Genomic DNA, 56,669 nt, shown 5'->3' on the forward strand with positions numbered 1-56,669 from the left:
CGCCGCCAAGATGGCGCTGTGGGGCGACGGCACGCACCGGGTCTCCCTGGACGAGGTCATCGTGACCATGCGCGAAACCGGCAAGGACATGAGCTCCAAGTACAAGGAAACCGCAATGGGCGGCCTCGCCGTCAACGTCGTGGAGTGCTAGGAAGCTGGCCCCGGCCGGCTGGGGCTGACGTGGCCGGACTCTGCCCCAGCTGCGCAGGCGCTAGTTGTACAGCCCCCAGCTGTACAGGAGCTAGTTGTGCAGCGCCGCCCAGAGGTTCAGCGAGGACGCGTACACGATCCACGACAGGTAGGGCAGCATCAGCAGTCCTGCCGTCCGGCTGATCGGCCCGAAGAGCACCACCGTCACGGCCACGGCCACGGCCAAAGCCACGATGATCCCGAACGCGATCCACAGCGCCGTCGTCCCTAGAGCCGGATACAGGGCAAAGAAGACCGGCGTCCAGAGCAGGTTCAGCCCCAACTGCACGCCGTAGGCTGTCAGGGCCGCTTTGGACCCCGGGGCGCGGCTGCGCCAGACGAGCCACGCCGCAACGGCCATGGCGGCGTACAGTACCGTCCAGACGGGCCCGAAAACCCAGTTCGGCGGGGACCAAGGGGCCTTGTCCGCGGTCGCGTACCAGCCGTTGACGTGGTTGGCCGTGGCCAGGCCGCCGAGGCCCGCAAAGAGCGCCGACGCGCCGAGGAACAGCAGCAGCGCGACCACCTGGGAGAAGCCGCTGCCCGCGCCGCTTCCGACGTCCTTAGAGTGGCCGCCGGGCGCCCCGGGACGTCCTTCCAGCGGTTGTTGCTGAGCCTGCATGAGACCAGCGTAACCGCCTGGCCCGGCCCGGCGGCAGGGTGCGGACCGATAGACTTGGGGCTGCATGTCCGCATGCCGCCGAAGCTCGTACCGCAATGATTGGATACCGCACCCTTGCGAGAATTCACTGCCCGCTTTGCCTCTGCCGAAGAGATTGCCAACTGGGATGCCCACGTCACCGCGAACCCCAACGGCGGCAATCTCCTGCAATCGGAAGCCTTCGCCGAGGTCAAGCAGCACTTTGGCTGGAAGCCCTTGCACCTGGTGTACGAGTCGGCCGATTACACGAGCTACAACCTGGTCCTGGAGAAGTCGTTTCCGGTCCTTGGCAAGCTCTGGTACCTGATCAAGGGGCCCGACGTGGCGTCCGTCGAGGACATTCCCGGGATCGTCGCGGCGAACGCGGACTTCGTCAAACGGGCCAAGCTGGGCGTCTTCGCGATCAAGATCGAACCGGATGTTGTCTTGTCCGACGAGGCCGCGCGGATCCTTGAGAGGGCCGGCCTGGTCAAGACCCACAACCTGCAGCCGAACGACTCCACGGCGCTGCTCGATATTGCGCCCGAGGAAAACCAGCTGCTGCGCAACCTGCACTCCCGGGGCCGCAACGCCGTGCGCCGCGCCATCCGCGAGGGCGTGGAAGTCCACAATGTCGAGCCCACGGAAGAGAACTTCCGGGCCATGTATGCCCTGATGACCACCACGGTGGAAGCCAAGTCCCAGGTCCGGGTGCGCGAGTACGAGTACTACCGCCAGTTCTGGACCAACTTCCTGGCCCGGGACCAGGGCAGGCTGCTCTTCGTGTACGAAAACGGCGTGCCCTCGGTGGGCGCGTTCGTCATCAACTACGGCCGCAAGGGAACGTACAAGGACGGCGGCTCCCTGCAGAAACGTGGCCAGTACGGTGACTCGCACCTCGTGCAGTGGACCGCGATCAACCAGGTTAAGGACCTCGGCTGCACCGAATACGACTTCTGCGGCACACCGCCGAGCGACAAGCTCAAGGACACGTCGAACCCGTTCCATGGGCTGGGGCTTTTCAAAACCAGCTTCAGCAAGACGGTGACCGACTTTGTCGGCTGCTATGACCAGGTCCTGAGCCCGCTGAAGTACAAGGCCTGGATGGCGGCGGGGGAGCGCGTGGCACGCCAGGTCTACACCCGGCGCACGGGCCAGCAGTTTTACTAAACCGATCCAAAAACAATCAAGGTCAGCCAAGGACAGTGAGGAGGCCGGAATGAACAACGGAAACGACGGCCACCGCAGGCCACCCACGGACGGCCTGCCCCGGACCCAGCCAATGTCGGCCATGCAGGTGCGCCAGAATGCCGCCGCCAAGAGGATGTTGCGCCGCCTGGTCCAGGGCGAAAACCCGCCCACTGCGCCGATGAGCATTGTCGACCGGCTCGCGGGCAGCCCCTACGCCAACCCGATGATCCAGGTTGGCGGGGTGGACGCCGCGGCCCGCAAGACCATCGACTTCGCCCTGAAGCTGGCCGAATCCATGTTCCGGTACGGGGCCGGCGCCCTCGAAGTCGAGACCAGCATCATCGCCATCACTGCAGCGCTTGGGCTCAAGAACATCGAGGTGGACATCACCAACCAGTCGGTGGCCATCAACTATGCCCCGAAGGACCAGACGCCCATCTCACTGCTGCGCGTGGTGCGGTCCTGGACCAACAACTACGCGGGCCTCTCGCAAGTGCACCAGCTGGTGACGGACATTGTGGCGGGCGGCGTCGGCCGTGAGGAAGCCGTGCGCCGGCTCGAGGACATCACCCGCAGCGCCAAGCCGTTCCCGCGGTGGATGGTCACCGTGGCCTTCGGCGTGTTCTCCGCCGTCTTCGTCGGCGTCCTGGGCGGCGGACTGGGCGCCTCAATCGTCGCGTTCCTCTCCAACCTGCTGGTCAGCCTGCTGGCCCGTCAGCTGGGCCGCTGGCGTACGCCGGACTTCTTCATCACTGCCTCGTGTTCGTTCCTGGTGACCATCATCGCCCTGCTGCTGTGGCGGTTCGGCAGCCCGCTGGGGGTGCAGATTGCCCCCGAGATCGTGGTGGTCGGCGGGATCCTGCTGCTCCTGCCGACAGGACGCCTCGTGTCCTCGGTGCAGGATGCGATCAACGGCTTCCCTGTCACGGCGGCCGGCCGGTTCTTGTCCACCATGCTGACTTTCGGGGCGCTGGTTGCCGGCATCGCCGTCGGGTTCGTCGTGGGGGACATGACCGGCATGGACCCCATAGACGTCACCAAGACATTCCCGCCCAAGTATGACTTGTGGGTGATCGTCATCCTGATCGCCATTGCGGTGCTGATGATCGGCATCACGGAACAGACCAGCTGGAAGCTGCTGCTGCCGACGGCGGCCGTGGGGGTGGTGGGCTATCTGGTCCTCATCGGCGGCGACGCCCTGGGCATCGGGTCCCGCTTTGCCCCCGCCCTCGCCGCCGTGGTGATCGGCCTGCTGGCCCGCGTCGTGGCCCTCCGGATGGGCGCCCCGCAGCTGGTGGTGGCCGTCCCCGCCGCCCTGATCCTGCTCCCCGGGCTCACTATATTCCGGTCCATGTATGTATTGACCATCGAGGAATCGGAGATTCTCATGGGCGCCGGCGGGATGCTCAACGCCGGGGCGATCGTGCTCGGTGTCGCAGCCGGCATCGTGCTCGGCGACACCCTGGCGCGGCCCCTGACTCGGAGCCTGGCGAGCAACGAACGGCGCCGGGCCCGCCGCCGCTAGCTCTTGGGGCTTAGATGTTGCGGCTTAGATGTTGCCGCTCAGATCTTGCGCTGCTAAATCGTCCCGATGGGGAGCTTCTTCTCCGCCTGGAAGTCGTCCTCCACCCGGCCCTTGGCCCAGTAGCCCGAGAGGGACACCTGGGCCCGCTCCAGCCCGCGCTGCACGTAGAAGACGTCCCGCAGGCCCTTCATGTAGCCCCGCTCGCCATGGGCAAAGACCTGCACCCGGCCCTCGGGCCACTCGGCGTCGCGTACTGCCGTGACCAGCAGTCCGCTCTCGCCGGCGGGGGCGCCGCCGCGCAGCAGCCAGCGCAGTTCGACGCCGGCCGGGCCGGCGATGGCCTGGACGTCGGCGTCGCTGTCCACTTCGAGCAGGGCCAGGCCGCGGGCATCCTCCGGCAGGAATTCGATCGCGGCGCCGATGGCCGGCAACGCTGATTCATCGCCGGCGAACAGGTACCAGTCCGCGCCCGGATCCGGGTTGTACCCGCCGCCCGGGCCGGTGAAAGTCAGGCGATCGCCGGGCTGGGCTGAGGCCGCCCAGGGGCCGGCGAGGCCCTCGTCGCCGTGGATCACAAAGTCAATGGCCAGCTCCTGCGCCGCCGCGTCCACCCAGCGAACCGTATAGGTCCGGGTGTGCGGCCACTGACTGCGCGGCATGGTTTCCCGGATGGCCCACAGGTCCAGCGGTTCCGGGTATTCGACGCCGGGTTGCGGAAACACGATCTTGACGTACCGGTCCACGTAGTCGTTGTTGACGAACCCGGCGAAGCCAGGGCCGCCGGCGATAATCCGGACCATGTGCGGGGAGAGCTGCACCCTGCGCAGGACCGTCAGGTCGGTCTGGGGGCGCGAATTCCGGGTGGCGGTGGTGGCTGCGGGGACGGATGTCATGCAGCTAAGCCTAACCAAGAACCCCCGCCGGGAGCTTTGCGCGGAGGCCTGTTACGGCAGCGGCGGCAGTTCCCAGTCGACCGTCCCATTGCCCTGTTCCAGCAGCAGGGCGTTGGCCCGGCTGAACGGCCGGGACCCGAAGAAGCCCCGTGAGGCCGAGAGCGGGCTGGGGTGGGCACTGGTGATCACGGCGGCGGACCCCAGCAACGGCCGCACCGACTCGGCATCCTTCCCCCACAGGATCGCCACCAGTGGGGCATGGCCCGTACCAGAGGCGGACGCGCGGTCGGCGACTGCCCGGATGGCCGCCGCCGTGACGGCCTCCCAGCCCTTGTTCCGGTGCGAGCCCGCCGCCCCGGCACGGACGCTGAGCACCCTGTTGAGCAGCAGTACGCCCTGCTCCGCCCAGCGGCTGAGGTCCCCGTGGACGCGCGGGGGGAAGCCGAGATCGGCCTGGAGTTCCTTGTAGATGTTTGCCAGGCTGCGGGGGATCGGCCGGGTGGCGCCGTCCACGGCGAAGGATAGCCCCACGGCGTGCCCCGGCGTCGGATACGGGTCCTGGCCCACCACCAGCACCCGGACTCCGGCCAGCGGCTGCCGGAAAGCCCGCAGCAGGTTCGCCGGCGATGGCAGTACTCCATGCCCGGCGGCCACTTCGCCCGCGACAAAGGCGAGGGCTTCGCGCAACTGCGCCTCCACCGGCGCCAGCGGCTCCGCCCAGTCCGGAGCAACCAGTGCGTCCAGCGGCCGGCGCGCCAGGTCCGCGAAGCTCAGGGCGTCGGCGGCTGCGGGCTCCAGCTCGAACAAAGCGTCGGGTTCACTGGCGGAGTCAAACTCGGAATCAAACACAGCCCCCATTCTTCCCCAGCTGCCGTCCCTTTCGGCGCCAGCCCGAATGACAACCCTGTCATTCGGCCGTAGCATGGGGACTGACTTTTTACCGGATCCAGCCAGGGAGTGTGTCGTGGCCGAAACAGCGCAAGAGTACGTGCTCGCGGGGGATTCTGCCGTCTTCCCCACCGCCGGCGCGGGCCTGGACGGGGTGTCCACGGAGTCTGCGCTGAGCGCCCGCGACCAACAGATGCTGGCCTTGGAGCGGCAATGGTGGAAGTACGCGGGAGCCAAGGAACAGGCCATCCGCGAGCTGTTCGATCTGTCCGCCACGCACTACTACCAGATCCTCAATGCCCTCATCGATACCGAGGATGCGCTGGCCCACGATCCCATGCTGGTCAAGAGATTGCGTAGACTACGTACATCACGCCAACGTGCCCGCACTGCCCGGCGTCTGGGAACAGATTCGTAAAGTCGCGTCACGAGCAGCCGGATGCGCACGTCCTGTTGCGTCCGTTCCGGCCTCGGGCACCCCGTATGAAATCAGCAAGGACGTCGTTTTACCATGACCAAATACGCTCGGGATGAATTTGATCGGGTCCCGGAGACCTCTACCCGGCAGGGAGTCCACCGGGCCGTCGCAGCATCACGGCGCCGGAGCCTGGCGCCCATCTTGGCAGCCGGCTGCGTAGCCCTGGCGATCGGCCTGGTGGCCTTCCTGATCCTGCCGAAGCTCGGCTTCTCCGCAGGCCAGGCCGCGGCCGTGACCGCCGGAGACAGCGCGTCCGCCTCTGCCGGCAGCAGCGCGTCCGCCTCGAGCCCCGTGAGCCCCAGCCCCGCGCCGACGAGCCCGGAGCCGGCCGGCACGGAATCCGCCGCGGCGCCGGCGGCATCGCCTTCAGCGACGCCCAGCGCCACAGCCGCCGCCGTGGACAAGACGCAGCCGGTGACGGTCTACAACGCGACCACCACGGCTGGCCTGGCCACCCGGGTCGGCGGCACCGTCACCTCCGACGGCTGGGTCCTGGGCGAGGCAGGCAACTGGGGCGGTGTCCCGCAGCAGACGTCGGTGATCTTCTACAGCGGCGTCGAGCAGAAAGACAACGCGGAGGCACTCGGAACCCTCCTCGGCATCGACACCCTCGTGGACTCCGCCGAGTTCAACATGCCCCTTGTCGTCGTGCTCGGACCGGGCTACCAGTAGCCAAATCCGGTTACGCCTGAATAACTATTAGGCGGCGGCCCTGCCCGCCGCCGGCGTTCCTGGGGGACGCTGTGGGTACAGTATCTGCGGATTTCTCTTCGCAGTCCGCGGCGCACATCGAGGTGGGCCGCACGCAAGCTAGCTGAAAGTGTGGACACCATGGCACTGGGAACCGTCAAATGGTTCAACGCCGAAAAGGGCTACGGCTTCATCACCGTGGACGGTTCCGAGAACGACGTCTTCGTGCACTGGTCCGCGATCGTCGGGGAAGGCTACCGCGCCCTGGACGAGGGCCAGCGGGTGGAACTGGAAGTCGGCGAGGGCGAAAAGGGCCCGCAGGCTGAAAGCGTCCGGCCCGCCTAGTGGCACTGGCTCCCGTCACGAACGCCCCGCTGAACGCGGCGAGGCGCCCCGGAGGAACTTTGCCGCTGGGCCGCGCCCTGGCGGCGGCCACAGTAGCGGCCCTGGCCCTGACGGGCTGCCTGGGCCCGGCGGGCAGTGCCCGTGTGGCCAGCGCCGACGCGAGCGGTGACGGCACACTGCGCATCGGCCTGATCCTGGACAACACGGGCAAGCAGAACTTCCTCAACGCCTCGCAGTTCGCAGCGGCCAAACTTGCCGTCAAGGAGATCAACGCTGCCGGCGGACACAAAGGCAAACCGGTGGAGCTGCTGCCGGAAACCATCAGCACGGACACTGCCGCCCAGGCGAAAGCGCTGGTTGCCGCCAAGGCCGACGTCGTGATCGGCCCGACCGATTCCAGCCGTGCCCCGGCCGCCATCGACGTGCTGGCCAACGCCAAAGTAGCTGTCATCTCCCCGGCCAACACCGCCGCCGCGCTCAGCGACTACAAGAGCGGCGGCTACTATTTCCGCACCTCGGCGGCCGACATCGCCCAGGCATCCGTCCTCGCCAAGCTGGTCAAAGACGGCGGCGCCAAGACCGTGGCGGTGGTCCACGAGGAAGGCGACTACGGCAAAGACGTCGCCGCCGCCGTCGGCGGTGCGGCGAAACAGTCCGGACTGGAAGTCGTGGCCGACGCGGAGTTCACTCCCGGCCAGGCGCAGCAGGCTGCCGCCGCCGCGAAGGCCGCCAACCCCGATGCCGTCGTCCTGGCCTCGCGCGACGGCGCACAGGGCGCCATCGCCGAGCTGAACAACGCCGGCCTCGCCGGCAAGAAACTGGTCCTCAGCGACGGAGCAGTCAACAAGTATGGCTCCGGCCTGGGCGCCCGGGCGCTCGAGGGCGCACGCGGGATCCTGCCCGGCGTGTTCCCCTCCGCCACCTTCCAGGCTGACCTCGTGGCCGTTGATCCCGGGCTGAAGGACATGGTGTTTGCCGCCGAGACGTACGACGCCGTCGTCCTGGCCGCCGTCGCCGCCGCCGCCGCAGAGGACGACGCCGGAACCTCCATCGCGGCGTCCCTCGTCGCGGCCTCCGGCGGCGCCCCGGCAGCCGGCGGACCCGGCGCGGCCGGCAGCCAGCCGCCCGGCAAGTCGTGCACCAGCTACCAGGACTGCATCGGCGTCCTCCGGGCGGGCCAGCGGCCGGACTATGACGGCCAGTCCGGACGGATCAACTTTGATTCCCACGGCGACATCACCGAAGCGAACTACATGGTCTCCACCTACGGCGAGGACAACCTGCCCACGGTGAGCGGCACGGAAGCCGCGAGCAGCAGCGGCGGCTGATCGCTCGTAGCGTATTGTGCCCGCGTGGCGTGCGGTTCCGGCCGGGTACTGCTTGCACTCTCCCCGGGGGAGTGCTAATTATTGTGTTAGCACTCCAGCGCACTGACTGCTAACACGACGCCCGGTCCGTCCGGCCGCGAAGTGGGGCAGCCGGTCCAGGAGCTAAAGAAACACCTTGCTGGGGTGAGATCCCGGACCCGGCGGCATACAGAGGCCGCGGGGTAGGGATCGTCCGTCGCGGGCACCACAGCGAAGGTTCATTCTTAACGACTGTCCCGAAAGGACTACTGCCGTTATGGCCAAGATCATTGCATTTGATGAAGAGGCACGCCGCGGTCTTGAGCGGGGCCTGAACATCCTCGCCGACGCCGTCAAGGTCACCCTCGGCCCGCGGGGACGCAACGTCGTCCTCGAAAAGAAGTGGGGCGCCCCCACGATCACCAACGATGGTGTTTCCATCGCCAAGGAGATCGAGCTGGACGATCCTTACGAGAAGATCGGCGCCGAGCTGGTCAAGGAAGTTGCCAAGAAGACGGATGACGTCGCAGGCGACGGCACCACCACGGCAACCGTGCTGGCACAGGCCCTGGTCAAGGAAGGCCTGCGCAACGTCGCGGCCGGCGCTGACCCGCTGTCCCTCAAGCGCGGCATCGAGAAGGCTGTTGACGCCGTCACCGTCGAGCTCCTGGCCTCCGCCAAGGAAATCGAGACCAAGGAAGAGATCGCCGCCACCGCGTCCATCTCCGCCGGCGACAACGAGATCGGCGCCCTGATCGCCGAAGCCCTCGACAAGGTCGGCAAGGAAGGCGTCATCACGGTCGAGGAGTCGAACACGTTCGGCCTCGAGCTGGAGCTGACCGAAGGCATGCGCTTCGACAAGGGCTACATCTCCGCCTACTTCGTCACCGACGCCGAGCGCCAGGAAACGGTCCTTGAGGATCCGTACATCCTGATCGTCAACTCCAAGATCTCCAACGTCAAGGAACTGGTTGCTGTCCTGGAAAAGGTCATGCAGTCCAACAAGCCGCTGCTGATCATTGCCGAAGACATCGAGGGCGAGGCCTTGGCCACCCTGATCGTCAACAAGATCCGCGGCACCTTCAAGTCCGTCGCCGTCAAGGCTCCGGGCTTCGGCGACCGCCGCAAGGCGCAGCTGGCCGACATCGCCATCCTCACCGGTGGCCAGGTCATCTCCGAGGAAGTCGGCCTCAAGCTTGAGACCGCCGGACTCGAACTCCTTGGCAAGGCCCGCAAGGTTGTTGTCACCAAGGACGAGACCACGATCGTCGAAGGTGCAGGCGACGCCGACCAGATCGCCGGCCGCGTGTCCCAGATCCGCGCCGAGATCGAGAACTCCGATTCCGACTACGACCGCGAGAAGCTGCAGGAGCGCCTGGCCAAGCTGGCCGGCGGCGTTGCAGTCATCAAGGCCGGCGCCGCAACCGAGGTCGAGCTCAAGGAACGCAAGCACCGCATTGAGGACGCCGTCCGCAACGCCAAGGCTGCTGTCGAAGAGGGCATCGTCGCCGGCGGTGGCGTTGCCCTGATCCAGGCCGGCGCCAAGGCATTCGCGAACCTGCAGCTCTCCGGTGACGAAGCAACGGGCGCGAACATCGTCCGCGTTGCCATCGACGCCCCGCTGAAGCAGATCGCCTTCAACGCCGGCCTCGAGCCCGGCGTCGTCGTGGACAAGGTCCGCGGCCTGCCCGCAGGCCACGGCCTCAACGCCGCCACCGGCGAGTACGTCGACCTGCTGGCCGCCGGCATCAACGACCCGGTCAAGGTAACCCGCTCTGCCCTGCAGAACGCGGCTTCCATCGCCGGCCTGTTCCTCACCACCGAGGCCGTTGTAGCCGACAAGCCCGAAAAGGGCGGCGCCCCGATGGGCGGCGGCGACGACATGGGCGGCATGGGCGGCATGGGCGGTTTCTAACCACCCGCGCCAGCCATCACCGGCTGTTCGACGACGGCGGTCCCACCTTCGGGTGGGGCCGCCGTTGCCCGTTAAGCGCGGTCCCCGTCCAAGGGAGCGTCGTTGGGCGTCGGCGGGTTCTGGCAGGATAGGTCAGTGACGATTACAGCAGCGGCCGACGGTTCGGCCTTAGGAAATCCTGGCCCGGCCGGCTGGGCCTGGTACGTAAACGACGACTGCTGGCGGGCCGGCGGATGGCCCCACGGCACGAACAACCAGGGCGAACTGATGGCGGTGCTGGACCTGTTCCGGGCAACGGCGCACATGCCCGGGGAAGACCTGCTGATCCTCTGCGACAGCCAGTACGTCATCAACGCCGTGACCAAATGGATGCCCGGCTGGAAACGCAAGGGCTGGCGCAAAGCCGACGGCAAGCCGGTGCTGAACGTGGACCTCCTCAAGGACATCGACCAGGCGCTCGTGGGCCGCAAGTACACCTTCGAATGGGTGCGGGGCCACGCGGGACACGAGCTCAACGAGGCGGCAGACGTCCGCGCCCGGGCAGCGGCCACGGCTTACCAGCAGGGCGTCGCCGTCCGGCAGGGCCCCGGGTTCGAGCCGCAGCAGGGCGGGACGCAGCCGGCAGGCCAGCCGGCCTCCACGGAGCCGGCGGCAGCCCAGCAGGCCGCACCGGCCGCGCAGGCCGCCAAGACCCCCGCACCACAGGCCGCCGCCCCGCAGGCCGCGACCCGGCCGCAGGCAACCCCGGCGCCTTCCGGCCAGCAGGAACTCTTTGGCGCGCCAGGAACCTACGACGAGCCGGACCTGTTCAGCGAACTCGAAGAAGAACCGGCCGTGGACCTGGCGAAGGCCAGCGCCGAAGCCGTCGTCGAGTCCCTCGAACGGGAACTGCTCCGCCCCGAAACCCGGGCGGACCTGGGCCGCGCGGGTGTCCTGCTCCATCCGGATTTCACCGAAATCGGCAGCTCCGGCCGGATCTGGACCCGCGACGCCATGATGATGTCACTCGAGGACAACCCGGGCGGAGCCGTGGAGCTGGAGTTGCTGGGCGCGGACCGGGTGGGTGAGAAGACCATACTCTTGACGTACCGCAGCCACACGCGCGAGGGATCAGCCCTGCGCAGCTCCCTGTGGGTCCTTGAAGGCGCGCAATGGCGTCTGCGCTTCCACCAGGGCACACCCGAGGCCTGAGGGCGCGTGCGGCTCACGTGAAGCGCTGCGCGTTGCCCAGTTCCGCCTGCGCATAGGTGGCGGCAGCGGAATTCAGTGCCAGGTTGATGGACGCCAGGGAAGCCTCGACCCTGCCCTGGGTCAGCGTCCACTCGGCCACCAGGGTTTGGAAATTGGTCGCCGCGGAGCCCCGCCAGCTGCCCTGGAGCTCGTCCAGTCCCCGTTTCATGGCGTGGACGTCCGCGCTGATCCGCTCCACCGTGGCCTGCACGTTGGCAGACTTCAGCTGGAGGAGTTCCGTATCGACGGAGATGATGCTCATGGAAATGCCTCTCGAAATGTTCGGGAGGCGGCCGTGGCCCGGCGGAGCACGGTGACCGTCAGCGGTGGGCCTGCCGTGAGAGCTGGCGGGGCGGCTGCCTCGTCCGGATCTTCCGGACACGTCGAGCGTAGGCGGGCGGCGCGCCGGCCGGACACCGCCGTCGGCTCCTATGTGGATAAGTCTGCTGTAGACCGTTCCGTGGCGTCTTCGTTCAGGAACGGGATGCTGACCACCAGCGTGGCACCGCCGCCGTCGGTCTTTCCGACCCGCACGGATCCGGAATGCGAGCCGACGATGGCGGCCACGATCGCCAGGCCAAGTCCGCTGCCGCCGGTCTCCCTGGTCCGGGAGGTGTCGGCCCGGTAGAAGCGCTCGAAAATCCGGGCCGCCTCCTCATCGGGGACGCCCGGTCCGTGGTCCCGGACCTCGATCACGGACTGCCGTGTTCCGTCCGGCGCGGTCCGGACCCCGACGCCAATTTCGACCGGGGTGCCCTCCGGCGTGTAGCGCAGGGCATTGCCGACCAGGTTGCTGACCACCTGGCGCAGTTTGGCTTCATCGCCCAGCACCGGGGCGGCGACGGGGGCCTCGCCGTCAAGTCCGGTGAGGGTGATGGTGCGGCTGCGGTCGCTGGCCTGGGTGTCCACCACGGCGTCGTTGGCCAGCAGCAGCAGGTCCGCGGGTTTCTGCTGCAACGGGCGCTGTTCATCGATCCTGGCCAGCAGCAGCAGGTCTTCCACCATGGCTCCCATGCGTTTGGCTTCGCTTTCGATCCGCCCCATCGCCGTGGCCACGTCTTCCGGAGTGGACAGCGCCCCATGTCGGTACAGCTCGGAAAACCCGCGGATGGTCACCAGCGGAGTGCGCAGTTCGTGCGAGGCGTCGGCGGCGAAGCGCCGCATCCGCGCCTCGGACGCCATCCGGGCGGCGAAGGCGGTCTCAATGTGCGCGAGCATGGCGTTGAGCGAGCTCCCGAGCCGGCCCACTTCCGTGCCCGGGTTCTCCACTTCCACACGCTGGGACAGGTCTCCCGCGGCGATCGCGGCGGCCGTCTTCTCCACCCGGGCCAGCGGCCGGAAGGACCGCGAGACGGTCCACGTGGCGATGAAGAACGCCAGCACGAGCGTCAGCAGGCCCACACCCACCACCACCAGGGCCGCATGTTCCATCACCGAGTCCACGGGGTCCAGCGGCAGCCCGATCACGACGACGGCACCGCGGTTGTTGTTGTCCACCACGCTGACGGCCACGACCCGCCAGTTGCCGCCCTCTGATCCGCGGACCTGGAAGGGCATCTGCTGGCGTTCCCGGGCCTCGACCGAGGAAAAGGTGCTGATGGCGGGGTGGGATTCCTTGTCGCCGCCGAATGTGTAGGGCGGAAGACCGGGGCTGAAGAGCATCAGCGAGTAGTCGGTGGGGACGGTGGAGTTGGTCTCCTGCAGCTGGCTGAAGGACTGCTGCTGGCGCGCGGATTCGACGGCGGCCCGGAGCTTGTCATCCACCTGGCCCTGCAGGAAGCTGTGCAGCAGCGTCAGTGTGCCCGCCCCGGTGGCCGTGAGGGCCACCAGCATGAGTGCCATCATGATGGCCACGAGCTGCGAGCGCAGCGACGCCGATTTCCAGCGGTACAGCAAGGTCAGCGCTTCTCGGCAGTCCGCAGGACGTAGCCGACGCCGCGCTTGGTCTGGATCAGTGCCGGGGCATCGGGATCGATATCCACTTTGCGGCGCAGGTAGGAGATGTAGGACTCCACGATCGAGGCGTCGCCGTTGAAGTCGTACTCCCACACATGGTCGAGGATCTGGGCTTTGGACAGGACCCGGTTCGGATTGAGCATGAGGTAGCGCAGGAGCTTGAATTCCGTGGGCGAGAGCTCGATCACGGTGCCGCCGCGGCGGACCTCGTGGGCGTCGTCGTCGAGCTGGAGGTCATCGACCCGGATCACGGCGTCGTCGTCGACCTGGGGCTGCGTGCGCCGGAGTACGGCGCGGATGCGGGCCACCACCTCGTCGAGGCTGAACGGCTTGGTGACGTAATCGTCCCCGCCCACGGTCAAGCCGGTGACTTTGTCTTCGGTGTCGTCCTTGGCCGTGAGGAACAGGACGGGGAAGTGCTTGCCAGCGGCGCGCAGGCGGCGGGTGACGGTGAAGCCGTCCATGTCCGGCAGCATGACGTCCAGCACCGCCAGATCGGGGGAGTGCAACTCAGCAGCAGCCAGGGCCTCGCGTCCGCTGCCGGCCGAGACGACTTCGAAACCAGCGAAGCGCAGGGACGTGGAGAGCAGCTCGCGGATGTTCGGTTCGTCATCGACGACGAGCAGCTTGGCTTCGGGACCGTTCTTCTTCATGTTCCCATGATGCTCCCAGACTCTGGGAGTTTTCTGAATGGAAGTTGTGTGTTGCATGGCCGCGCCCCGCACCCGCCTAGCCCGCGGTGCCGACGTCCTTGGCGTCCATGATCCGGTAGGCGTAGCCCTGCTCGGCGAGGAACCGCTGCCGCTTCGCGGCGAAATCCTGGTCCAGGGTGTCCCGGGCCACGAGCGAGTAGAACCGGGCGGAGCGGCCGTCCTTCTTCGGGCGCAGCAGCCGGCCCAGGCGCTGGGCCTCCTCCTGGCGGGAACCGAACGAACCGGACACCTGGATCGCGACCGACGCCTCGGGCAGGTCGATGGAGAAATTGGCGACCTTGGACACCACCAGGGTCTGCACCTCGCCGGCGCGGAAGGCGTCGAAGAGCCGCTGGCGTTCCTTCACCGACGTGTCGCCCTTGATCACCGGCGCGCCCAGGCGCTCGCCGATCTCGTCGAGCTGGTCGATGTACTGCCCGATCACCAGGAGCTGCTCCCCGGCGTGTTCGGCGACGAGTTCTTCGACCACCCGGGTCTTCGTCTCGGAGGTGGCACACAGGCGGTATTTGTCGGCGTCCTCGGCCATGGCATAGGCCACCCGTTCGTCGCGGGGCAGGTCCACCCGGACTTCCACGCAATCTGCCGGGGCGATGTAGCCCTGGGCCTCGATGTCCTTCCACGGCGCGTCGTAGCGTTTCGGACCGATCAGGCTGAAGACCTCGCCCTCCCGGCCGTCCTCCCGCACCAACGTGGCGGTCAGCCCGAGCCGGCGGCGGGCCTGCAGGTCTGCCGTCATCCGGAAGATCGGCGCGGGCAACAGGTGGACCTCGTCGTAGATGATCAGGCCCCAATCGTTGCCGTCCACGAGCTCCAGGTGCGGGTACAGTCCGCCGCGCTTCGTGGTCAGGACCTGGTAGGTGGCGATCGTGACCGGCCGGACTTCCTTGACGGAGCCGGAGTACTCGCCGATCTCCTCCTCGGTCAGCGACGTGCGTTTGAGCAGTTCGTCCTTCCACTGCCGCGCGGCGACAGTGTTGGTCACCAGGATCAGCGTGGTGGTGGAGCTGGTGGCCATGGCGGCCGCCCCGACCAGCGTCTTGCCGGCACCGCAGGGAAGGACGACGACGCCGCTGCCGCCGGCCCAGAAGTTCTCCGCGGCCAGTTGCTGGTAGGGCCGCAGCTTCCAGCCCGATTCGTTGAGCATGATGGGGTGTGGGGTGCCGTCCACGTAGCCGGCCAGGTCCTCCGCCGGCCAACCCAGCTTGAGCAGCAGCTGCTTGAGCTGGCCGCGCTGGGAGGAATGCACCACCACCGTCTCGCCGTCGATCCGTGGCCCGAGCAGCGGGGCGATCTTCTTGGCGCGGCTGACTTCTTCGAGCACCGGGTAGTCGGAGGTGCGCATGACCAGGCCGTGCTGCGGGTCCTTCTCCAGCCGGAGCCGGCCGTACCGGGACATGGTCTCTTCGATGTCGATCAGCAGGGAGTGGGGCACGGGGAACCGGGAGTACGTGAGCAGGGTGTCCAGCACCTTTTCGGCGTCCAGCCCGGCCGCCCGGGCATTCCAGAGCCCCAGCGGCGTTAACCGGTAGCTGTGCACATGCTCGGGGGCCCGTTCCAGCTCGGCGAACGCCGCGATGGCGTGCCGGGCCTCCGTTGCGAGTTCGTGGTCGACCTCCAGCAGGATGGTCTTGTCACTCTGGACGATCAGGGGCCCGTCATTCACTGGAACAATTCCTCTGTAGCTTCTACGTCGATAATCCGGTGGATGGACAGGACCCGCTCGATCTCCTTGGCCGGATCGAACACCCGCACCCGCCCGCCATTCACAGCTACCGGAACAACCGTCTCGCGGGTGGCATTCCCCATGCCGTCCACGACGTTCATGATGACCCGCTGCCTGAGGCGGATCGCCTTCAACAGGGTCTCGAGCCCCAGCTGGGTCGCCTCCTCGCTGCCCGGGGCCGCCGGCGGGTGGGCGCCGGAGCCGGGCGCCCGGGACCCGTTGGCGCGCAGCACGGCCAGTTGGGCCTCGATGTCGGCCTCCGGCGGAGCGGTCCGCGGGGCGGTGTAGACCGGCCGGCCGCTGCCGGGCGCGGGGGTGCTGCGGCGCAGCCGGACGACGCCGGAGACAGCTTCCTCCAGGACGGGGGCGAGACCCAGGCCCCGGAGGACCTGGGCGGTTTCCCGGGGAGCGGCGTGGGAGACGACCACTGTGGGCGCGATGCGCACCAGCCCGAGGCCGGCGGCGGCCGGGGCATGGAGCAGCTCCAGCAGGGCGGCCTCGTCCTCGCTCTGGACGAAGCTGGCTGCGGCCCCCACCCGGAGCCGGGAATGGCGCGCGGCGGTGTCTTCGATGAGGTACTGGAGGGGCTGCGGGATGGCGGTGGCCGAATGCTGGCGCAGGAAGTCCAGCATCGCCGCGGCGTCCTGGCCGGTGTCGAGGGCCCGGCGCACGGAGGTGACGGAGAACCGGTAGATGGTGGCCGGTCCCTGCCCTTCGGCCGTGGCCATGGTCAGGAGCCGTTCGCTCAGTTCGGGGTCGAGGTAGCCCGGCGCCACCGCCGTCAGGTCCGCCTGCAGCAACACATGCTGCAGGGCCGCCGGCAGGTGTTCGCCCAGGATCCCCAGGGCATCATCCGGCTGCTCGGCGGCGATCGCGGCGCCCAGCTGGCTCAGCGCCCCGGAGCCGATCAGGCCGAGCATCTCGGCCTCCGCGAGGATGCCGCGGATCAGCGAGCTGAAGCGCCTGGCCATCCGGGGCTGCGTCCACTCGGCACGCTCCAGCACGGCGGCGGCATCGAGGACGGGGGCCTGCCCGTCGGGCGCCGCGGCCTCGAGGGTGAGTTCGTGCAGGATTTCCAGGACCCTTTTGCGGATCACCGGGGCGTCCGGCCGCTGCGCCTCGGCAGAGAGCGCATTGATGGTGGTCCCGGCCGGGCCCCGGTGCCCGGCCGGGCCCGGCGCGGCGGCATTCACCGGCTGGCCCACGAGGGACGGCGCGCGCTCGCTGGCCAGCCAGGCGTTGACCAGCCACAGCCACTGCTCCTGGCGCGGCAGCGACAGCCACTCCAGCTGCGGCGGCTGCACCCACGCAGAACTGTCGACGTCCAGCCGCAGCAGACCGGCCATTCCGCAGAGCTCCGCGAGGACGCCGGCCTCGTGCACGTCCATCCGCAGCGAATCCGCCAGCCGCTTCATCTCCCGGACCCCGACGCCCCCGCTGCGCAGCGTCGCCAGCGGCTGTTCGCGCACGGTGTAGAGCACTTCGCCCACGAGCCGCAGCGTCTCGGCGATAGCGCCCAACGCGGCGTTCCGGCGCAGCCCCGCACTTGTGTGGCCCAGCCGGGGGACGGGCGGCGCGAGCGAAAAGTTCTCGATGACATACCCGCCGCGCAGCGAGACTCCGACGCTGTGCGGCAGTTCGACGTGGGCGGCGTCCAGCGGTACCAGCAGCCCGCGCGCCAGCAGCCAGTCCACGGGGCCGACGTCGGCGCTTTCGTGCAGCACGGACGCCCGGCGCTGTGCCTGCGGAACGGCGCCCATGGCCCAGTTCCCGAAGCGGGCCAGAAGGGCGGCGGTCCGATCCGGTGCGGTGGCCAGGATTTGCTGGAGCGATTCGGGTGTTGCCGTCCAGTGCTGCAGGGACAGGGCGGCTTCCATCGGCGTCGTGGCGGGGGAGACGGTCGCCCCGCCGCGGTGCAGTTCCCCCACCAGCTGCACCACGCGCTGTGCAAAAGCGGGCTGGAGCCGCACGAGTTCGGTGTAGCTGCGTCCCAGCCCCGCAGGGTAAATGCCGATCACGTCCTTGAGGCTGCCGACCGGAAGGTAGTGGCGCTGTTTGGCGGCGGCGGGAGTCGCGCCGTGCGGCGGATCGGCGCGGTGGACGAGGGCCAGTTCCTGCAGGGAATGGAGGATCCGGTCGACGGCGGCAACCGAGGAGCCGTTGATCAGTTTCTTCAGCATCGCCGCCGACGCGCTGTGCCCGGTATCGGCGTTGGTGCACAGGTGCAGGGTTTCCAGGACCTGCATCTGCGGGCGGTTGAGCCGTTCGAGTGCCCGCTGCACGCTGACCCGTCCGCTGGCACGGGCGGCGAGCGCGGCGAAGTCCGGAACGCCCGGAGAAATCAGGTCCGGCCGCGCGGAGAACAGGGCCCGCAACGATTCGTCGCTTCGTGCCTGAAGTTCCTTGCTGAGCGCGCGGATGAGGGACATCGCTCCAACGTTACCTTTCGCCGGGCCCGCGCGGGCGGCGCCGTGCTGCCACCGCGTCCACAACGAGCGCCAGCATGAGCAGGAAGGCCACCGGGAGGCCGTAGAGGGCCGTCGAGGTAATCCAGGCGGGCGCCACGGCATTGTTGAAGGCCATGGCCATGACAGCGGCGACGGCAACCAGGGACAGCACAGCAAGGGTGGCCGCTACGATCATCAGGGGCCGCCGGTAACGCGTCAGTGTCATGGGGGCAACGCTAACAGTCCGGCATCGCCCGCGCCTCAAGCCGCTAAAGTGAACCAGGCAGGATAACCTTGGAGATACAGACCAACACGGTCCGGGCAGTCATACCCTGAACCCGCGTATCCATGCGGATGCGGTGACCGCCGGCCGTGTCCCCGCAGAACGAAGAAGGTTGATTACGTGCCTACCGGCAAGGTCAAGTGGTATGACAAGGAAAAAGGCTTCGGATTCCTCGCGGGCGAGGACGGCCAGGAAGTCTTCCTGCCCAAGTCCGCGCTGCCCGAAGGCATCACGGAGCTCAAGGCCGGCACGCGTGTTGAATTTGGTGTAGCCGACGGGCGCAAGGGTGCCCAGGCCCTGGGCCTGCGCGTGCTGGACAAGACGCCGTCCATCGCCAAGGCAAAGCGGCCCAGTGCCAGGGACCTTGCCCCGTTGGTCCAGGACCTCGTCAGCGTGCTGGACAACCTGTCCGGAACCCTGTCCGCGGGCAAGTACCCGGAAGGCAACAAGGGCAAGGCGATCGCAGCGGCCCTCCGTAAGGTTGCCGACGAGCTGGACGTATAAGGCTTTTGATGACTCAGGAACCTGATCAGTTGCCGGCGCCGGATGCCGGATCCACAGCGCCCGCCGGGGCCAAAGCAACCGGCTCCAAGCAGGGAATCCGCCCGCGCGCCGGCGTGCCCGTCTGGCGCACCGGCAAGCCTGACGCTTTCCTGGCCGCCGCCGTCGACGTCGCCCGCGCCGCAGTGGAGGGCATTGCCCCCGCCGAGCAGATCGGCGAGCACATCGGTGCCCGCAGCGAGGGCGACCGCCTGGTGACCCACCTCTTCGAATCCAGGCTGCCCGGCTACGGCGGCTGGCAGTGGTACGCCGTGCTGACACGCAACTCGCGGTCCAAAGTGGTCACGGTGGACGAACTCGGCCTCCTGCCTTCCGAGGACTCCATCCTGGCGCCGGCCTGGGTTCCGTGGGCCGAGCGGGTCCGCCCGGAAGACGCGCAGGCTGACGAGGCCGCCGAGACGCCGTCCGGTTCCGAGACGCCGTCTCAGGTGTCCGACGCCGACCAGCAGGATGCTGCCGACGCCGACGCGATCGACGCCGACGCGATGAACGACGACGAGTCGAACGACGACGAGCGGGAACGCTCCGCGGGCGAGGCCGACTAGCGGTTGGAAGCGTCCGGGAGCGTGTCTGGGGAGGGCTGGGGCTGATGTCCACGTTCAAATCCCTGCACATCCTGAACTACCGGATCTGGTTCGTCGGCGCCCTTATTTCCAACGTTGGCACCTGGATGCAGCGCACCGCCCAGGACTGGCTGGTGTTCGCCCACCTGACGGCGCACGATGCCGGGGCGGTGGGGATCACGATGGCCCTGCAGTTGGGTCCGCAGCTCTTCCTGGCACCCGTGGCCGGGCTGGTCGCAGATCGGTTCAACCGCAAGCGGCTCCTGGTGCTGACCCAGTCAGCCATGGCGCTGCTGAGCGCGGGGCTGGGCATCCTGGTGGTCACGGGCGCGGCGCAGCTCTGGCACGTCTACGCGTTCGCCCTGATGCTCGGGGTGGTCTCGGCCTTGGACGCCCCCGTCCGGCAGACCTTCGTCTCGGAGCTGGTCCAGGACGACTACCTGCCCAATGCGGTGGCCCTGAACAGCGCGTCCTTCAACGTTGCCCGGATGATCGGCCCGGCCGTCGCCGGCGTGCTCACGGCCGCCGTCGGGCCCGGCTGGGTCTTCCTCCTCAATACACTCACCTTCGTGCCCCTGTTGCTCAGCCTGGCGAAAATCCCGTCGTCGTCGCTGCGCCGGCTGCCGCGTGCACCTGCGGGCAAGGGCAGGATCCGGGAGGGGCTGCGCTATGTGAGGTACCGTCCGGACCTGGTCGTGGTGCTGGTGGCGGTCTTCATCGTGGGAACCCTGGGGCTGAATTTCGCCCTGTTCATCGCGGCCATGGTGGGGACGGAATTCGGGCTCGACGCGGGGGCCTTCGGCTTGATGAATTCGATCATGGCCATCGGTTCCGTCGCCGGGGCCCTGTTGTCCGCCGGCCGCGGCAAGCCGCGGCTGCGGGTCATTTTCGGGGCGGCCGCCGCCTTCGGCGTGACCTCGGGCATCGCAGCGATGGCCCCGAGCTACTTCTGGTACGGGGTCGCACTTGTGCCCGTGGGGCTGTTCGCGATCACCATGATGACCAGCGCCAACGGGTACGTCCAGACCACCACAGAGCCCGTAATGCGGGGCCGGGTGATGGCCCTCTACATGGCGATCTTCATGGGCGGAACTCCCCTTGGTGCCCCGCTCGTCGGCTGGGTGGCAAACACCGCGGGCCCCCGCTGGTCCATGGCGGTCGCGGCCGGCGCAGGCCTGCTGGCGGCCCTGATCGGGCTGGTGTGGATCATCCGCGCGAAGCACCTGCGGATCCACTTCAACCGCCGCGCCCGCGGGCTACGGTACTTCCGCGTCGAAAGCGGGACCGGCACGGCCGGTGCCGGCCTGGACGCGCGGCCGGAGGCACAGCCGGGCGCGCGGGCCTGAAACGACGACGGCGTCGTCACGGTTTGGGTTCTGTGGAGCCGTGACGACGCCGGACGCAGGGCTACTTCTTCAGTTCCGCCACGACAAAATCGATGCACTCGAGCAGTGCCGAGACATCGTCGGGCTCGATCGCCACGAAGGTGGCTATGCGCAGCTGGTTTCGGCCCAGCTTGCGGTACGGCTCGGTATCGACGACGCCGTTGGCGCGGAGCACCTTGGCGATGGCCGAGGCGTCGATCGATTCGTCGAAGTCGATCGTGGCGATCACGTTGGAACGGTCCTCAGCCTTGGCCACGAACGGCGTGGCGTATCCGGACGCCTCGGCCCAGCGGTAGATGCGGCCGGCAGAGTCCGCGGTCCGGCCGGCGGCGAAGTCCAGGCCGCCGTTGGCGTTGAGCCACTGCACCTGGGCATCGAGCGTCACCAGGGTGGCCAGCGCGGGGGTGTTGTAGGTCTGGTTCAGCCGGGAATTGTCGATCGCCGTCTGGAGGTCCAGGAAGTCCGGGATCCAGCGGCCGCCGGCCTTGATCCGTGCCGCCCGCTCCAGCGCCGCCGGGGAGAACAGGCCCAGCCACAGGCCGCCGTCGGACGCGAAGTTCTTCTGCGGCGCAAAGTAGTACACGTCCGACTCCGCCACGTCCACGTCCAGCCCGCCCGCGGCCGAGGTCGCGTCCACCAGCACCAGCGAGCCCTCGTCGGCGCCGGCCACGCGCTGGACGGGTGCGGCAACGCCGGTTGACGTCTCGTTCTGCGGCCACGCGTAGACGTCGACGCCGGCCTCCGCCCGGGCGGTGGGGCGGGTGCCGGGTTCGGCCTTGATGATGGAGGACTCGGCAAGGAAGGGTGCCTTGTTGGTGGCGGAGGCGAACTTTGAGCCGAACTCGCCGAAGGACAGGTGCTGCGCCTTGTTCTCCACGAGCCCGAAGCTGGCAATGTCCCAGAACGCGGTGGATCCGCCGACGCCCAGCACCACTTCATAGCCTTCCGGTGCCCGGAAGAATTCGCTGAGGCCGTTGCGGACCGAGCMGACCAGGTTTTTCACGGGTGCCTGGCGGTGCGAGGTCCCCAACAGCTTCGACGAGGCCGCGGCCAGGGCGTCCATCTGTTCCGGCCGGACTTTCGACGGGCCGGCGCCGAACCGTCCGTCCTTGGGCAGGAGGTTGGCGGGGATCGTGATGCTGGTGTCGCTCACAGTGGCTCCAATTTTCGGCTGGTTCGTAGCGTGGCTGGGAGGTGGCGGGCAGGGATGGCTACCACGGACACCCCTTTTCATTCTGCCTGTTTTATTTTGCCTGACAGCTCCCGGCGATACGGAAAAAGGCCTGTCATAGTCCGGTCATTGAGACACCCGGGGACGGCTGGCCGGCTGGGGCTGGGACAATAGCTCCAGGCCGATCGAAAGATTATCCGGAGTAATTCAAAATAGGCTAGGCTGGCATGCGAACGTACGGCGGTTCCCGCCAGGGCGCATCCTGCATGCAGCCCGCACGCGGTACGGTGGGAATGACGCTAGGACTGCGCTCGAGGAGCTGAGCTGAATGACGGATCTGATCGATACCACGGAGATGTATCTTCGGACCATTCTGGAACTTGAAGAAGAAAACATCGTTGCCCTCCGCGCCCGCATCGCCGAACGGCTCCGCCACTCCGGCCCCACTGTGTCCCAGACCATCGGCCGGATGGAGCGCGACGGGCTGGTGGTTGTTTCCGGCGACCGGCACCTTGAGCTGACGGAAACCGGACGGAAACGCGCAATCGGCGTCATGCGCAAGCACCGTCTGGCCGAACGCCTCCTCGCGGACGTGATCGGGCTCGACTGGGCCTACGTCCATGAGGAAGCGTGCCGCTGGGAGCATGTCATGAGCGAACGCGTCGAGCGCAGAATCTTTGAGATGCTCAACCACCCGACAGTATCGCCCTACGGAAACCCTATTCCAGGGCTTGCGGATCTTGGCGGCGTGCCCAACGGCGCCCCCGTGGACAGGGCCGTGAACCTGCTGGAGGCCATGGCCGGCTACGGTGTGGGCTCCCGGGTTACGGTCAACCGGCTCGCGGAGCCGATCCAGGTGGAGCCGGAGCTTCTGGCCCAGCTCGATGAGGGCGGAATCAGGCCAGGCGCGCTGGTCTCGCTGGAGCGGGTGGGGGAGTACATCTCGGTCCGCGTGCCCGATATCGAAGGTGCCCTGGAGCTGCCGCCCGAGGTTGCCGCGCACGTCTTTGTAACAGTCGCCTGACCAGCCACTCCGCGCCGGTCATGGGACGACCCATGAGTTGTGCACAATTGCGATTACGGATTTATTACCGGGCGGCTTAATCACCTATAGTTAGTGGCCAGTACCGATACCAAAGCGTTACCTGATCCGAAGCCGAACCCTGCCAGCGGATCAGTCGCAGAACCACCTCCTGGCAGGGGCGGGGGAACCACTTTCGGCTGCTACTTCGGCAGCCTTGGGGTGAAGTCCGTCAGCGGCAAGCAGCTTCCACCGAAGGATCCCATGGGGATGCCTCTGTGCCTGGCTGCTTGCAACGGCGGACCGGGTCTTTGATCTCTCTGACCCGAATCCGACAGCTAACTCCGCAGGCCATCCAGAGAGGAACCGTTCTTGACCACCCAGACCGCCAGGGGCCGTCGCCGCGCGACCGGTCCCGCTCCGGAGCCGCGGCCCGTCGTCGCTCACACGGCCGAACGCCCGCGTGACGTGCACCGCGATGAACGGCGTCACCGGCGCAGCCCGTTCCGCCAGGTCACGGACTTTGCCGCGGCCAGCGGAGTCGGGCAGAAGGCCGGGATCGCGCTGGCCGCAACTGGTCTGGTTCTCACCGTGACGGTTCCCGTCACGAGCCCGGTGATGGCTTCGAATCCGGGCGGATCCGGCGCGCTCTCCGCTGCCGTGCAGCCGGATGTCACGGCTGCCGCCGCCGCAAAGGTTGACTTCAACCGCACGGCCGTCACCACGAAGGGCGATCCGGACGGGAAGCTCAAGCAGTTGCTGAGCGCCCAGTCTGTGGGCACCATCACCCGCGCGGCATCGGCGGGCACTCTTGGTGCGCCGCTGGACCAGTTGGTCACGGCCTCACCCTTCGGCTACCGCGTCAGCCCCATCACTGGGGGCGCGGGGGAGTTCCACCGCGGCCAGGATTTCGCCGCCCAGTGCGGCACGGCGGTCCACGCGGCCGCCAGCGGCACCGTGACCTTCAACGGTTGGCATCCCTTCGGCGGCGGAAACCGCGTGGTCATCGATCACGGCAACGGCCTGGAGACCACGTACAACCACCTGTCCTCGGCCTCGGTCCAGGTCGGCCAGAAGGTGTCCCGCGGTGACGTCGTCGCCATGAGCGGGACCACCGGCGCCTCCACGGGCTGCCACCTTCACTTTGAAGTGATGGTCAACGGCGACGTCGTTGATCCGCTCGGCTGGCTCTAAACAAGACGATGGGCTGCTCTCAACTTCCCGTGACACGCCGTGATCTGAATGTGACATTGGATCCGGACTGATGTAGGGTTTGAAGCACGCCAACTTTTCCGAAGTTGGCGCTCTTGAGTGGATTGCCTAGCTCTGCCACCGCTCAAGGTCCGTTCGCATTACATCGTCTGGCAGGGGCGGGGGAACCAATTTTGGCCTTCGAAAGAAGGCCTTGGGGTTAAGTCGCAAAGCTTCCAAGGAAGCAGCGCGGCCGGGTGACTCCCATCCGAATCCGACAGCTCACCTCGTAGGCATTGGGAGAGGCTACTTTCGTGTCTTCACGCCACAATTCTGCGCGCATGCGCACCGGCGAGGCTCTGTCGAGCCCGCTGGAATCCACATCACGTGCCGCCCTTGCCGGCGCCCGGATTGGATCACGTTCCGCAGGCTCAATCTCTACCGAGCCCGGACAGCATGCAGTTTCCGCTTTTGGCGCGTCTTCGCAGTACACCCTTCGCTAAGTAACCCATTTCGGGGCGATCCGGCGTACCCCCAAGATGCCGGAGCGTCCTCAGTCCGTGCCCGAAAGCGCGCGGTCCAAGGATCACGAAAGAGAGAACTTAATGACTACTCGTGCAAACGTTGCACGGCACCGCGCCGAGGTCACCAAGACCAACTCGCTGGCTGTTATTGCTAAGGCTGTCGGCGACAACGCCGGCGGCGTGGGCCGTCAGGCCGCGGTCATCGCCGCAGCTTCCGGTCTGGTACTGACCAGTGGAATCGCAGCCAACGCTGCTGAAACCAATGTTCAGCGCGAATCCACCTCCGCTTCGGCCCTGGAAGTCCAGTCCGCAGCTCCGGCCACCATCTCGGCCGCGTCCACCATCGCGATCTCCTACGAGAAGCCCGCCGTGACCACCACGCCGGCTCCCGTCGTCGAGGCTCCCAAGCCCGTCGTGAAGGTCCAGGACGCTACGGCCTCCCGCGCCGGCGGCACCGAGCTTGGCGTCAGCGGCGGCGTCGCTGCCCAGGCTCCGGCCGGCATCGGAAGCGGCGCTGGCGCGACCATCGCCGCCGCTGCCTACGCACAGATCGGCGTGGCGCAGGACTGCACCGCCCTCGCCACCAACGCACTGGCCGCGGCCGGCATCCACTACCACGGCTGGCCGGCAGGTTACCTGTCCCTGGGCCGCACCGTGAGCGCCGGCGAGGCACGCCCGGGCGACCTCGCCTACTACCAGAACGGCGGCGTGGGCATGGCTCACATCGCGGTCTACGTCGGCAACGGCATGGCAGTGCACGGCGGCTGGAACGGCGGCACCACCGCGCTGTACAGCGTAAACGTCGGCTCCGGCCCGGTCTTCATCCGCGTCGGCGCCTAAGCACGAACCCCGGCTTTTCGAAAGACCCCCGCCTGCAGGCGGGGGTCTTTTGCGTTGCCGCGCAGTGAACTTTCCGCGCCGGGGACTGCGCCGGCGAAAAAATATTCGGTGATCCGGCACTTGAGTGTTTACTCTTGTGTTGTCGATCCATAGCCCGACCATGCAGAGGGCAGCCGGCCCTCGTGCCGCTGGCGGGTGCGGCCGTGAAGAGGTATGCGGATGCGCACTCTCGTTCTGAATGCTGGATATGAACCGCTGGCGGTCATCACCTTCCGCCGGGCGCTTGTCCTTGTCCTGACCGGAAAGGCCAGCGTGGTGGCCGAAGGGGACGACCCCGTGGTCGGCCCCCAGGACATTTTGGGCCGCCCGTCCGTGATCCTGCTGAACCGCTACATCCGGCCCAGGTACAACACGATGACTGCGGTGAGCCGCCGCGGCGTGCTGCGCCGGGATGCCCACCGCTGCGCGTACTGCGGCAAGGCTGCCCACACCATCGACCACATCCAGCCCAAGTCGCGGGGCGGAGCCGACTCCTGGGAGAACCTGGTGGCGGCCTGCCTACGGTGCAACAACGCCAAGAGCGACCATACGCCGGCGGAGATGGGCTGGAAGATCGGTTTTGTTCCGGGCCCGCCAAAGGGCGCCATCTGGCAGATCAAGGAACTCGAGAAGCCGACGCCGGCCTGGGATCCGTTCCTGCTGCCTGAATCGGCTGCCTGACCTGCTGCCTGATCAGCTGGTGAGATTGCTGCCGGCGCGCGTTACGGCTTGCTCGGTGGCGGCCGGCGCCGCGCTACGCTGAACCGATGGAGTTCGATGCCATCATTCTCGCCGGGGGACGGGCCTCCCGCCTCGGCGGCGTGCCCAAATCCGGGCTGATCTTCGACGGGGCCACCCTCCTGGAGCGGTCACTGCGGGCCGCGGGCGCGGCGGCGCGCACCGTCGTCGTCGGCCCCGACCCCGGGGGCCTGCCCGGCGGCGTCCTGACCTGCCGTGAGAACCCGCCCTTCGCGGGGCCGGCCGCAGCCATCGCCGCGGGCCTGGCTGCCCTGGCCGCCGACCGCGCGGGCCGGCGCGCAGCGGCCGCGCCCTTTACCCTGGTTCTGGCGTGCGACATGCCGCGGTCCGCCGACGCGGTCCGCGCCCTGGCTGAGGCGCTGGCCGCGCCTGCCGCAGGTACGCCGGAATGGGACGGGCCCGACGGCGTCATGGCAGTCTCGGCCGACGGCCGGAAGCAGCCGCTCGCGGGCTTTTATGGTACGGCTGTGCTACAACGTTCCGTCGCCGACGCCGCGTCCCGGAACAGGCTGGAAAACGCGTCGGTCTTCACCCTTCTTGCTAGGCTGGACGTGCGGGAAGTTCGCGTTCCGCCGGGTTCCACGGACGACGTCGACACCTGGGATGACGCGTCCGCACTAGGGGTATCCGGCAGGATTCCCGACGGCGGTCCGGGCTCCGGCCCGGCTCTGCGCAGCTGAACTCGACCATGGAGGCAAACGGTGAAAAGCCAGGATGAAACACTGGAAGACTGGTGCCGTGCCCTGCTCCAGGCCCTGGAGCTGGACGACGTTGAGATTGACGTAAATGAGGTCCTCGCCTTGGCCGGCGTGGCCGCCCATTCCGTGGTGCGCCCGGCGGCACCGCTGACCACGTTCATTGCCGGCTTTGCCGCCGGTCTGGCCTCGGGCTCCGGGCAGGCCACGGACGCTGTGTCCATGGAGGCCGCGATGGCCGTGGCCCGCCGGCTCGCCAAGGATTACGCAGCCGCCGAAACTTCCGGGGCATGACGGCTGCGGCCCCGGACGGCAGCGGACCAGCCACCGCCGCAGGTGGAGATGCCGGCAGAGATGGAGGTGGAGATGCAGTCAGAGATGGCGGCCGAGACGGAGTCAGAGACGGCCTCGGCGACCCTCACATCCCGGCGGACCAGGATGCGGCGGGCCAGGATACCGCAGACCAAGATGTAGCGGACCAGGACACCGCGGACCAGGATGCAGCGGCCGAGGACACCGCGGCAGAGCCGCACAGGCACCTGGCCCACACGTGGCAGGAGGCCCGGCAACTCGCGTTCGACTGCGCCGTTCCCATCCCGGCCGCCCCTGTCCCGCTGCGGCAGGCGCTGGGCAGGACCCTCGCGGCGGACGTCGTTGCCCAGCAGGACATGCCCCATTACGCTTCTTCGGCCATGGACGGCTGGGCCGTCAACGGCAGCGGCCCCTGGATCCTGGCCGAACCCGGCCAGCGGCTGGCACCGCATCAGGCCAGCCCGATTGCCACCGGCGGCCTCATCCCGCCCGGGGCCAGGGCGGTGTTGCGCAGCGAAAGCGGCATCATCGGTGCCGACGAGGACGGCCTGCCCGTCCTGAAGCTGGGCGGCACCGCGAAACCAGGAGACCCGCGCAACGGCGACCACATCAGGAAAGCCGGAGAGGAAGCCGCCGCCGGGGACGTCCTGATCCAGCGCGGCACGGTCCTGAACCCCGCCCATCTTGCCCTCGCCGCGCTGGCCGGAAGCGACACTCTTCCCGTGCTCGGCAAGGCCGTAGTGCGCCTCGTCTTCACTGGCTCCGAGGTCGTGACGAGCGGGATGCCGGCACCAGGGCAGGTCCGCGACACCTTCGGACCCCAACTGGCCGCCGTGGTGGGAATGCTCGGCGGAATCTGTACCGAAGAAGTGAAAGTCGGCGACACCTACGCCGAATGGCTCGCCGCGCTCGAGGACACCGATCCTGCTGGTGAAAACCTGCCCGCCGACGTCGTGATCACCACCGGCGGCACGGGACGCTCCGGAACAGACCACCTCCGCCGCTCGGTCGCCGAACTCGGCGGCCGCCTCCTGATCGACGGAATCGCCATGCGGCCGGGCCACCCCGCCGTGCTGGCCGAGCTGCCGGACGGCCGTTACATCCTCGGCCTGCCAGGAAACCCGCTCGCGGCCATGATGGCACTGTCCACGATCGGGGCCCCACTCCTCGCAGCCCTGGGGCACGGCGCGATCCCCCCGCTCAGCGAGGTGCCCTGCGGCTCGACCATTGACGCCGATCCGGGCCGGACCCGGCTCATGCCCTTCCGGCTGCTCTATGGCATGGCATCGCCGGCGCAGCACACCGGCCCGGGAATGATGCGGGGCCTGGCCGGCGCCGACGGTGTGCTGGTGGTCCCGCCCCATGGCGTGCAGCTGGGGGAAGTGGTCCCCGCATTCGCCCTCCCGTGGGGTGCGCCGCTGCCTGACGCTTCGGCAGCGGCCGCCGCGCAGAAGCCGGCGGCGAAACGGACCGCCAGGAAGACCGCGGCCAGCGACGGGCCGGTGGACTGGAGTGCCCTTTTGGGCTGAGTCCCGGCCCGCTGCGCCGGCGTCAGGGCCGGACACGCCATCACAATCAGACACTTACAATGATGGAACAAGCCAAAGATTCAAACAGCCGCAAGATTCAAACAGCGGCAGGACATGTTGCTTAGGAGCACCGGATGGGCCGTGTGACACAGCGCCGCAAGGTGCACAAGATCGTCCTGGACGGGTCCCCGCAGGCCCTCGAATTCCCCGTCCGGCACCGGGAGGACGTCCTTGCCGTCGAGGAACCGCTGGAAATCCGGCTCGGCAACATGTCGTTCTCCGTCACCATGCGAACGCCGGGCAATGACTTCGACCTCGTCGCCGGCTTCCTCGTCTCGGAGGGGATCATCTGGGCTCCCGAACAACTGGTCTCGCTCAGGTTCTGCGCCGGCGAAGACGCCGACGGCATGCAGACGTTCAACGTGGTGGAGGCGCAGCTCCGGCCCGACGTCGTACGGCCCGAGACGGGACGCAACGTCTTCACCTCCAGTTCCTGCGGCATCTGCGGGACGGACTCGATCGATGCCGTGCGGAAGTCCTCGCACTACAGTCCGGCACAGGATCCGCTGACCGTTCCCGTGGAAACGCTGGCGGCCCTCCCGGACGCCCTCCGGTCCGCCCAAGAGGTCTTCGAGGTCACCGGCGGAGTGCACGCCGCCGGACTCTTCAGGATCTCCGACGACGGCTCGGCCGAGTTGCTGTGCCTGCGCGAAGACGTGGGCCGGCACAACGCGGTGGACAAGGTGGTGGGCTGGGCGCTCCGCGAAGGCCTGCTCCCGCTCCGGGGCACCGTGTTGCAGGTGTCCGGCAGGGCATCGTTCGAGCTGGTCCAAAAGGCGGCCCTCGCCGGAATCCCGGTCCTCGCCGCAGTCAGTGCCCCCTCCAGCCTGGCCGTCGAGCTCGCCGAGGCCAGCGGGATGACCCTGGCCGGGTTCAGCCGCGGGACCAGCCTGAACGTGTACGCGGGTCAGCAGCGCGTCGCGGTTCCGGCTCCCGCGGCTGGCTAGCGGCAACAGTTGGCCAACAGGTTCTCCGCGGCGTAAGTTTTATCCATCGATTGGAAATCGATCGGACCCCCCCAGCGCTGAAGAGGATCACATTGCACGACGACCGCCGTCTTACGGAAGTCCGGCTGGACCGCTTTCTGCGTGACCGGATCGGCCCGGCCGTCTACCCGCGCAGCGTGCCGCTGGCACTGAGCAGCTGGGACGCGCCGGACGAACCCGTGCCGGTGCTCGAGGCCCTGCGGCAGGAGTTCGGACCCCAGGAACACGGCGCGGCCTGGGGCCGGCCCTGGAGCACCAAGTGGCTCCGGCTCCGGGGTGAAGTGCCGGACGCCTGGGGAACCTCGGCCGGCACCTCGGTGGAGATCCTCGTGGACCTCGGCTTCAGCGGTGACCTCCCGGGCTTCCAGTGCGAAGGCATTGCCTGGCGGCCCGACGGAACCATCATCAAGGCGATCTCGCCACGGAACCAGTACATCCCGCTCAAGCTCCTGGGCAGTGGCATGGCCGTCGACTTCTACGTCGAAGCCGCGGCCAACCCCGACTTGTCCCAGAACTGGACATTCGCCGCCACCCCCTACGGCGACAAAGCGACGTCGGGCAGCGAGCCGAAGTACCGCCTCGGCAGGATCGCCATCGCCGAACGCAACCAGGCCGTCTGGGAACTGCAGCAGGACATCCTCACGCTCAGCGGGCTCATGCACGAGCTGCCCATGGACCTGCCACGCCGCCACGACATCCTGCGGGCGCTAGAACGCATGCTGGACATCATGGACCCCGACGACGTTGCCGGGACCGCGGAGGCCGGACGGGCCGCCCTGGCCGATGTCCTGTCCCGGCCGGCCTATGCCTCGGCGCACCAGCTCGTGGCCACGGGCCACGCCCACATCGATTCGGCCTGGTTGTGGCCGGTCCGGGAAACCATCCGCAAGTGCGCCCGGACGTTCTCCAACGTCGTCGCGCTGATGGACGAGAATCCAGATTTCGTCTTTTCGTGCTCCTCCGCCCAGCAGCTCGCGTGGATGAAGGAGTACTATCCGGAGCTCTTCGGGCGCATCAGGGACAAGGTCCGGGCCGGCAGGTTCGTTCCCGTCGGCGGGATGTGGGTCGAATCCGACTCCAACATGCCCGGCGGCGAGGCCATGGCACGGCAGTTCCTCGAGGGCAAGAGCTTCTTCCTGGCCGAATTCGGCGTCGATTGCCAGGAGGCGTGGCTGCCGGACACCTTCGGGTATTCGGCGGCTCTGCCGCAGATCATCAAGGCCGCAGGCAGCCGCTGGTTCCTGACCCAGAAGATCTCCTGGAACCAGGTCAACAGGATGCCCCACCACACCTTCAACTGGGAGGGAATCGACGGCACCAGGGTGTTCACCCATTTCCCGCCGGTGGACAGCTACAACTCCGACCTCAGCGCCCGGGACCTGGCGCACGCTGAACGGAACTACCGGGACCACGGACGCGGAGGCACGTCGCTGGTTCCGTTCGGGTACGGCGACGGCGGCGGGGGCCCAACCCGCGAGATGCTGGCTGCAGCGGAGCGCACGGCGGACCTGGAAGGATCCCCGAAGGTGCGGATCGGCTCGGCTGCCAGCTTCTTTAGCCAGGCCCAGGCCGACTATGAACCCCTGCCGGTCTGGGTGGGGGAGATGTACCTGGAACTGCACCGCGGCACCTACACCAGCCAGGCCAAGACCAAGCTGGGGAACAGGCGCAGCGAGCACCTGCTCCGGGAAGCCGAGCTCTGGAGTGCCACCGCGGCTGTGCGGGCCGGGCACAGCTACCCGGCTGCGGAGCTCAAGCGCCTCTGGCGGCTGGTCCTGCTGCAGCAGTTTCACGACATCCTGCCGGGGAGCTCCATCGCGTGGGTCCACCAGGACGCCGAACGGAACTACGCCGCCGTCGAACGGGGGCTGGAAGCGATCATCACGAACGCCGCGGCGGCGGCCCTCGGCGCCGGCAGCCGGGAATTCCTGCTCAACGCGGCCCCGCACGAGCGCCTGGGTGTGCCTGCCCTGGCCGCTGCCGAACCGGTCCGGCCCGGGCGGCCGGTAGGGGTCACCGAGGCCGGCGGCGGCTACATCCTGGACAATGGCATCATCCGGGCCGTGGTGGATGCCAACGGACTGCTGGTCTCCCTCGCGGACCACGCCACCGGACGCGAGGCGATTGCTCCCGGCGAGGTCGGCAACCTCCTCGAGCTGCACCGGGACACGCCCAATGAGTGGGACGCGTGGGACATCGACGCCTTCTACCGCAGGAACGTCGTCCGTCTGGTTGAGGCGCGTTCGGTAACACTGGAGCGCGGCCTCCCGGGCGAAAGCCCGGACGCCGTCGTGGTGGTGGAGCTGATGGCCGGGTCCTCTGCCGTGACCCAACGGATTACGCTCGCGGCGGGTGCAGACTCGCTCGCGATCACCACAGTCGTGGACTGGCAGGAGAGCGAGAAGCTGCTCAAGTTGGGCTTTGCCCTGGATGTCAGGGCGGACCGGTCGGCGGCGGAGACGCAGTTCGGGCACGTGTTCCGCCCCACCCATGTCAACACGTCCTGGGAGGCCGCGAAATTCGAAATCTGCGCCCACCGCTGGATCCACGTCGCCGAGCCAGGCTACGGGGTGGCGATCTCCAACGCTTCCAGCTACGGCCACGACGTCACCCGCAACGTCCGGGAGGACGACGGCGGCACCACCACCACAGTGCGGCTCTCACTCCTGCGCGCACCGAAGTTTCCGGATCCCGGCGCGGACCAGGGCAGGCACGAGCTGCACGTCACGGTCCGTCCGGGCGCCACGATTGCGGCCGCCGTCGAAGAGGGCTACCGCACCAACCTGGCGCCGCGGGTGGTGCGCGGGGCGCACGGGGTGGAACCGCTGGTCACAGTCGTCAACCAGGCCCTTGTCATTGAAGCGGTCAAACTCGCTGAAGACGGTTCCGGAGATGTGATTGTCCGGCTGTACGAAGCGCTGGGGGAGCGGTCCACCGGCGCGGTGAAGGCCAATTTCCCGGTCCGCGGGCTACACGCCGTGGATCTGTTGGAACGGCCCGTCGACGCCCCGGGCGTGACGGCAGGCCGCGATTCGGCCGTGCTTACCCTGCGGCCCTTCCAGCTGGTCACGCTGAGGTTTGTGCGCTGAAAGACCGGGCCGCCTGACACCGCTCCACGCAGGGGAATCCGGCCGGCACTGTCGGGGCATCCGGACGACACTGTCCGGAGCAACCGGAAATACCCTTAAACAGGCTGAGTGGGAGCGGTCCTTCCGGACCGCTACCACTCATCCCCCCAATGGCGCTTGGACGACTGCCTCTGCTTCGCACGGCTGATTTCCGTACACGAAGCGGTTGCCGCTTTCACACATTCATGATTCTTTCACGATCTAATGATTTTGTGAATGCTCTACGTTTCGTTCTTACGGAATGTTGCGCGAGTGTTACCACTTTTTCTTCCCAACGAGCCCCGACGCCCAGAACAGGCCCAGACCCAGGACGTAGCCCACGACGGCCAGATAGTTGACCGTCTGCTGGGCCAGGAGCCAGTCTTCCGGGGCGAAGGAGGCGGGGACGGTGAACGCGGTGGCGAGGGCGCCGAGGCAGGTCAGGAGGGCCCCCGCACGCACGAGCCGCGGCAATTGGCTCCTTGCGGTGGCCAGCAACGCGGGCAGCAGGGCGAGGGAGACAAAGGCAGGATAGGTGCGGCCGGCCGCGGCGTAGAACGGCGCCAGGACTGCATTGGGCCCGCCCTTGTCCGCAATGCCCAGCAGGCCCGACGAGGACCCGCGGGTGTCCATGAGGAAGAAGGTCACCGCCACAACGACGGCGCTGAGAGCCAGGGCCCAACGGCCGGCCGGGCCCGCAATGAAGCGGTAGCCGCGCTCATCCTCCAGTCCCGTCGCCACGCGCAGACCTACCAGCAGGACGGCCGCGAACACGAGGAACCGCAGGAGGAGATGGGTGAGGTTCCATCCCCCCAACGCCCCGTCGATCGCCTCATAGGGGCCGGTCACGGAGAGCAGGCTGCACAGGGTTGCGAGCACCAGGATCCAGAAAACGGCCCTGTTCCGGCCCTGGATCGCATCCGGAACGCGGAGAAGGAGCACCACCGTGCAAGTGATCAGCGTGCCCCACTGGAGGGTTGCCATCATTCTGGGTTCCCCCACGTCGCTTTCCTGGCTCAGCCCCAAGATGGTCAGGCCATGCCAGCTTGCTTCTTCGGCGCCCGCTTCGCAAGTGTCTTGGCCAGCCAGATCAGGGACAGTCCCAGGACCAGGCACAGGACCGCCGAGTAGTTGAAGACGAACTTCATGAATCCCAGGGACGGAGGAATGACCGGGGAGAGCAGGCTGAGGCAGATGGCCACGGTGCCCAGGGCCAGCAACGCCGCGCTGGAGCGCACCAGGGCCGGGAGTCCGCTGCGCAGGGTCCGCACCATGGCCGGAAACAGGGCCGCGGTGATGAATGCCGGGTACAGGCGGCCGGCGGCCCCGTAATACTCCACCAGGGCGGCATTGTGGCCGTCCTTGGCGAACACGGCGACCAGCCCCGCCGAAGAACCGGCCGTGTCCATCATGAGGAAGACCGCCACCACCGCAATGGAGGCGGCTGCGGCGATCGCGATTCCAATGGGACCGGTGATGAGCTTCAGGGCGTCGCACGCGCTGAAGCCCCGGGCCAACCGGATTCCAAGAAAGAAGATGCCGCCGAAGATGACGAAGCGCAGCACCAGGTTGGCGAAGTTCATGCCTCCCAGGACCTGGTCCACGGCCAGATAAGGGGCATCAATGCTGAGCAGGATCGCCACGGTCATGAGCGCAAAGATCCAGAACAGGGACCGGTTTTCACCGCGGAGAACGCTGGGCACGCGGACAAGCGTGACAACGCAGCACAGCGCCAGCGTGGTCCACTGCAGGATCGCGATCATCCGAGGTTCTCCCAAATCTTTTCTGTTTGTGCCTGCTCCTGCTCGTGGCGCCGCAGCGATTTCCCGAGCGCCTGAAGCCGCTCCCCGGCCAGGGAACTAAGTTCACCGTCGGAAAGGGCATCCAAGGCTGCCTGCTTCGCCCCTGGCGTCCAGCCGGCCTCGGCCTCGGTGAGCAGGCCCGTGGCGACGAGCCCGCCCGTGAAGCCTACGCCCGCCGCGCGGGCGGTCGCGACCGCCAGTTCGGGGGAGAGCCGGTTGGCCGTGAGCTGGGCCGAATAATTTTGCGGAGCCACGCCGGTGGCAGCCGAAACCCGGTGACGCAACTCACCGTCGTCAATCGCATCCACCCAGTTCCGGACGGACGTGGCGTGCGGGGCGGGGCTCAACGCAGGAGTCATTGAGCTGCCCTGGTCGCCATAGCCGCCGTAGGCAGGGGAGGACCGGGAAATGACTGCGCGCAACAGGTCCATGGTGGCAACCTGGCTGACGAGTTCGGCCGGCGTGGGTGGCTGCGGCGGGGCGGCCAGCTCCACATAGTGGTCGAAGGACGCGAGCTCCGCCAGCGGGCTCAAGCCCAGGGCGCGGCTAATGCTGACCAGAGTGGTTTCGGCTACTTTTCCGCGCACCAGCTGCTGCGCGAAGGTGGTGCGCTTGATCCCCGAGATTCTGCAGAGATCGGCCGTGCTCGCGGACGGGGCAACGCGGTGAAGCCAGAGTTGGAACGCCTTTGCGGGTAATGGCATCTAGGGCTTCCTGCGGAGTCGGCGGGCAGTATGGCTACTGGCATGCGGTGGGGCAGCGGCGATTGGGGCGGGCGGTGACGGGGGCGTCACGGAGGGGGCTGGGATTTTACGTGAGGTGCTAATTCAACTATGCTAAATGGTCGAACCCGCTGGTCCGTACACCCCCCAAGTCCGGACCGGCGGGTTCTTCTATGCCCGGCTGGTTTTCGGTCCCGTCGGGACGCGCAGTTACTCCCAGTCGGGACGGTCCGTTTTGGGCCGCAGTGAGAGGATGAAGTAATGACTGCAACCCTTGTTGCCAAGGACCTTTCCGGTGGACACGATCACCGCACACTCTTCTCGAAGCTGTCCCTGACCGTAGCGCCCGGTGACGTCGTCGGCGTGGTCGGCGCCAATGGTGCCGGCAAATCAACCCTGCTGCGGCTGCTGGCCGGCGTCGACGGTCCGCAGGAAGGCACAGTGAGCCTGGCCCCCGCCGACGCCTTTGTCGGCTGGCTGCCGCAGGAGCACGAACGGATTGCCGGCGAAACGGTGGCGGGCTATATCGCCCGGCGCACCGGCTGCGCCCAGGCGACCCTGGAGATGGAATCCACCGCGGAGGCGCTGGGCTCCTGCGCTCCGGGCTCCGACGACGCCTACTCCCTTGCCTTCGACCGCTGGATGGCCTCCGGTGCCGCCGACCTGGAGGACCGCATCCCGTCCGTCCTGGCGGACCTTGGCCTCGATGTGGGCCCGGACGCCGGAATGACTGGCCTGTCCGGTGGCCAGGCGGCCCGCGTGGCGCTCGCCGCCCTGCTGCTGAGCCGGTTCGACATCGTGCTCCTGGACGAACCCACCAACGACCTGGACCTCAACGGCCTGGCCAAGCTCGAGGCCTTCGTGCAGGGCCTGCGCGGCGGCGCCGTCCTGGTCTCGCATGACCGCGAGTTCCTGGCGCGCTGCGTCACCACCATCGTGGAACTGGATCTGGCCCAGAACTCGGTGGCGGTGTACGACGGCGGCTACGAGGCCTACCTGGAGGAACGCGCCGTCGCCCGCCGGCACGCACGGGAACGGTTCGAGGAGTACGCGAACATCAAGGCGGACCTCGTCTCCCGCGCCCGCACCCAGCGCGAGTGGAGCTCCCAGGGCGTCCGCAATGCCATGAAGAAGAACCCGGACAATGACAAGATCCGCCGGGCGGCCAGCACCGAGTCCTCCGAGAAGCAGGGCCAGAAGGTCCGGCAGATGGAGTCCCGCATCGCCCGGCTCGAAGAAGTTGAAGAGCCGCGCAAGGAATGGCAGCTGCAGTTCAGCATCGGGGCGGCACCCCGCTCCAGCGCCGTCGTCGCCACCCTGCGCGACGCCGTCGCGGTGCAGGGCGACTTCACCCTGGGCCCGGTGAACCTGCAGCTGAACGCGGGCGAGCGGATCGGGATCACGGGTCCCAACGGCGCCGGCAAGTCCACCCTGCTCCGGCTCCTGCTCGGCGTCCAGCAGCCCGACTCCGGTGACGCCTCCATGGGCGCGTCCGTGGCCGTCGGGGAGATCGACCAGGCGCGCGGCCTCTTGGCCGGCGACCTGTTGCTCGCAGACGCCGTCGAGGCCGTCCTGACGGACCAGACCCCGGCCGAGGTGCGCACCCTGCTGGCCAAATTCGGCCTCAAAGCCGATCACACCAACCGGGCCGTGGATTCCCTCTCCCCGGGGGAACGGACCCGGGCCGCCCTGGCGCTGCTGCAGGCCCGCGGCGTGAACCTGCTGGTGCTGGACGAACCCACCAACCACCTTGACCTGCCCGCCATCGAACAGCTCGAGGAAGCCCTCGACAGCTATGACGGCGCGCTGCTGCTGGTCACCCACGACCGCCGGCTGCTGGAAAACGTCCGCCTGGACGTGCGCTGGAACGTCGAGAACGGCGTCGTCACCGAGCTGCACGCCGATGCCCCGAAAGGCAACACCAAATGAGCATGGACCGGGTCGCCTGGAGCTCCCTCTACAACATCACCCGCGCCTCCAGCGGGTCCAAGCCGTTCTCGAAAGAGACCCTGAAGCGCGTGTTCAGTTTTGCCCGCCCCCACCGCGGCAAGCTGATCGCCTTCGTACTGCTGTCCATCGTGATGGCCTTCCTGGCTGTCGCCACCCCGGTCCTCGCCGGGCAGGTGGTTGACGAGATCATCGCCCACGCGGAGGCCTCAACCGTGATCTGGCTGGCCGTCCTGATCGCCATCGTCGCGGTGGCCGAGGCGGGCCTGGGCCTCGTGACGCGCTGGCTGTCCTCCACGATCGGCGAAGGCGTGATCGTGGACCTGCGCACGAAGGTCTTCGACCACGTCCAGAAAATGCCGATCGCCTTCTTCACCAGGACCCGGACCGGGGCCCTGGTCAGCCGGCTGAACAACGATGTCATTGGCGCGCAGTCGGCCTTCGCCGGCACGCTCTCCGGCGTGGTCAGCAATGTCGTGGCCCTGGCGCTGACCCTCGCGGTGATGCTGAACAAATCGTGGCTTGTGACAGTGCTCGCAATGATCCTGCTGCCGATCTTCCTGATCCCGGCCCGCCGGATGGGCTCCAAACTGGCCGATCTGCGGCGCGAAGCCGCCGAACACAACGCCACCATGGGCACCCAGATGACCGAGCGCTTCTCCGCGCCCGGTGCCACGCTGGTCAAGCTCTTCGGCCGCCCCGACGAGGAATCCCGCGAGTTCGCCCTCCGGGCCGGCCGCGTCCGGGACATCGGCGTCCGCACCGCCATGCTGCAGTTCACCTTCGTCACGGCGCTGACGCTGGTCTCGGCCTTGGCCCTGGCACTGGTCTACGGCCTGGGCGGCTGGCTCGCGCTCGAGGGGCAGCTGGCCGCGGGCGACGTCGTGGTGCTCGCGCTGCTGCTCACCCGCCTGTACGCGCCGCTCACGGCACTTTCGAGCGCACGGGTGGAGGTCATGAGCGCCCTGGTCAGCTTCGAGCGCGTCTTTGAGATCCTGGACCTCAAGCCGCTCATCCAACAGAAGCCGGATGCCGTGGCCTCCCCGCCGGGTCCGCTCTCGGTGGAGTTCGACGACGTCCGCTTCGCCTACCCCTCGGCGGAGAAAGTCTCGCTGGCCTCCCTGGAGGACGTGCTGACCCTGGACACCCGCGGCGGCGAGGAAGTGCTGCACGGCATCAGCTTCCGGGTGGAGCCGGGCCAGACGGTGGCCCTCGTCGGCTCCTCCGGAGCGGGCAAGTCCACCATTGCGCAACTCCTGTCGCGCCTGTACGACGTCGACTCCGGCGCCATCCGCTTCGGCGGCACCACACCCGGCACCGGCGTGGACGTCCGCGACCTCACGTTCGACTCGATGCGCGCGACCCTCGGCATGGTGACGCAGGACGGTCACCTGTTCCACGAGAGCATCGCCTCCAACCTGCGCCTGGCCCGCCCGGAGGCCACCGAAGAACAGATGTGGGATGCGCTGCGGCGTGCCCGGCTCGAAGACATGATCCGGTCCCTGCCCGATGGGCTGGACACCGTGGTGGGGGAGCGCGGCTACCGGCTCTCCGGCGGCGAGCGGCAACGCCTGACCATCGCCCGCCTGCTGATCGCGCAGCCGCGGGTGGTCATCCTCGACGAAGCCACCGCCGCGCTGGATTCGACCAACGAGGCCGCCGTCCAGGAAGCGCTGGGCGCCGCTCTCGAAGGCCGTACCGCCGTCGTGATCGCCCACCGTCTCTCGACGATCCGTGCGGCGGACGCGATCCTGGTGGTGGAGGACGGCTCGATCGTGGAGCGAGGTACCCACCGGGAGCTCCTCGCCGCCGAGGGCCGCTATGCGGAGCTGTACCGGACGCAGTTCTCCGAGGCCAGCGCGGTCGCCCAGGAGGCCGTGCCCGGCTACTGAGCCGGTGTTGGAGGCCGGCTACTGAGCCGGTGTTGGAGGCCGGTGTTGGAGGCTGGTGTTGGAGGCCTCTGGCCTGTACGGTCCTAGCCCGCGGACGGCTTGGCGGACAGGGCCGGCAGCACATGGTCCGTCAGCAGCGGGGCGAGGTCGCCGGGCAGTTCGGCGGACAGGTCCAGCCAGCGGATCTCGGCGATTTCCGCCGACGGCCGGGCGCTCCACACCCCGGGCGCCGTGAAGACCGTGGCCTCGATCTGGGTGGCCGCCTCGTTGGCGGCATCCGCCAGCCAGCAGCCCAGCAGGTCCAGCCGGTCCGGGGCCAGCACGATCCCCACTTCTTCCTGGAGCTCGCGCGCCGCCGCCTGGGCCGCCGTTTCGCCGGCCTCGGGTTTGCCGCCGGGGTGCATGAACTTGTCCGTGCCCCGTTTCCGGACGGTCAGGAGGCGCCCGGAGCGATCGAAAACGCAGACCGCGGAGACGACAATGCGCGGGTTCATCCGGCGCGCCCTGCATCCGGCGCGGTATCCGGGACCGCGTCCGGCGTTACGCCTGGCCTTGGATCCGGAACTGGGCTTGGTCCTGCTTCCAGCCGGCGCAGGACGGACTCCAGCAGCTGGTCCTTGGCGGGGCCGGTGACATCCCAGCGGTAGCCGCATTGGTCCGGTCCGCGGAACGTGTACGTCACGCGGTAGGTGTCTGGGTCGCACCAGTGCTCGTCCTGGTTGGCCTGCCCGTCAAAGCCCATACGGTGGAAGGGGCGGCCGTCCGGGAAGTACACGTCCAGGACCTCGGGGGTGTCGGCCGGCCGCAGCAGATATTCCCGGCTCGCCGGGCCGGTGAACGGTGCGCGGTCCAAGGGGGCCCAGCGCACGGTGCCTTCTTCACGCCACAACAGGCCGCCGTCGTCGTGGGCGGTGAAGCGTACGACGCCGGTGAAGGTTCCGTTGATCCCGGTGCTGCGGTCGAGCAGGGTGCGGTCGACGGACCAGGAGCCGCGCAGATAGGCGCGGAGGTCAAAGTCCGGACCCGTGTCCGGGGTTTCGTCCGGGGCAGGAATGTTCAAGTGCCCTCGATTGGAATCGAACCAACGACACCGGCTTTAGGAGAGCCGTGCTCTATCCACTGAGCTACGAGGGCGGGCATCCGCGGGCGGCCGGGGCCGGTCCGGTCGGACACGGATATAAGCATACAAGGTGAGCGCGCGTACTACGCTCTTGGCATGACTGCAGGAACCGCCGAGCTTTCCGCCGGAGCCCTCTACTACCCCGATGTGGCCGCGACCAGGTTTTACGTCGGGGCCCTGGCGAAGCTGAGCGTGTTGCAGTATTTCGTGGCCGAGTCGGCTGTGATCGGCGCCTGGGCGGGAGCGGAGCCATACAGCCGCCGCACGGGCTACATCAGCGACCTGGGCGCCGTGGCGTGTGGAGAGTTCTCCGGCCGGGACGTCTGCTCGCCGGCGCACCTGCTGATGAACGCGTCGTTTGTGGTCCAAGGCCTTGGCATGATGGTCGGCGCGCTGCTGCTCGGCTCGGCGCTCCTGTGTTGTGCCGCGCGGACCGGAGTGCCCCTCAGGCGCGGCCGGGTGCCGGGGCGGGCGCACGGCCGCGCGCGCKGGGGCGCGGGGGTGGTGGCAGCGGTCGCCGCCCGGCTGCTGACCGGCACGGCCGGGGCAGGAACGGTCATCGTGGGGCTGGTGCCCGAGGACGCGGGATCGGCCTGGCACGTGGCCGGTGCCCTGATGTACTTCGCCGCCGGGGGCCTGGCGCTCCTGGTCCTCGGTCGGCTTTGGCTCCGGCAGACGCCGCTCGGGTGGTTCATCCTGGGCTGCGGGGTTGTGTCCCTGACGGCGCTCATTGCGGGCGGGCTGACGGACATGCACGTGCCGGAACCCGGCACCCTGGAGCGGCTCATGGGCTATCCCATCACCGTCGGCGTCGCCGCGGCCGGCCTTGTCATCGCCCAGCGGGTCCAGCATGAACGCACGGTGCGCAAGCTCGCCCGGGCCCGCCTGAAGCAGGCCGGCTGAGGCTGGCCGGCGGTTCAGGCCCCCMGGGCCCGGGCCGGAGGGCCCGGGCCCTGGGGTCAGTTCCTCGTCCCGCAGCTTTGACCACGGCGACTCCGGCGATCCCTGCAGCGCAGCTTCGGGACTGTCGGTCTGGGTCCACCATTTTGCTTCGAACACCCGGCCTTCGAAGAGCACCCGGGCGCCCTTGCGGTAGACCGTGGCCGGCTGCCAGGCCGGGGCAGTCCCGGCCGGTGCCGTCAGCTGCGGCGTCGGCCGGTCGGCGGCCAGGACCGGACCGATAATGCGCCAGGGGGTCGCGGTGCCCTGCAGGACGGGGTTATCCGGGGTGTCGGCGCGGGTCCACCATTTGGCCTCGTAGACGTTCGAATGCCACACGATCCGCTCCCCGGCGGTGTAGGCAGTGGCCTCGGACCACACCGGGTACGGGCTGGTGGAGGGGTTGTCGCTGACGGCCGGGACCGGCGTCTGCGCCGCCGCGGCGGCCGGCGCAGCCGACGGGCTGGCCATGACACCCGCGCCAAGGATCGTGGCGAAGGATGAGCTTCCCTGGTCCACGCCGCTGCAGCCATCGGAAACCTTCGTGACGTCCGGGAAATTCTGGCTGCAGGTGCGGTCACGGTTCAGGGACCACATGGAAAGCCGGCCGATGCCGCGGGCACTGGCGTAGGCGCTCAGTTCCTGCGCGTCCTTGAGCGTGAAGATCTCGCCGGCGACGTCGTTCTGGCCGATCATCGGCGTCAACCCGACCTTGCGCCACACCGTTCCGCTGCCGAGTTCGGTGCCGGAGGCCCGGTACAGGTCGGTCAGTTGCTGATGGGTGGCTTCCGCGGCGGACATGGCGTTCTCGTACATCGACCGGCCCGGCAGCATGCTCCCGCCGTAGTCCATGGTCATGGCGTTCACCCCGGCAAGGTCGACCCCCGCGGTGATCATCTTCTGGACGGCGTCGCTGCCCGACGCCGTGATGCCGTTGGGATCCGCCGGCAGCGTCAGCCAGACGCTCAGGGACTTGCCCTCGCGCTGGCGGTCCTGCTGGAGCGCGGCGATGGCCACCGAGCGCCGCTGAAGGGCCGCGGGGTCGGACAGGGCCTCGCCTTCCACGTCGAGGTCGATGCTGTTGACCTGATAACGGTCGACGACGGTCCGGTAGGCCGACTTGAGCTGGGCAGGATCGGTGCACGCAACGGCCAGCTCCTGGTTGGCCAGCCCGCCGAAGGACACCGCCACGGTGCCGCCGAGTTGCTGAAGCCGGGCCACCCGCCGGTCCAGGTCCAGCGAGGCGGCGGCGTCCGAGAGGGAGTAGGCGGCCCCCCAGGAAGGCGAGCACGGATCCTTGGGATCAGCCACCACGAAGGACAGCACGACCTTTTCGGCTTCCTTGGACGCCGGGTCCTCGAATGCGTACCGGGGCGTCGCTGTGACATCGACATATCCCGAGAAAACGGACGGGATGGCCTCGGCCGCCCGGACGTCCTGGAAGTTGCCCCATGCGACAACGCCGCCGGCGGCGGCCGCCACCACGGCGCCGATGAGTACACCCAGCCGGACCACTGATAGTTTGCGGCCTGGGAATCGTTCGGACACGGGGTCCCCTTTGTGCGTCTTTCGTTGGGCAGCCGGGCACGCGCCGGCAGCCGGCATCAGCTCGTGAAATTTCCGGGGTGTCTGATGTCCGGCAAGCCTCTGACCTTGCATTATCATAAGTGCACTCACCGGAACATTCCGGTGCGGCGTGCGGGTTTTGCCGTAGGCGCGAGCCAATATGCCGACTTTGCAGTCTTATGGGGACTAATGCCAGATCAGCTTGTCTTGCCGCGCTTGGATTCGGAAAGCGCGACCACCGAACTAAAAGGTGCGGTCCGGCGCCGTCAATGGGGGGCAGAGCGGCGTTCCGAGCCGCTGTCAATTGTTCATCCGAGACCATCCCGGCGCAAAATAATCCTTGGCCGCCTGGGAATTCTCACGACGCTGGCGGCTTGGGTAACGTACGTCATTTCCACCATTCTGAAAGAGCTCGCTGACAATCCCAATGCGGGTTTCAGGTTTCAGTTTGAGACGGTTTCCTACCTGATTGTCGTAACATTTCTGACGTTTTCCGCCCTCATGTACCTGATGGCCCGGCAGGGCGCCCTGTACCGGTTCCGCGACCATGCCAGGGTGCCGCGCGGCGAGCTGGACCGGCACTTCGCCGAGTACTCCGAGGGCGTCACCGTGCTGGTGCCCTCCTATGCCGAAGAGCCCCAGGTGGTGCGGGCGACGCTGTGGTCCGCGGCGCTGCAGGAGTTCCCGGATCTCAAAGTGGTGCTGCTGCTCGATGACCCGCCGCATCCCTCGGACCTTGGTGACCGGGTCCGGCTGGACAAGACCCGAGCACTGACCGCCGAGATCGCCGCAGAGCTCAGCGTCCCGGCCGCGCGCTTCGACACTGCCCTGGCCGAATTCCGCAGCCGGGAAAAGGCGCACGGGCGCGGTACTGCGGCCGAGGTGGCCCTGCTGATCGCCGAATATGAGGCAGCCGCCGAATGGCTTGAATCGATGGCCGCTGCCGAAACAGTGGAGGACCACGTCGACGAGTTCTTCGTCGACCTCGTCCTGATGGGCCTGGCCCGCGAGCTGAGGCTGGTGCTCCTGGGACTGAACGCTGCGCTGGCCCAGCAGACCTCGCCGCCGCGCACGCGGATCGAAGAGCTGTACCTCCGGCTGACCTGGATCTTCAACGTCTCCACCGAAACGTTCGAACGCAAGAAGTACGCGAGCCTTTCCCACGAGGCGAACAAGGCCATGAACCTCAACGCCTACATTTCGCTGATGGGCCACACCTGGCAGAAGGAAACCACAGCCGACGGCGTGATCCTGCGCAAGGTGGGCGCCGGCGTCGTTCCTGACCTGGACGGCGAGATCATGGACGTCCCGGACACGACCTATCTGTTGACGCTCGACGCCGACTCGCTGCTTTTGCGCGACTACTGCCTCCGGCTGGTCTACTTCCTGGAATCGGCCGGCAACGAGCGCGTCGCGGTCACCCAGACGCCGTATTCTTCTTTCCGTGGGGCCCCCACCCGCATCGAGCGGGTTGCCGGAGCCACGACCGACCTCCAGCACATCCTCCACCAGGGCATGACCTACTACGGTGCGACTTTCTGGGTGGGCGCCAACGCCGTCATCCGCAAACGCGCACTGGAGGACATCGTCGAGGTGGAGACCACTGGCGGCTTCGAGATCCGGACCTACATCCAGGACCGAACCGTCATCGAAGATACCGAATCCAGCATCGATCTCGGCCAGCACGGCTGGACCCTGGTGAACTATCCGGAACGGCTCAGCTACAGCGCCACACCCCCGGATTTCGGCTCCCTCGTGGTTCAACGCCGGCGCTGGGCAAATGGCGGCCTGCTGATCCTGCCCAAGCTGTGGGTCCAGCTCCGCCAGCACCGGTCCGAGCGCCGCGCGATCCTGTTCCGGGAGGTGCTGCTGCGGGTGAACTACATGGCGTCCATCGCGTGGGCCAGCTTTGGCCTCGTCTTCCTCCTGGCGTACCCCTATGACAGCCGGCTGCTGAGTCCGATCGTGTTCCTCGCGGCCCTGCCGTATTTCCTGGCCATGGGCAGCGACCTGCGCGACTGCGGGCACCGCTTCAGTGACATCCTCCGGATCTACGGCTTCAACCTCGTGCTGCTGCCGGTCAACCTGGCGGGCGTGCTGAAATCGCTGCAGCAGGCAGTCACAGGCGACAAGATTCCCTTCGCCCGCACGCCCAAGGTCAAGGACCGCACCGCCGCCCCGGCGATCTACGTCCTGACGCCGTACGCGATCGTCGCCTTCTCGCTGCTGACCGTATGGCGGGACGCGCAAGTGGGGAACTGGGGCAACGTGGCCTTCGCCTCCGTCAACGCCGTCCTGGCTGCGGGCGCGATCCGCGCTTACATCGGAGTCTTCAACTCCGCCGTGGATGTCTTCCTCGGGGTGGTTAACTGGCTGTATGTCAGTCCCAGGCCCAAAAAAGAGAAGGAGAGCCCCGTGATAGCCAAGACAGCCGAGGAAGTCGACTGGGAAACGATTCTCTATCACGGCGACCGACGGCTGAACCGTGACCTCCGGGGCTCCGCCGACCGCCGCCGTCGAATTGCGGTCCGATGACGCTCGAGGCCCTGGCCGGGCCCGAAGGACGGCTTCCGGAGGGGCTGCCGGACACGGCAGCGGCAGCCGGCGCCGTTCTGGGGGCGGCGGCGGTGTCCGCGGTCCGGTCAACCGACGGGGCGCCTGCCGACGGCGGTGCCGCCCGGAGCATCGGAGTGCGGATGATCGACGGCGGAATCATCGAGGTCCTGCTGCCCGCCAACCAGGAGATCGAGGGTCCGGAGGCGCGCATCGCCGGTGACATCGTCCGCACGCTCGCCGCGGGTCGGCGGATGCCGGTGCTCCTGGTCATCACCGGCGTCGTCGGTGTCAGCATGGAGGCCCGCCAGGTCTACAGCGGTTCCATAGCGGCGACGGCGTTCGCCCTGGTGGGCGAGAGCCCGGTGGACCGGGTCATTGCCCACTACCTCCTGCGGTCCCGAAGCGAGACGATCCCGGCCCAGTTCTTCACCTCAGAATCCGCGGCCGTCGAGTGGCTAAGGCAGTACACCCCGTGAATAATGAAGCGCCGGACCCCAGGCTGCACGCCCTCGTGGAGGGCATCGTGCGGATCGCCGGAGGCGATCTGAGCACCCGGATCCCGCATTCGGGAGCCCGCGACGACGTCGCCGCCGTCATCGCCGGCATCAACCTGATGGCCGATGACCTGCAGACCATTTACCAGGAGCTGGAAGAGCGGGTCGAAAGCCGCACGGCCATGCTGCGCGAGGCGCAGGTGGAGCTCGAACGCATGGCGCTGACCGACCCCCTGACCCAGCTCGCCAACCGGACGGCACTGAACTCGGTCCTGAGCCATGCCCTGGCGGAGTCCGCGCGCGGCGAGATGCCGCCGGCCCTCCTGATTCTGGATCTCGATTCCTTCAAGGGCATTAACGACACCCTGGGGCACAGCGCCGGCGACGACGTCCTGCGGGCCATCGCACGCCGGCTCCAGGACGCCGTCCGCGACACGGATACCGTGGCGCGCCTTGGCGGCGACGAGTTCGCCGTCATGCTGCCGAAGTCCAATCTGGTCCGGGCACGCCGGGTGGCGAACAGGATCCTCAAGGCACTCAGCGAGAGCCTCGACGTCGGGGACCTGAAAGTCACCTGCGGAACGAGCATCGGCCTGCGGATCGCGGAGCCCGGCCAGTCCGTCGATGACCTGGTCATGGAGGCCGACACGGCCATGTACGCGGCCAAGGCGCAGCAGCACAGCAGCATCAAAGTCTTCGAGCCGGCCCTGCTGTACGCGCGCCGGCTGCAGAGCGTCATGATTACGGAAATGCGCGAGGCCATCCGGCAGGACCAGCTGACCCTGCACTACCAGCCGGTGGTGGACCTCGCGACCGGTAGGATCGAGGGCGTGGAGGCGCTGGTCCGGTGGAACCACCCGGAGCGCGGTCTGCTCATGCCGGACCAGTTCATTCCCCTGGCCGAGGAAACCGGCATGATTGTGGACCTGGGCCACTGGGTGCTGCGCAATGCCGTGCGCCAATTGCGGAAATGGCAGCAGGACCTGCAGGTGGACAGCAGCTTTAACGTCCGGGTCAACATTTCCACCACCGAACTGCAAAACCTCGAGCTGATCGAACATGTGCGGGACATCCTCAGGGAGACCGGCGTGGATGCATCAAACCTGATCGTGGAGCTGACCGAGTCCATGGCGGTCAACGGCGGCGACGTCGACCAGTATTCGCTCAACGGTCTCCGCCGGCTCGGCGTGCAGCTTGAGATCGATGACTTCGGGACCGGCTATTCCTCCATCAGCTACCTGCGCAAGCTGCCGGTGAACGTGGTCAAGATCGACCGCAGCCTGATCAGCGGCCTCGGCGACGACGAGCAGCAACGGGACTTCGTCGCCGCGGTGCTGCACCTCATCCACGCCTGCGGCCTGAAGGCGCTGGCCGAGGGGATAGAGACGGCGGAACAGGCGGAAGTCTTGCGAGAGATGGGCTGCGGCAGCGGCCAGGGCTATTACTTTGGCAGGCCTGCGCCGGCGGGCGAGATCGTGGCGTTGTTTGCGGGGAATGGAAAGCTGTTGTAGCTCCGGGCCTGGTGGATGTTGGGCGGGGTGTGAACGAAGATCAAACAGTGACGGCGAGTGCCGGAATCACTTCCGACACCCGCCGCCTGTCAATGCAGTCTCCGTTACTTCTTGATGGAGTCCGGCCACCAACCGATAGCGGTGACTGAGCTGTGTCCGGAGGTGTCAGCTGCAGCAGAAATCGCTGCGGAGGCGGACATTCCCGCGGCAGCCAGCGCACCGGCGACGAGGAGTGTTGCGAGGGTCTTCTTCATAAGGACTCCTGATACGTAAGAGGCTGATGTGACTCATGTGACTTGTGGTGCAGATTTAGTATAGGGCCAAACGACACGCCGCTCTATAACGATTCGCTCGGCAATGTGCGAAGTCGTGTTATTCGCGCGAAGCTTCGGAAGTCCTGAGACAATATTGCGCAGGTCTTGCTTGCGCGGTTTGTTCGTTTCCGCTCCTTCGGCAACGGATAATTGAGGCATGCAACAAAGTTCCGTTTCACCCTCGTACGCCGCTGCAGAGCTGCAGGCGCGCGAGCTCCGGTCCAGTCACGACTTCAGCGAGGCCGCGAACGCCGCGCAGATGGCCGCGGATATTGCCATTGCTGAAGGTGATTCGTCGTCGTGGTGGCACATGACGTTGTTCCGGGCCGAAAGCCTCATTGCCGCCGGAGAAATCGAAGCTTGCGCAGAACTCGCCAGCACATTGATTGCTGAACCCTGGGAGGGGAACCGGCAACTTCAGGCCCAGGTACACATCCTTCTGGCCCTGACCCGCCGGGGCATGGGTCTGCTCGAAGAGGCCGCCGACGAGGCGAGAATCGCAGCGGACCTCATGGACGGCGAAGACGACGTCGAAATTGCGGTCAAGGCCCGGCAGGCTCTCATTGCGGCGCTTGCCGATAGTGGGAGGCTTAACGAAGCGTGGGCGGAAAGCCTTGTCATGGCCGACATCATCTCGGGCGAAGTCGATGACCAGTTGGTGGGCAAGGCGTATTGGGTCATTGGAAACGTCGCGTTTCTTTGCAGCAAAGTCGCCGAGGGGCTGCACTATCACGAGCTCGCCGCTGCCACCTTTTCACCGGCCCGGAACCTGACCGTCTGGGCAAAGTTCAATAAGGCGTCAGCTGCCATGCGGCTCGCCGCCGATGTCGCGGATGCGGACACCCTGCGCTGCATTGAACGCGCGGAACTAGCCACAGATGTTATTGGCGGCACTGAGGAAGATCACATATTGCTCAAGCTGAACCGCGGCCACTGGAATTTCCTGGCGGGGGATCAGAAATCGGCGGTCGATACTCTCGACGACATCTTCCCGGTCCCCGAAAAGACGTCGCCGCAAATACTGGGCGAGGCCTATCTGCTTCTGGGACGGTCGCACGCCGCTTTGGGAAACGGGGTCGAAGCGCGCAAATACTTACTGGAAGCCGCCGACTACTTTGAGAAGGCGGGAGCCTCGCAACGTGCGGAACAGGCCCTCGAATTCCTGAGCGAAGTGCCCTGACTTCGCGCTGAAGTGGGCATTCCCTCCGCTGGACTCGAGGACTGGACATAATGGCAAGATGTCCACCGGCCGGGCCGAACGCTGGACATGCCCCGTGCTCGAGGCCGGGTGCGAGGGACGACTCCAGTCGCCGCGACCAAGAATGGACATGTCCCTGGTTCTAAGCCGGGTGTAGGGAAATAGCCCTGCCGCGCGGATCAGGACTGGACATGTCCCGGGGTGGGGGAGGCTGCGGCAGCCTTGCGGCCAAGTATTACGGCGGCGACGCCGGCCACGACGCTCAGCGCCAGAAGTGCCCAGCCGGCCACGGTGAGACCGGAGGCCAGGGCGACCTGACCGCCGTCGAGGGTGTCGGCGGACATCATTTCGTCGATCGCTGTGTTGCCCCACAGCCGGACCGCAGCAAAGAGCAGCGGCAGCGACCACAGCGCCCAGCTCAGTGATTTCCGGGCCACGTTGGTTCCGATCAGCAGCAGCCAGGTGAAGCCAAAGATCAGCGGGAAGAGCATGCCGGCCGTCTTATGGACGTAGTTCAGCTGGCCCCGGGCATCGGCGTCCATGGCCGCGCGCAGTTGCTCCACGAAGCCCAGGTCAAAGCCGCCGACCAACGAATCGGGCATTGCCTGGCCGCCCGACAACTGCGTGAGCTGGTTGAGTGTGAGCAGGTGCAGATACCAGAACAGGAACAGGCTGGCCACGACCCCGGCGATGACAATCAGATTGCTGTTGCTCTGTGCCTTCTGCGGTGAACGGCTGGTGGTCGGATTGATCACCGGAGGGAGATGGTGCTGGGGGACCGCCGCGTTGGCGCCGTGCTTCTTGATCCGCTGCGCGGGTGTCTTGGCCATGGCTCCATTATCGCCCGTCCTGCACGCCCCTCCGCGCCGCCGTCTGCCCGGCCGTCCGCGCCGGCTGTTCAGTGCCAACGGGCGCCGATAGTCTGGGACGCGTGACCGAACTAGGAAAACACCGGCTCGGCCGGCACAGCACCGCAGAACTCGACCCGTCAATGGATGACTACCAACTGGCCGAGGCCCTGGTCCGCGAGGCAGGCACGCTGGCGCTGTTGATGCGGCAGGCGGGGCTTGAGGGCCGGCAGAAGACGTCTGTCTCGGACGTGGTCACGGCCGCCGACCACGCCGCCGAGTCCTATGTCCTGGAACAGCTTCGGCGCTGCCGGCCCGATGACGCCGTCCTGGGCGAGGAGGGCGCCTCCGTGGCGGGCAGCAGCGGCCGGACCTGGGTCATTGACCCCGTCGACGGGACCTTCAACTTCCTGCATGGATCCACGTACTGGTGCTCGGCCATTGCCCTGAAGGATTCCTCCGGTGCAGGGCTCGGCGCCATCTTCCAGCCGGAGGAGGACAAACTCTGGCTGGGCGGGACGTCCCGGGCGGCGACGCTCAACGGCGAAAAAATGGTGACCTTTCTGCCCGGCACGTCCGGCGGCACCGGACGCTCCGACACGCCGCTGTCCGACCTCGGCGCGGCAACCTACATCCACCCGACGTGGCTTGCCGATCCCATGTGTGCCATGCCCTGGCACGCGGCAGCGACGTCGGCGGCCGCGCTGCGCATGTTCGGGTCCGGCTCCTGCGACCTCGGCCGGGTCGCGGACGGAGAGCTCGGCTGCTGGTTCCAGCACAGCTGCCCCGAGTGGGACTGGCTGCCCGGGAAGGCGATTGTCGAGGCGGCCGGCGGCGCGACCGACGTCGTGCGCGTCAACGGACTGGACTGGTTCATCGCGGGAGGCACGACGGCGGTCCAGCAGCTGCGCGCCGCGCTCAGCTCCGGGGGCGTCGGCTAGCTTCCCGCCTGCCGGGCCTCCCCGGGGGACATGCTCATTCTTCGCGGCCAAGACTGGGCACAAGGGGAGTATGTCCATTGGTCACGAGTGGCGGAGGACATGCTCGTTCCGCAGTGCCGTGTCCGTGGGACATGCTCTTTCTTCAGAACAACCCGGGTCTTCTCCAGGGCAGCTTCCGTGGGACATGCTCATTCTTCGCGGCCAGGACTGGGCACGCGGGGAGTATGTCCATTGGTCACGGGTGGCGGAGGACATGCTCGTTCCGCTGGGCCGTGTCCGTGGGGCATGCTCATTCTTCAGAACAACCCGGGTCTTCTCCAGGGCAGCTTCCGTGGGACATGCTCATTCTTCGCGGCCAGGACTGGGCACGCGGGGAGTATGTCCATTGGTCACGAGTGGCGGAGGACATGCTCGTTCCGCTGGGCCGTGTCCGTGGAGCATGCTCATTCTTCAGAACAACCCGGGTCTTCTCCAGGGCAGCGTCCGCGGGGCATGCTCATTCTTCGCGGCCAGGAGTGGGCACAAGGGGATTATGTCCACTGGGCGCGGGCAGGGGAGGGCATGTCCCGGCGGGCGGACACGGCTGTCAGCGCCACCGCCTAGACTTAGATACACCATGGATATGTTGTTTGACCCTTACGCCGACGGACCCTTCCAAGCTGCCTCCAAGGCGGCGGCAGGCACTAAAGCGCGGGCCGGGTCCGGTTTGGCGGGCCTGGATTCAGGGCCGGATTTCGCCCCGCACGGAGGCCCGCACGGCGCCCCGCACAGCGGAAGCGCGCACGGCGACGGGCCCGACGGCGGCTGGGACCGCCCGCAGCTTCCGAACGCCGGCGAACTCCTCGAGGGGCTGAACCCCCAGCAGGAAGAAGCAGTCAAGCACGCCGGCAGCGCCCTGCTGATTGTGGCCGGCGCCGGCTCGGGCAAGACCCGCGTGCTCAGTAACCGGATCGCGTACCTGATCGCCACGAGGCGGGCGCACCACGGCGAGATCCTGGCCATTACGTTCACCAACAAGGCCGCGGCCGAAATGCGGGAACGGATCGAGGCGCTGGTCGGCGGCCGGGCCAAGACCATGTGGATCTCCACCTTCCACTCCTCCTGCGTCCGGATCCTGCGCCGCGAGGCCAAGAACGTCGGGCTGAACTCCAACTTCTCGATCTACGACTCCGCCGACTCGCTGCGCCTGATCACCTTGGTCGCAAAGAACCTGGACCTCGACCCCAAGCGCTTCGCGCCCAAGGCCATCCAGCACAAGATTTCCGCGCTCAAGAACGAACTGATCGACGCCGACAGCTACTCCTCCAGCGCCAACTACAACGATCCTTTCGAGCAGGCCGTCGCCGAGGTCTTCAAGGGCTACACCCAGCGGCTGCGCCAGGCCAACGCCATGGACTTCGATGACCTGATCGCCGAGACCGTCTACATGTTCCGGGCCTTCCCCGCGCTCGCCGACTCCTACCGGCGCCGCTTCCGGCACGTCCTCGTGGACGAATACCAGGACACCAACCACGCCCAGTACGCCCTGGTGCGCGAGATCGTCGGCGAGGGCCCCGAGGCCGCCGAGCTCACCGTCGTCGGCGATTCAGACCAGTCCATCTACGCCTTCCGCGGCGCGGACATCCGCAACATCGTGGAGTTCGAGAAGGACTACCCGGACGCCCGCACCATCAAGCTCGAGCAGAACTACCGCTCCACCCAGACCATCCTCAGCGCCGCCAACTCGGTGATCTCCCGTAACCCCAACCGGCCGGAGAAACGGCTCTGGACGGCAGAGGGCGACGGCGAGAAGATTGTCGGCTACGTCGGCGAGAACGAGCACGACGAGGCCCAGTTCATCGCGAAGGAAATCGACCGGCTCCAGGACGAGGGCGACCTGCGCCCCGGCGACGTCGCCATTTTCTACCGCACCAACGCCCAGTCCCGCTCGATCGAGGACGTCCTCGTCCGGGTGGGCCTGCCCTACAAGGTGGTCGGCGGCACCCGCTTCTACGAGCGCAAGGAGATCAAGGACGCCCTCGCCTACCTGCGCGTCCTGGTCAACCCCGACGACGACGTCAACCTCCGCCGCATCCTCAACGAACCCAAGCGCGGGATCGGCGACCGTGCCGAGGGTGCCGTCGCCGCCCTGGCAGAGCGTGAGCGCACCTCCTTCATGGCCGCTGCGCGGCGCGCCGACGAGGCCCCGGGCATGGCGACCCGGTCGGTCAACGCCGTGCTGGGCTTCGTGAAACTCCTCGACGACCTCGCCGAGGTCGCTTCCGGCTCCGGTGCGGCCGCGGCACTCGAAGCCGTGCTCGAACAGACCGGCTACCTTGCCGGGCTGCGGTCCAGCACCGACCCGCAGGACGAATCGCGCGTGGAGAACCTCGCCGAACTTGTCGCCGTCGTCCGGGAATACGAAAGGGACAATCCCGAAGGCTCGCTCGGCGCCTTCCTGGAGCAGGTCTCCCTGGTGGCTGACGCCGACCAGATCCCGGACGCCCCCGGCGGTGACGCCCAAGACACAGCCGCCGCCGTCGCCGAAGCCAAGCGGCTCGGCGTCGTCACCCTCATGACGCTGCACACCGCCAAAGGCCTGGAATTCCCGGTGGTGTTCCTTACCGGCATGGAGCACGGGCTGTTCCCGCACCAGCGCTCCGCCACTGATCCCAAGGAACTGGCCGAGGAACGCCGGCTGGCCTACGTGGGCCTGACCCGTGCCCGGAAGCGGCTGTACCTGACCCGCTCCGAGGTCCGCAGCATGTGGGGCCAGAGCCAGTACAACCCCGCCAGCCAGTTCATCGAGGAGATCCCGGCCGAGCTCGTCGAGTGGAAGCGCGAAGGCGCCAGCCGCCAGAGCGGAGGCTGGGGGAGCGGTGCCGGGATCGGGTCCAGCCGCTATGGCGGATCGTTCTGGGGTGCCGGGACCCCCCGCGGCGCCGCTGCCAGCCCGTCCGCGGGCTTCAACGCCGATGTTCCCGCCGCGGTGGCCAAGAACAGGGTCCAGCCGCAGAAGGAAGTCGTCGCCGTCAGCGTGGGGGACAAGGTCAACCACACCAGCTTCGGCAACGGGACCGTCCTTGCGGTCGAGGGTGCCGGGGACAAAACGGTCGCCAAGGTCAAGTTCGACGTCGGCGAGAAGCGGCTGCTGCTGCGCTACGCGCCGCTGACCAAGCTGGACGCCTAGCTGACCGCACAGCTGGACGTTTGGCCGAAGACCCGGCGGGAGCCGCGAGCGGAGCCGGGAGACGGGTCCGCCGGCACCCCACCCTGCCGCTGGCACGGGCTGTTCCCCTACGTTACGGACGCGCGTCTGGCACGGCCGCGCCGGCCTTCGGAGCGCCGTCGAACACCCCAAAAACCCCGTAATCTAGCGGTTTTTCTACGCTCCATAGAATAGTGTCCTTACTCACATAACCGGTACTCTGGAACGGGCTGGTCCGATCGAAGGACTAGAGTTCCCAAAGGAGCATTGCGCCGTGTGGCTCGTTTCCAAGCTTGTCGCAGGGTGCGTTTATTCCGCAGCCCGGTAACCGCGAGTACGTGGGGTCCGGCTGTACAGAAACTACTTCGACGTAGAAGGACACTAAACCGTGGACCTGTTTGAATATCAGGCGCGCGATATGTTCGAGGCGCACGGTGTACCCGTGCTTGCTGGCATCGTGGCGCACACCCCTGAAGAAGCAAAGGCAGCTGCCGAGAAAATCGGCGGCGTAACTGTCGTAAAGGCGCAGGTCAAGGCCGGAGGCCGCGGCAAGGCCGGCGGCGTCAAGGTCGCGAAGACCGCTGACGAAGCGTTTGAACACTCCACCAACATCCTCGGGATGGACATCAAGGGCCACACCGTCCACCGGGTGATGATCGCCCAGGGCGCAGACATCGCCGAGGAATACTACTTCTCCGTCCTTCTGGATCGGGCCAACCGCAACTACCTGGCCATGTGCTCGGTTGAAGGCGGCATGGAAATCGAGCAGCTCGCCGTTGAGCGGCCCGAAGCCCTGGCCAAGATCTCGATCGACCCGGCCGTGGGCATCGACCAGGCCAAGGCCGACGAAATCGTCGCCGCTGCAGGCTTCGCAGAGGAACTGCGTGGCAAGGTCGCCAGCGTAATCCTGAAGCTCTGGGACGTTTTCAAGAAGGAAGACGCCACCCTCGTGGAGGTCAACCCGCTGGTCCTGACCGGCGCCGGCGACATCGTTGCCCTCGACGGCAAGGTCTCCCTCGACGAGAACGCCGACTTCCGCCACCCCAAGCACGCTCACCTTGAAGACAAGGACGCTGCTGACCCGCTCGAGGCCAAGGCCAAGGCGCAGGACCTCAACTACGTCAAGCTGGACGGCGAAGTCGGCATCATCGGTAACGGTGCCGGTCTGGTCATGTCCACCCTCGACGTCGTTGCCTACGCCGGCGAGAACCACGGCAACGTCAAGCCCGCCAACTTCCTGGACATCGGCGGTGGAGCGTCCGCCGAGGTTATGGCAGCGGGCCTCGACGTCATCCTGGGCGACCCGCAGGTCAAGTCCGTCTTCGTCAACGTCTTCGGCGGCATCACCGCCTGTGACGCCGTCGCCAAGGGCATCGTCGGTGCACTGGCCGAGCTGGGCCACTCCGCGAACAAGCCGCTGGTCGTCCGCCTCGACGGCAACAACGTTGAGGAAGGCCGCCGCATCCTGGCCGAGGCCAACCACCCGCTGGTTACCCTGGCCGCCACCATGGACGAGGGCGCCGACAAGGCTGCCGAGCTCGCCAACGCAGCGAAGTAGAGGGACTCGACTATGTCTATTTATCTGAACAAGGACTCCAAAGTCATCGTCCAGGGCATCACCGGCGGCGAAGGCACCAAGCACACCGCCCTGATGCTCAAGGCCGGCACCAACGTTGTTGGCGGCGTCAACGCCCGCAAGGCCGGCACCACGGTCCTGCACGGCGACACCGAGATCACCGTTTTCGGCACCGTCAAGGAAGCCATGGCCGAGACCGGCGCTGACGTTTCCATCGTCTTCGTGCCGCCGGCCTTCACCAAGGACGCCGTCGTTGAAGCCATCGAGGCCGGCATCGGCCTGGTTGTCGTCATCACCGAAGGCGTGCCGGTCCAGGACTCCGCTGAGTTCTGGGCACTGGCCCAGTCCAAGGTTGACGCCAACGGCAAGCAGGTCACGCGCATCATCGGACCGAACTGCCCCGGCATCATCACCCCGGGTGAGGCCCTCGTCGGCATCACCCCGGCGAACATCACGGGCAAGGGCCCCATCGGCCTCGTCTCCAAGTCGGGCACCCTGACTTACCAGATGATGTACGAGCTGCGCGACCTTGGCTTCTCCACCGCCATCGGCATCGGCGGCGACCCGGTCATCGGCACCACGCACATCGATGCCCTCGAAGCCTTCGAAGCCGACCCGGAGACCAAGGCGATCGTCATGATCGGCGAAATCGGTGGCGACGCCGAAGAGCGTGCCGCGGACTACATCAAGGCCCACGTCACGAAGCCGGTTGTCGGCTACGTGGCCGGCTTCACCGCTCCGGAAGGCAAGACCATGGGCCACGCAGGCGCCATCGTCTCGGGTTCCGCGGGCACCGCCCAGGCCAAGAAGGAAGCCCTCGAGGCTGCCGGCGTCAAGGTCGGCAAGACGCCGTCCGAGACC

Annotated in this window: 51 protein-coding genes, 1 tRNA gene, 1 pseudogene and 2 riboswitches (1 of these 55 running past the window's edge); of the genes and pseudogenes, 34 read left to right on the forward strand and 19 right to left on the reverse strand. The window is 67.5% G+C overall.

The genetic code is table 11. From position 1 onward, the window contains the following. Nucleotides 1-151: L-serine ammonia-lyase, iron-sulfur-dependent, subunit alpha (locus AC1DXI_RS10250; protein WP_476938615.1), on the forward strand; the 151-nt coding region annotated here is incomplete at its 5' end. A gap of 90 nt (nt 152-241) precedes the next feature. On the opposite strand, the gene AC1DXI_RS10255 is transcribed toward AC1DXI_RS10250, so the two are convergent. Beyond that, a complete protein-coding gene (locus tag AC1DXI_RS10255) occupies nt 242-811 on the reverse strand; it encodes a TspO/MBR family protein (RefSeq protein ID WP_476938516.1) in 570 nt (189 codons plus the stop codon). Between the two features lie 114 nt (nt 812-925). Here AC1DXI_RS10255 and AC1DXI_RS10260 point away from each other — a divergent pair, with 114 nt between their 5' ends. Both AC1DXI_RS10260 and AC1DXI_RS10265 read left to right on the forward strand, forming a co-directional pair. After that, entirely contained in the window at nt 926-1,999 is a 1,074-nt protein-coding gene (locus AC1DXI_RS10260) for a lipid II:glycine glycyltransferase FemX (protein WP_476938517.1), read from the forward strand. A 49-nt stretch (nt 2,000-2,048) separates the two neighbouring features. Further along, nucleotides 2,049-3,545, forward strand: a complete 1,497-nt coding sequence (locus tag AC1DXI_RS10265; RefSeq protein WP_026538915.1) for a threonine/serine exporter family protein — start codon at nt 2,049-2,051, stop codon at nt 3,543-3,545. 53 nt (nt 3,546-3,598) lie between these two features. On the opposite strand, the gene AC1DXI_RS10270 is transcribed toward AC1DXI_RS10265, so the two are convergent. Continuing rightward, on the reverse strand, nt 3,599-4,438 hold the full coding sequence (locus tag AC1DXI_RS10270) for a siderophore-interacting protein (RefSeq protein WP_476938518.1): 840 nt from the start codon (nt 4,436-4,438) through the stop codon (nt 3,599-3,601). 51 nt (nt 4,439-4,489) lie between these two features. Then, complete coding sequence (locus tag AC1DXI_RS10275) at nt 4,490-5,287, reverse strand: uracil-DNA glycosylase (RefSeq protein WP_476938519.1); 798 nt, start codon at nt 5,285-5,287, stop codon at nt 4,490-4,492. Between the two features lie 115 nt (nt 5,288-5,402). On the opposite strand from AC1DXI_RS10275, the gene AC1DXI_RS10280 reads away from it, so the two are divergent. From AC1DXI_RS10280 to AC1DXI_RS10305, 6 genes are all read left to right on the forward strand, one after another. Then, on the forward strand, nt 5,403-5,744 hold the full coding sequence (locus tag AC1DXI_RS10280; RefSeq protein WP_476938520.1) for a DUF3263 domain-containing protein: 342 nt from the start codon (nt 5,403-5,405) through the stop codon (nt 5,742-5,744). 93 nt (nt 5,745-5,837) lie between these two features. Beyond that, nucleotides 5,838-6,476: a LytR C-terminal domain-containing protein gene (locus AC1DXI_RS10285; protein WP_026266833.1), complete on the forward strand. Its 639-nt coding sequence runs from the start codon at nt 5,838-5,840 to the stop codon at nt 6,474-6,476. A gap of 159 nt (nt 6,477-6,635) precedes the next feature. Further along, a complete protein-coding gene (locus AC1DXI_RS10290) occupies nt 6,636-6,839 on the forward strand; it encodes a cold-shock protein (RefSeq protein ID WP_026266832.1) in 204 nt (67 codons plus the stop codon). A 59-nt stretch (nt 6,840-6,898) separates the two neighbouring features. Continuing rightward, entirely contained in the window at nt 6,899-8,167 is a 1,269-nt protein-coding gene (locus tag AC1DXI_RS10295) for an ABC transporter substrate-binding protein (RefSeq protein WP_476938616.1), read from the forward strand. A gap of 295 nt (nt 8,168-8,462) precedes the next feature. Continuing rightward, nucleotides 8,463-10,100, forward strand: a complete 1,638-nt coding sequence (groL, locus tag AC1DXI_RS10300; protein ID WP_079555368.1) for a chaperonin GroEL — start codon at nt 8,463-8,465, stop codon at nt 10,098-10,100. A 135-nt stretch (nt 10,101-10,235) separates the two neighbouring features. Then, entirely contained in the window at nt 10,236-11,291 is a 1,056-nt protein-coding gene (locus AC1DXI_RS10305) for an RNase H family protein (protein ID WP_476938521.1), read from the forward strand. Between the two features lie 13 nt (nt 11,292-11,304). Here AC1DXI_RS10305 and AC1DXI_RS10310 read toward each other — a convergent pair whose 3' ends face one another. The 6 genes from AC1DXI_RS10310 to AC1DXI_RS10335 all read right to left on the reverse strand — a co-directional run bounded on the left by AC1DXI_RS10310 (nt 11,305) and on the right by AC1DXI_RS10335 (nt 18,395). Beyond that, on the reverse strand, nt 11,305-11,592 hold the full coding sequence (locus tag AC1DXI_RS10310) for a WXG100 family type VII secretion target (RefSeq protein WP_026538909.1): 288 nt from the start codon (nt 11,590-11,592) through the stop codon (nt 11,305-11,307). 167 nt (nt 11,593-11,759) lie between these two features. Further along, nucleotides 11,760-13,226, reverse strand: coding sequence for a sensor histidine kinase (locus tag AC1DXI_RS10315; protein WP_476938522.1), 1,467 nt, complete (start codon nt 13,224-13,226; stop codon nt 11,760-11,762). Between the two features lie 2 nt (nt 13,227-13,228). After that, on the reverse strand, nt 13,229-13,939 hold the full coding sequence (locus AC1DXI_RS10320; protein WP_018775770.1) for a response regulator transcription factor: 711 nt from the start codon (nt 13,937-13,939) through the stop codon (nt 13,229-13,231). A 76-nt stretch (nt 13,940-14,015) separates the two neighbouring features. Continuing rightward, entirely contained in the window at nt 14,016-15,662 is a 1,647-nt protein-coding gene (locus AC1DXI_RS10325) for a DNA repair helicase XPB (RefSeq protein ID WP_026538907.1), read from the reverse strand. Further along, on the reverse strand, nt 15,659-18,151 hold the full coding sequence (locus tag AC1DXI_RS10330; protein ID WP_476938523.1) for a helicase-associated domain-containing protein: 2,493 nt from the start codon (nt 18,149-18,151) through the stop codon (nt 15,659-15,661). The genes AC1DXI_RS10325 and AC1DXI_RS10330 overlap by 4 nt, the downstream gene beginning before the upstream one ends. A 10-nt stretch (nt 18,152-18,161) precedes the next feature. After that, complete coding sequence (locus AC1DXI_RS10335; protein WP_476938524.1) at nt 18,162-18,395, reverse strand: hypothetical protein; 234 nt, start codon at nt 18,393-18,395, stop codon at nt 18,162-18,164. A 177-nt stretch (nt 18,396-18,572) separates the two neighbouring features. On the opposite strand from AC1DXI_RS10335, the gene AC1DXI_RS10340 reads away from it, so the two are divergent. From AC1DXI_RS10340 to AC1DXI_RS10350, 3 genes are read left to right on the forward strand one after another with little or no spacing between them, the layout of a single operon-like run. After that, on the forward strand, nt 18,573-18,956 hold the full coding sequence (locus AC1DXI_RS10340) for a cold-shock protein (protein ID WP_018776003.1): 384 nt from the start codon (nt 18,573-18,575) through the stop codon (nt 18,954-18,956). Between the two features lie 8 nt (nt 18,957-18,964). Beyond that, nucleotides 18,965-19,558 carry a DUF3027 domain-containing protein gene (locus tag AC1DXI_RS10345; RefSeq protein WP_476938525.1) on the forward strand — a complete coding sequence of 198 codons (594 nt, stop codon included), beginning with the start codon at nt 18,965-18,967 and terminating at the stop codon, nt 19,556-19,558. A gap of 44 nt (nt 19,559-19,602) precedes the next feature. Continuing rightward, complete coding sequence (locus AC1DXI_RS10350; protein WP_476938526.1) at nt 19,603-20,922, forward strand: MFS transporter; 1,320 nt, start codon at nt 19,603-19,605, stop codon at nt 20,920-20,922. A 61-nt stretch (nt 20,923-20,983) separates the two neighbouring features. Here AC1DXI_RS10350 and serC read toward each other — a convergent pair whose 3' ends face one another. Beyond that, nucleotides 20,984-22,114, reverse strand: a complete 1,131-nt coding sequence (gene serC / locus AC1DXI_RS10355; RefSeq protein ID WP_476938527.1) for a phosphoserine transaminase — start codon at nt 22,112-22,114, stop codon at nt 20,984-20,986. A gap of 346 nt (nt 22,115-22,460) precedes the next feature. On the opposite strand from serC, the gene AC1DXI_RS10360 reads away from it, so the two are divergent. From AC1DXI_RS10360 to AC1DXI_RS10400, 9 genes are all read left to right on the forward strand, one after another. Next, nucleotides 22,461-23,156 carry an iron-dependent transcriptional repressor DtxR gene (locus tag AC1DXI_RS10360; protein ID WP_476938528.1) on the forward strand — a complete coding sequence of 232 codons (696 nt, stop codon included), beginning with the start codon at nt 22,461-22,463 and terminating at the stop codon, nt 23,154-23,156. Nucleotides 23,157-23,306: 150 nt separating this feature from the next. Further along, nucleotides 23,307-23,521: riboswitch (cyclic di-AMP (ydaO/yuaA leader) on the forward strand. Between the two features lie 4 nt (nt 23,522-23,525). Continuing rightward, complete coding sequence (locus AC1DXI_RS10365) at nt 23,526-24,347, forward strand: M23 family metallopeptidase (protein WP_476938529.1); 822 nt, start codon at nt 23,526-23,528, stop codon at nt 24,345-24,347. Nucleotides 24,348-24,484: 137 nt separating this feature from the next. After that, nucleotides 24,485-24,654, forward strand: a riboswitch (cyclic di-AMP (ydaO/yuaA leader). A 295-nt stretch (nt 24,655-24,949) separates the two neighbouring features. Further along, nucleotides 24,950-25,708, forward strand: coding sequence for an NlpC/P60 family protein (locus AC1DXI_RS10370; RefSeq protein WP_018776009.1), 759 nt, complete (start codon nt 24,950-24,952; stop codon nt 25,706-25,708). Between the two features lie 219 nt (nt 25,709-25,927). After that, entirely contained in the window at nt 25,928-26,428 is a 501-nt protein-coding gene (locus tag AC1DXI_RS10375; RefSeq protein ID WP_026266867.1) for an HNH endonuclease, read from the forward strand. A gap of 86 nt (nt 26,429-26,514) precedes the next feature. Beyond that, entirely contained in the window at nt 26,515-27,186 is a 672-nt protein-coding gene (gene mobA, locus AC1DXI_RS10380) for a molybdenum cofactor guanylyltransferase (protein WP_476938530.1), read from the forward strand. A 21-nt stretch (nt 27,187-27,207) separates the two neighbouring features. Continuing rightward, entirely contained in the window at nt 27,208-27,495 is a 288-nt protein-coding gene (locus tag AC1DXI_RS10385) for a DUF6457 domain-containing protein (RefSeq protein ID WP_476938531.1), read from the forward strand. After that, nucleotides 27,492-29,042 (forward strand): molybdopterin molybdotransferase MoeA, encoded by a 1,551-nt coding sequence (locus AC1DXI_RS10390; protein WP_476938532.1) that lies wholly within the window; start codon nt 27,492-27,494, stop codon nt 29,040-29,042. The genes AC1DXI_RS10385 and AC1DXI_RS10390 overlap by 4 nt, the downstream gene beginning before the upstream one ends. 134 nt (nt 29,043-29,176) lie before the next feature. Next, nucleotides 29,177-30,049 (forward strand): formate dehydrogenase accessory sulfurtransferase FdhD, encoded by an 873-nt coding sequence (gene fdhD, locus AC1DXI_RS10395; RefSeq protein ID WP_018776013.1) that lies wholly within the window; start codon nt 29,177-29,179, stop codon nt 30,047-30,049. Nucleotides 30,050-30,141: 92 nt separating this feature from the next. After that, nucleotides 30,142-33,177: an alpha-mannosidase gene (locus tag AC1DXI_RS10400; RefSeq protein WP_476938533.1), complete on the forward strand. Its 3,036-nt coding sequence runs from the start codon at nt 30,142-30,144 to the stop codon at nt 33,175-33,177. Nucleotides 33,178-33,471: 294 nt separating this feature from the next. On the opposite strand, the gene AC1DXI_RS10405 is transcribed toward AC1DXI_RS10400, so the two are convergent. Genes AC1DXI_RS10405 through AC1DXI_RS10415 form a run of 3 tightly spaced genes read right to left on the reverse strand, consistent with a single transcriptional unit; the run spans nt 33,472 to nt 35,701 of the window. Beyond that, nucleotides 33,472-34,182, reverse strand: a complete 711-nt coding sequence (locus AC1DXI_RS10405) for a hypothetical protein (protein ID WP_476938534.1) — start codon at nt 34,180-34,182, stop codon at nt 33,472-33,474. 44 nt (nt 34,183-34,226) lie between these two features. After that, nucleotides 34,227-34,958, reverse strand: coding sequence for a hypothetical protein (locus AC1DXI_RS10410; protein ID WP_476938535.1), 732 nt, complete (start codon nt 34,956-34,958; stop codon nt 34,227-34,229). Continuing rightward, nucleotides 34,955-35,701: a hypothetical protein gene (locus AC1DXI_RS10415; RefSeq protein ID WP_476938536.1), complete on the reverse strand. Its 747-nt coding sequence runs from the start codon at nt 35,699-35,701 to the stop codon at nt 34,955-34,957. The genes AC1DXI_RS10410 and AC1DXI_RS10415 overlap by 4 nt, the downstream gene beginning before the upstream one ends. 279 nt (nt 35,702-35,980) lie before the next feature. On the opposite strand from AC1DXI_RS10415, the gene AC1DXI_RS10420 reads away from it, so the two are divergent. Next, nucleotides 35,981-37,648 carry an ABC-F family ATP-binding cassette domain-containing protein gene (locus tag AC1DXI_RS10420; protein ID WP_476938537.1) on the forward strand — a complete coding sequence of 556 codons (1,668 nt, stop codon included), beginning with the start codon at nt 35,981-35,983 and terminating at the stop codon, nt 37,646-37,648. Beyond that, a complete protein-coding gene (locus tag AC1DXI_RS10425) occupies nt 37,645-39,558 on the forward strand; it encodes an ABC transporter ATP-binding protein (protein ID WP_018776019.1) in 1,914 nt (637 codons plus the stop codon). The genes AC1DXI_RS10420 and AC1DXI_RS10425 overlap by 4 nt, the downstream gene beginning before the upstream one ends. Nucleotides 39,559-39,641: 83 nt before the next feature. On the opposite strand, the gene AC1DXI_RS10430 is transcribed toward AC1DXI_RS10425, so the two are convergent. The 3 genes from AC1DXI_RS10430 to AC1DXI_RS10440 form a co-directional block, all read right to left on the reverse strand. Continuing rightward, the gene (locus AC1DXI_RS10430; RefSeq protein ID WP_018776020.1) at nt 39,642-40,052 is read right to left on the reverse strand and encodes an NUDIX hydrolase; all 411 of its coding nucleotides are present in this window, start codon (nt 40,050-40,052) and stop codon (nt 39,642-39,644) included. Next, nucleotides 40,049-40,555, reverse strand: a complete 507-nt coding sequence (locus tag AC1DXI_RS10435) for a DUF6314 family protein (protein WP_476938617.1) — start codon at nt 40,553-40,555, stop codon at nt 40,049-40,051. Before AC1DXI_RS10435 ends, AC1DXI_RS10430 begins: the two co-directional genes overlap by 4 nt. Nucleotides 40,556-40,619: 64 nt before the next feature. Further along, nucleotides 40,620-40,692, reverse strand: a tRNA-Arg gene (locus AC1DXI_RS10440). 82 nt (nt 40,693-40,774) lie between these two features. Between AC1DXI_RS10440 and AC1DXI_RS10445 the strand changes: the two genes are divergently transcribed. Beyond that, the gene (locus tag AC1DXI_RS10445) at nt 40,775-41,581 is read left to right on the forward strand and encodes a DUF998 domain-containing protein (RefSeq protein WP_476938538.1); all 807 of its coding nucleotides are present in this window, start codon (nt 40,775-40,777) and stop codon (nt 41,579-41,581) included. Nucleotides 41,582-41,674: 93 nt separating this feature from the next. Here the strand turns inward: AC1DXI_RS10445 and AC1DXI_RS10450 are convergent. Then, nucleotides 41,675-42,088: pseudogene (locus AC1DXI_RS10450) on the reverse strand (carbohydrate-binding protein); the annotation flags it as partial. Between AC1DXI_RS10450 and AC1DXI_RS10455 the strand changes: the two are divergent. The 5 genes from AC1DXI_RS10455 (at nt 41,982) to AC1DXI_RS10475 (ending at nt 47,744) form a co-directional block, all read left to right on the forward strand. Beyond that, entirely contained in the window at nt 41,982-42,248 is a 267-nt protein-coding gene (locus tag AC1DXI_RS10455) for a hypothetical protein (protein ID WP_476938539.1), read from the forward strand. The pseudogene AC1DXI_RS10450 and the gene AC1DXI_RS10455 sit on opposite strands and share 107 nt — an antisense overlap. A gap of 219 nt (nt 42,249-42,467) precedes the next feature. After that, complete coding sequence (locus AC1DXI_RS10460) at nt 42,468-42,647, forward strand: hypothetical protein (RefSeq protein WP_476938540.1); 180 nt, start codon at nt 42,468-42,470, stop codon at nt 42,645-42,647. 1,037 nt (nt 42,648-43,684) lie between these two features. Then, nucleotides 43,685-45,718 (forward strand): glycosyltransferase family 2 protein, encoded by a 2,034-nt coding sequence (locus AC1DXI_RS10465; RefSeq protein ID WP_476938541.1) that lies wholly within the window; start codon nt 43,685-43,687, stop codon nt 45,716-45,718. Further along, nucleotides 45,715-46,215, forward strand: coding sequence for a DUF7793 family protein (locus AC1DXI_RS10470; protein ID WP_476938542.1), 501 nt, complete (start codon nt 45,715-45,717; stop codon nt 46,213-46,215). Before AC1DXI_RS10465 ends, AC1DXI_RS10470 begins: the two co-directional genes overlap by 4 nt. After that, nucleotides 46,212-47,744, forward strand: a complete 1,533-nt coding sequence (locus AC1DXI_RS10475) for a putative bifunctional diguanylate cyclase/phosphodiesterase (RefSeq protein ID WP_476938543.1) — start codon at nt 46,212-46,214, stop codon at nt 47,742-47,744. Before AC1DXI_RS10470 ends, AC1DXI_RS10475 begins: the two co-directional genes overlap by 4 nt. A 104-nt stretch (nt 47,745-47,848) precedes the next feature. On the opposite strand, the gene AC1DXI_RS10480 is transcribed toward AC1DXI_RS10475, so the two are convergent. Next, nucleotides 47,849-47,998 carry a hypothetical protein gene (locus AC1DXI_RS10480; RefSeq protein ID WP_476938544.1) on the reverse strand — a complete coding sequence of 50 codons (150 nt, stop codon included), beginning with the start codon at nt 47,996-47,998 and terminating at the stop codon, nt 47,849-47,851. A gap of 217 nt (nt 47,999-48,215) precedes the next feature. Between AC1DXI_RS10480 and AC1DXI_RS10485 the strand changes: the two genes are divergently transcribed. After that, complete coding sequence (locus AC1DXI_RS10485) at nt 48,216-49,238, forward strand: hypothetical protein (RefSeq protein ID WP_476938545.1); 1,023 nt, start codon at nt 48,216-48,218, stop codon at nt 49,236-49,238. A 197-nt stretch (nt 49,239-49,435) separates the two neighbouring features. Here the strand turns inward: AC1DXI_RS10485 and AC1DXI_RS10490 are convergent, their stop codons facing one another. Beyond that, nucleotides 49,436-50,086, reverse strand: coding sequence for a hypothetical protein (locus AC1DXI_RS10490; protein ID WP_476938546.1), 651 nt, complete (start codon nt 50,084-50,086; stop codon nt 49,436-49,438). A gap of 161 nt (nt 50,087-50,247) precedes the next feature. On the opposite strand from AC1DXI_RS10490, the gene AC1DXI_RS10495 reads away from it, so the two are divergent. The 4 genes from AC1DXI_RS10495 to sucD all read left to right on the forward strand — a co-directional run. After that, nucleotides 50,248-51,045: an inositol monophosphatase family protein gene (locus tag AC1DXI_RS10495; RefSeq protein ID WP_476938618.1), complete on the forward strand. Its 798-nt coding sequence runs from the start codon at nt 50,248-50,250 to the stop codon at nt 51,043-51,045. A 616-nt stretch (nt 51,046-51,661) separates the two neighbouring features. Further along, the gene (gene pcrA, locus AC1DXI_RS10500; protein WP_476938547.1) at nt 51,662-54,214 is read left to right on the forward strand and encodes a DNA helicase PcrA; all 2,553 of its coding nucleotides are present in this window, start codon (nt 51,662-51,664) and stop codon (nt 54,212-54,214) included. Between the two features lie 406 nt (nt 54,215-54,620). After that, nucleotides 54,621-55,790 (forward strand): ADP-forming succinate--CoA ligase subunit beta, encoded by a 1,170-nt coding sequence (sucC, locus tag AC1DXI_RS10505; protein ID WP_018776032.1) that lies wholly within the window; start codon nt 54,621-54,623, stop codon nt 55,788-55,790. Between the two features lie 12 nt (nt 55,791-55,802). Continuing rightward, nucleotides 55,803-56,669: the 5' portion of a succinate--CoA ligase subunit alpha gene (gene sucD / locus AC1DXI_RS10510; RefSeq protein ID WP_018776033.1), read on the forward strand. The gene runs 36 nt beyond the window's last position; only the first 867 of its 903 coding nucleotides appear in the window; its start codon is at nt 55,803-55,805; its stop codon lies beyond the right edge, outside the window.

Source organism: Arthrobacter sp. P1_H7 (genome assembly GCF_056405215.1).

Coding starts and splice junctions, on each gene's coding strand:
- AC1DXI_RS10255 (WP_476938516.1), bottom strand. CDS start 811: ATGCAGGCTCAGCAACAACCGCTGGAAGGACGTCCCGGGGCGCCCGGC.
- AC1DXI_RS10265 (WP_026538915.1), top strand. CDS start 2,049: ATGAACAACGGAAACGACGGCCACCGCAGGCCACCCACGGACGGCCTG.
- AC1DXI_RS10270 (WP_476938518.1), bottom strand. CDS start 4,438: ATGACATCCGTCCCCGCAGCCACCACCGCCACCCGGAATTCGCGCCCC.
- AC1DXI_RS10285 (WP_026266833.1), top strand. CDS start 5,838: ATGACCAAATACGCTCGGGATGAATTTGATCGGGTCCCGGAGACCTCT.
- AC1DXI_RS10290 (WP_026266832.1), top strand. CDS start 6,636: ATGGCACTGGGAACCGTCAAATGGTTCAACGCCGAAAAGGGCTACGGC.
- groL (WP_079555368.1), top strand. CDS start 8,463: ATGGCCAAGATCATTGCATTTGATGAAGAGGCACGCCGCGGTCTTGAG.
- AC1DXI_RS10310 (WP_026538909.1), bottom strand. CDS start 11,592: ATGAGCATCATCTCCGTCGATACGGAACTCCTCCAGCTGAAGTCTGCC.
- AC1DXI_RS10320 (WP_018775770.1), bottom strand. CDS start 13,939: ATGAAGAAGAACGGTCCCGAAGCCAAGCTGCTCGTCGTCGATGACGAA.
- AC1DXI_RS10330 (WP_476938523.1), bottom strand. CDS start 18,151: ATGTCCCTCATCCGCGCGCTCAGCAAGGAACTTCAGGCACGAAGCGAC.
- AC1DXI_RS10335 (WP_476938524.1), bottom strand. CDS start 18,395: ATGACACTGACGCGTTACCGGCGGCCCCTGATGATCGTAGCGGCCACC.
- AC1DXI_RS10345 (WP_476938525.1), top strand. CDS start 18,965: ATGACTCAGGAACCTGATCAGTTGCCGGCGCCGGATGCCGGATCCACA.
- AC1DXI_RS10350 (WP_476938526.1), top strand. CDS start 19,603: ATGTCCACGTTCAAATCCCTGCACATCCTGAACTACCGGATCTGGTTC.
- AC1DXI_RS10360 (WP_476938528.1), top strand. CDS start 22,461: ATGACGGATCTGATCGATACCACGGAGATGTATCTTCGGACCATTCTG.
- AC1DXI_RS10370 (WP_018776009.1), top strand. CDS start 24,950: ATGACTACTCGTGCAAACGTTGCACGGCACCGCGCCGAGGTCACCAAG.
- AC1DXI_RS10375 (WP_026266867.1), top strand. CDS start 25,928: ATGCGCACTCTCGTTCTGAATGCTGGATATGAACCGCTGGCGGTCATC.
- mobA (WP_476938530.1), top strand. CDS start 26,515: ATGGAGTTCGATGCCATCATTCTCGCCGGGGGACGGGCCTCCCGCCTC.
- AC1DXI_RS10390 (WP_476938532.1), top strand. CDS start 27,492: ATGACGGCTGCGGCCCCGGACGGCAGCGGACCAGCCACCGCCGCAGGT.
- fdhD (WP_018776013.1), top strand. CDS start 29,177: ATGGGCCGTGTGACACAGCGCCGCAAGGTGCACAAGATCGTCCTGGAC.
- AC1DXI_RS10405 (WP_476938534.1), bottom strand. CDS start 34,182: ATGATGGCAACCCTCCAGTGGGGCACGCTGATCACTTGCACGGTGGTG.
- AC1DXI_RS10410 (WP_476938535.1), bottom strand. CDS start 34,958: ATGATCGCGATCCTGCAGTGGACCACGCTGGCGCTGTGCTGCGTTGTC.
- AC1DXI_RS10415 (WP_476938536.1), bottom strand. CDS start 35,701: ATGCCATTACCCGCAAAGGCGTTCCAACTCTGGCTTCACCGCGTTGCC.
- AC1DXI_RS10420 (WP_476938537.1), top strand. CDS start 35,981: ATGACTGCAACCCTTGTTGCCAAGGACCTTTCCGGTGGACACGATCAC.
- AC1DXI_RS10425 (WP_018776019.1), top strand. CDS start 37,645: ATGAGCATGGACCGGGTCGCCTGGAGCTCCCTCTACAACATCACCCGC.
- AC1DXI_RS10430 (WP_018776020.1), bottom strand. CDS start 40,052: ATGAACCCGCGCATTGTCGTCTCCGCGGTCTGCGTTTTCGATCGCTCC.
- AC1DXI_RS10460 (WP_476938540.1), top strand. CDS start 42,468: ATGGTCATGGCGTTCACCCCGGCAAGGTCGACCCCCGCGGTGATCATC.
- AC1DXI_RS10465 (WP_476938541.1), top strand. CDS start 43,685: ATGTACCTGATGGCCCGGCAGGGCGCCCTGTACCGGTTCCGCGACCAT.
- AC1DXI_RS10470 (WP_476938542.1), top strand. CDS start 45,715: ATGACGCTCGAGGCCCTGGCCGGGCCCGAAGGACGGCTTCCGGAGGGG.
- AC1DXI_RS10480 (WP_476938544.1), bottom strand. CDS start 47,998: ATGAAGAAGACCCTCGCAACACTCCTCGTCGCCGGTGCGCTGGCTGCC.
- AC1DXI_RS10485 (WP_476938545.1), top strand. CDS start 48,216: ATGCAACAAAGTTCCGTTTCACCCTCGTACGCCGCTGCAGAGCTGCAG.
- AC1DXI_RS10490 (WP_476938546.1), bottom strand. CDS start 50,086: ATGGCCAAGACACCCGCGCAGCGGATCAAGAAGCACGGCGCCAACGCG.
- AC1DXI_RS10495 (WP_476938618.1), top strand. CDS start 50,248: ATGGATGACTACCAACTGGCCGAGGCCCTGGTCCGCGAGGCAGGCACG.
- pcrA (WP_476938547.1), top strand. CDS start 51,662: ATGGATATGTTGTTTGACCCTTACGCCGACGGACCCTTCCAAGCTGCC.